54 protein-coding genes and 3 tRNA genes (1 of these 57 only partly in view) are annotated in these 55,650 nt (G+C 68.3%); 38 read left to right on the top strand and 19 right to left on the bottom strand.

All coding sequences use genetic code 11. The features are described from left to right. Positions 1 to 273: 273 nt before the first annotated feature. Positions 274 to 1,026, top strand: a complete 753-nt coding sequence (locus BSZ40_RS12480) for an alpha/beta fold hydrolase (RefSeq protein WP_303171667.1) — start codon at positions 274 to 276, stop codon at positions 1,024 to 1,026. Positions 1,027 to 1,057: 31 nt separating this feature from the next. Beyond that, a complete protein-coding gene (locus tag BSZ40_RS03330) occupies positions 1,058 to 1,603 on the top strand; it encodes a TetR-like C-terminal domain-containing protein (protein WP_124851525.1) in 546 nt (181 codons plus the stop codon). A gap of 112 nt (positions 1,604 to 1,715) precedes the next feature. Here the strand turns inward: BSZ40_RS03330 and trpS are convergent, their stop codons facing one another. Together trpS and glgX are read right to left on the bottom strand one after the other, a co-directional pair. Continuing rightward, complete coding sequence (gene trpS / locus BSZ40_RS03335) at positions 1,716 to 2,825, bottom strand: tryptophan--tRNA ligase (RefSeq protein WP_073823341.1); 1,110 nt, start codon at positions 2,823 to 2,825, stop codon at positions 1,716 to 1,718. 41 nt (positions 2,826 to 2,866) lie between these two features. Next, a complete protein-coding gene (gene glgX / locus BSZ40_RS03340; RefSeq protein ID WP_084542623.1) occupies positions 2,867 to 5,074 on the bottom strand; it encodes a glycogen debranching protein GlgX in 2,208 nt (735 codons plus the stop codon). Between the two features lie 190 nt (positions 5,075 to 5,264). Here glgX and BSZ40_RS03345 point away from each other — a divergent pair, with 190 nt between their 5' ends. Then, the gene (locus BSZ40_RS03345) at positions 5,265 to 6,038 is read left to right on the top strand and encodes an electron transfer flavoprotein subunit beta/FixA family protein (protein ID WP_073823345.1); all 774 of its coding nucleotides are present in this window, start codon (positions 5,265 to 5,267) and stop codon (positions 6,036 to 6,038) included. A 2-nt stretch (positions 6,039 to 6,040) separates the two neighbouring features. Beyond that, complete coding sequence (locus BSZ40_RS03350) at positions 6,041 to 7,039, top strand: electron transfer flavoprotein subunit alpha/FixB family protein (protein ID WP_073823347.1); 999 nt, start codon at positions 6,041 to 6,043, stop codon at positions 7,037 to 7,039. 63 nt (positions 7,040 to 7,102) lie between these two features. Here BSZ40_RS03350 and BSZ40_RS03355 read toward each other — a convergent pair whose 3' ends face one another. Further along, entirely contained in the window at positions 7,103 to 8,635 is a 1,533-nt protein-coding gene (locus BSZ40_RS03355; protein ID WP_158020857.1) for a L,D-transpeptidase family protein, read from the bottom strand. 33 nt (positions 8,636 to 8,668) lie between these two features. Here BSZ40_RS03355 and BSZ40_RS03360 point away from each other — a divergent pair, with 33 nt between their 5' ends. The 4 genes from BSZ40_RS03360 (at position 8,669) to BSZ40_RS03375 (ending at position 11,815) form a co-directional block, all read left to right on the top strand. Beyond that, positions 8,669 to 9,886 carry a cysteine desulfurase family protein gene (locus BSZ40_RS03360; RefSeq protein ID WP_073823349.1) on the top strand — a complete coding sequence of 406 codons (1,218 nt, stop codon included), beginning with the start codon at positions 8,669 to 8,671 and terminating at the stop codon, positions 9,884 to 9,886. A 59-nt stretch (positions 9,887 to 9,945) separates the two neighbouring features. Beyond that, the gene (locus BSZ40_RS11220) at positions 9,946 to 10,497 is read left to right on the top strand and encodes a DUF4234 domain-containing protein (RefSeq protein WP_084542593.1); all 552 of its coding nucleotides are present in this window, start codon (positions 9,946 to 9,948) and stop codon (positions 10,495 to 10,497) included. A 120-nt stretch (positions 10,498 to 10,617) separates the two neighbouring features. Continuing rightward, positions 10,618 to 11,721 (top strand): tRNA 2-thiouridine(34) synthase MnmA, encoded by a 1,104-nt coding sequence (mnmA, locus tag BSZ40_RS03370; protein WP_073823351.1) that lies wholly within the window; start codon positions 10,618 to 10,620, stop codon positions 11,719 to 11,721. Positions 11,722 to 11,734: 13 nt separating this feature from the next. Then, positions 11,735 to 11,815: transfer RNA gene (locus tag BSZ40_RS03375), tRNA-Leu, on the top strand. 44 nt (positions 11,816 to 11,859) lie between these two features. On the opposite strand, the gene BSZ40_RS11830 is transcribed toward BSZ40_RS03375, so the two are convergent. Together BSZ40_RS11830 and BSZ40_RS03380 are read right to left on the bottom strand one after the other, a co-directional pair. Beyond that, complete coding sequence (locus BSZ40_RS11830; protein WP_158020858.1) at positions 11,860 to 12,036, bottom strand: hypothetical protein; 177 nt, start codon at positions 12,034 to 12,036, stop codon at positions 11,860 to 11,862. 11 nt (positions 12,037 to 12,047) lie between these two features. Continuing rightward, positions 12,048 to 13,265 (bottom strand): ROK family protein, encoded by a 1,218-nt coding sequence (locus tag BSZ40_RS03380; protein ID WP_073823353.1) that lies wholly within the window; start codon positions 13,263 to 13,265, stop codon positions 12,048 to 12,050. Between the two features lie 206 nt (positions 13,266 to 13,471). Between BSZ40_RS03380 and BSZ40_RS03385 the strand changes: the two genes are divergently transcribed. From BSZ40_RS03385 to mmsB, 10 genes are all read left to right on the top strand, one after another. Beyond that, entirely contained in the window at positions 13,472 to 14,488 is a 1,017-nt protein-coding gene (locus BSZ40_RS03385; RefSeq protein WP_073823355.1) for an iron-siderophore ABC transporter substrate-binding protein, read from the top strand. Further along, positions 14,485 to 15,489 (top strand): FecCD family ABC transporter permease, encoded by a 1,005-nt coding sequence (locus BSZ40_RS03390; RefSeq protein ID WP_073823357.1) that lies wholly within the window; start codon positions 14,485 to 14,487, stop codon positions 15,487 to 15,489. The genes BSZ40_RS03385 and BSZ40_RS03390 overlap by 4 nt, the downstream gene beginning before the upstream one ends. Then, a complete protein-coding gene (locus BSZ40_RS03395) occupies positions 15,486 to 16,517 on the top strand; it encodes a FecCD family ABC transporter permease (protein WP_073823359.1) in 1,032 nt (343 codons plus the stop codon). The genes BSZ40_RS03390 and BSZ40_RS03395 overlap by 4 nt, the downstream gene beginning before the upstream one ends. Then, positions 16,514 to 17,344 (top strand): ABC transporter ATP-binding protein, encoded by an 831-nt coding sequence (locus BSZ40_RS03400; RefSeq protein WP_073823362.1) that lies wholly within the window; start codon positions 16,514 to 16,516, stop codon positions 17,342 to 17,344. Before BSZ40_RS03395 ends, BSZ40_RS03400 begins: the two co-directional genes overlap by 4 nt. Continuing rightward, on the top strand, positions 17,337 to 18,242 hold the full coding sequence (locus BSZ40_RS03405) for a siderophore-interacting protein (RefSeq protein WP_073823364.1): 906 nt from the start codon (positions 17,337 to 17,339) through the stop codon (positions 18,240 to 18,242). The genes BSZ40_RS03400 and BSZ40_RS03405 overlap by 8 nt, the downstream gene beginning before the upstream one ends. Positions 18,243 to 18,363: 121 nt before the next feature. After that, positions 18,364 to 19,539: a xylose isomerase gene (gene xylA / locus BSZ40_RS03410; RefSeq protein WP_073823366.1), complete on the top strand. Its 1,176-nt coding sequence runs from the start codon at positions 18,364 to 18,366 to the stop codon at positions 19,537 to 19,539. Between the two features lie 2 nt (positions 19,540 to 19,541). Continuing rightward, positions 19,542 to 20,870, top strand: coding sequence for a xylulokinase (gene xylB / locus BSZ40_RS03415; RefSeq protein ID WP_073823368.1), 1,329 nt, complete (start codon positions 19,542 to 19,544; stop codon positions 20,868 to 20,870). A 49-nt stretch (positions 20,871 to 20,919) separates the two neighbouring features. Beyond that, a complete protein-coding gene (gene chvE, locus BSZ40_RS03420) occupies positions 20,920 to 22,071 on the top strand; it encodes a multiple monosaccharide ABC transporter substrate-binding protein (RefSeq protein ID WP_073823370.1) in 1,152 nt (383 codons plus the stop codon). A gap of 9 nt (positions 22,072 to 22,080) precedes the next feature. Beyond that, positions 22,081 to 23,631: a multiple monosaccharide ABC transporter ATP-binding protein gene (gene mmsA, locus BSZ40_RS03425; RefSeq protein WP_073823372.1), complete on the top strand. Its 1,551-nt coding sequence runs from the start codon at positions 22,081 to 22,083 to the stop codon at positions 23,629 to 23,631. Further along, on the top strand, positions 23,628 to 24,800 hold the full coding sequence (gene mmsB, locus BSZ40_RS03430) for a multiple monosaccharide ABC transporter permease (RefSeq protein ID WP_073823374.1): 1,173 nt from the start codon (positions 23,628 to 23,630) through the stop codon (positions 24,798 to 24,800). Before mmsA ends, mmsB begins: the two co-directional genes overlap by 4 nt. A 69-nt stretch (positions 24,801 to 24,869) precedes the next feature. On the opposite strand, the gene BSZ40_RS03435 is transcribed toward mmsB, so the two are convergent. From BSZ40_RS03435 to BSZ40_RS03450, 4 genes are all read right to left on the bottom strand, one after another. Continuing rightward, entirely contained in the window at positions 24,870 to 25,622 is a 753-nt protein-coding gene (locus tag BSZ40_RS03435) for an ABC transporter permease (protein WP_073823376.1), read from the bottom strand. Continuing rightward, positions 25,619 to 26,569 carry an ABC transporter ATP-binding protein gene (locus BSZ40_RS03440; protein ID WP_073823378.1) on the bottom strand — a complete coding sequence of 317 codons (951 nt, stop codon included), beginning with the start codon at positions 26,567 to 26,569 and terminating at the stop codon, positions 25,619 to 25,621. The genes BSZ40_RS03435 and BSZ40_RS03440 overlap by 4 nt, the downstream gene beginning before the upstream one ends. 249 nt (positions 26,570 to 26,818) lie before the next feature. Then, positions 26,819 to 26,894 (bottom strand) — tRNA-Lys (locus tag BSZ40_RS03445). Between the two features lie 18 nt (positions 26,895 to 26,912). Next, a tRNA-Lys gene (locus BSZ40_RS03450) sits at positions 26,913 to 26,988 on the bottom strand. A 184-nt stretch (positions 26,989 to 27,172) separates the two neighbouring features. On the opposite strand from BSZ40_RS03450, the gene BSZ40_RS03455 reads away from it, so the two are divergent. Further along, positions 27,173 to 27,829, top strand: coding sequence for a vitamin K epoxide reductase family protein (locus BSZ40_RS03455; RefSeq protein WP_158020859.1), 657 nt, complete (start codon positions 27,173 to 27,175; stop codon positions 27,827 to 27,829). A gap of 9 nt (positions 27,830 to 27,838) precedes the next feature. Here the strand turns inward: BSZ40_RS03455 and BSZ40_RS03460 are convergent, their stop codons facing one another. The 3 genes from BSZ40_RS03460 to BSZ40_RS03470 form a co-directional block, all read right to left on the bottom strand. Then, a complete protein-coding gene (locus BSZ40_RS03460; RefSeq protein ID WP_073823380.1) occupies positions 27,839 to 28,363 on the bottom strand; it encodes a hypothetical protein in 525 nt (174 codons plus the stop codon). 135 nt (positions 28,364 to 28,498) lie between these two features. Continuing rightward, the gene (locus tag BSZ40_RS03465; protein WP_073823382.1) at positions 28,499 to 29,014 is read right to left on the bottom strand and encodes a hypothetical protein; all 516 of its coding nucleotides are present in this window, start codon (positions 29,012 to 29,014) and stop codon (positions 28,499 to 28,501) included. 18 nt (positions 29,015 to 29,032) lie between these two features. After that, a complete protein-coding gene (locus BSZ40_RS03470; protein WP_073823384.1) occupies positions 29,033 to 29,479 on the bottom strand; it encodes an HIT family protein in 447 nt (148 codons plus the stop codon). Positions 29,480 to 29,575: 96 nt separating this feature from the next. On the opposite strand from BSZ40_RS03470, the gene BSZ40_RS03475 reads away from it, so the two are divergent. Together BSZ40_RS03475 and BSZ40_RS03480 are read left to right on the top strand one after the other, a co-directional pair. Beyond that, positions 29,576 to 32,470, top strand: a complete 2,895-nt coding sequence (locus BSZ40_RS03475) for a leucine--tRNA ligase (protein WP_073823386.1) — start codon at positions 29,576 to 29,578, stop codon at positions 32,468 to 32,470. Between the two features lie 123 nt (positions 32,471 to 32,593). Beyond that, positions 32,594 to 33,565 carry an aldose 1-epimerase gene (locus BSZ40_RS03480; protein ID WP_073823388.1) on the top strand — a complete coding sequence of 324 codons (972 nt, stop codon included), beginning with the start codon at positions 32,594 to 32,596 and terminating at the stop codon, positions 33,563 to 33,565. Between the two features lie 47 nt (positions 33,566 to 33,612). Here the strand turns inward: BSZ40_RS03480 and BSZ40_RS03485 are convergent, their stop codons facing one another. Further along, positions 33,613 to 35,520, bottom strand: a complete 1,908-nt coding sequence (locus tag BSZ40_RS03485) for a helicase HerA-like domain-containing protein (protein ID WP_073823390.1) — start codon at positions 35,518 to 35,520, stop codon at positions 33,613 to 33,615. A gap of 57 nt (positions 35,521 to 35,577) precedes the next feature. Between BSZ40_RS03485 and BSZ40_RS03490 the strand changes: the two genes are divergently transcribed. The 4 genes from BSZ40_RS03490 (at position 35,578) to holA (ending at position 40,912) form a co-directional block, all read left to right on the top strand. After that, the gene (locus tag BSZ40_RS03490; RefSeq protein WP_073823392.1) at positions 35,578 to 36,471 is read left to right on the top strand and encodes a DegV family protein; all 894 of its coding nucleotides are present in this window, start codon (positions 35,578 to 35,580) and stop codon (positions 36,469 to 36,471) included. 87 nt (positions 36,472 to 36,558) lie between these two features. Beyond that, complete coding sequence (locus tag BSZ40_RS03495) at positions 36,559 to 37,365, top strand: ComEA family DNA-binding protein (protein ID WP_084542596.1); 807 nt, start codon at positions 36,559 to 36,561, stop codon at positions 37,363 to 37,365. Continuing rightward, positions 37,362 to 39,854, top strand: a complete 2,493-nt coding sequence (locus tag BSZ40_RS03500) for a ComEC/Rec2 family competence protein (RefSeq protein ID WP_073823394.1) — start codon at positions 37,362 to 37,364, stop codon at positions 39,852 to 39,854. The genes BSZ40_RS03495 and BSZ40_RS03500 overlap by 4 nt, the downstream gene beginning before the upstream one ends. 62 nt (positions 39,855 to 39,916) lie before the next feature. Beyond that, the gene (holA, locus tag BSZ40_RS03505; protein ID WP_073823396.1) at positions 39,917 to 40,912 is read left to right on the top strand and encodes a DNA polymerase III subunit delta; all 996 of its coding nucleotides are present in this window, start codon (positions 39,917 to 39,919) and stop codon (positions 40,910 to 40,912) included. An 80-nt stretch (positions 40,913 to 40,992) separates the two neighbouring features. Here the strand turns inward: holA and rpsT are convergent, their stop codons facing one another. From rpsT to BSZ40_RS03525, 4 genes are all read right to left on the bottom strand, one after another. Beyond that, the gene (rpsT, locus tag BSZ40_RS03510) at positions 40,993 to 41,253 is read right to left on the bottom strand and encodes a 30S ribosomal protein S20 (protein ID WP_073823398.1); all 261 of its coding nucleotides are present in this window, start codon (positions 41,251 to 41,253) and stop codon (positions 40,993 to 40,995) included. A gap of 189 nt (positions 41,254 to 41,442) precedes the next feature. After that, positions 41,443 to 42,129, bottom strand: coding sequence for a hypothetical protein (locus tag BSZ40_RS03515; protein WP_143180870.1), 687 nt, complete (start codon positions 42,127 to 42,129; stop codon positions 41,443 to 41,445). Between the two features lie 8 nt (positions 42,130 to 42,137). Beyond that, complete coding sequence (locus BSZ40_RS03520) at positions 42,138 to 42,794, bottom strand: type II toxin-antitoxin system PemK/MazF family toxin (RefSeq protein ID WP_073823402.1); 657 nt, start codon at positions 42,792 to 42,794, stop codon at positions 42,138 to 42,140. Between the two features lie 42 nt (positions 42,795 to 42,836). Then, positions 42,837 to 43,421 carry a hypothetical protein gene (locus BSZ40_RS03525; protein ID WP_073823404.1) on the bottom strand — a complete coding sequence of 195 codons (585 nt, stop codon included), beginning with the start codon at positions 43,419 to 43,421 and terminating at the stop codon, positions 42,837 to 42,839. A gap of 103 nt (positions 43,422 to 43,524) precedes the next feature. On the opposite strand from BSZ40_RS03525, the gene lepA reads away from it, so the two are divergent. Both lepA and trmB read left to right on the top strand, forming a co-directional pair. Beyond that, positions 43,525 to 45,426, top strand: a complete 1,902-nt coding sequence (gene lepA / locus BSZ40_RS03530) for a translation elongation factor 4 (protein ID WP_073823406.1) — start codon at positions 43,525 to 43,527, stop codon at positions 45,424 to 45,426. Continuing rightward, complete coding sequence (gene trmB, locus BSZ40_RS03535) at positions 45,423 to 46,241, top strand: tRNA (guanosine(46)-N7)-methyltransferase TrmB (RefSeq protein ID WP_073823408.1); 819 nt, start codon at positions 45,423 to 45,425, stop codon at positions 46,239 to 46,241. Before lepA ends, trmB begins: the two co-directional genes overlap by 4 nt. Here the strand turns inward: trmB and BSZ40_RS11835 are convergent. Then, positions 46,238 to 46,414, bottom strand: a complete 177-nt coding sequence (locus tag BSZ40_RS11835) for a hypothetical protein (RefSeq protein WP_158020860.1) — start codon at positions 46,412 to 46,414, stop codon at positions 46,238 to 46,240. The genes trmB and BSZ40_RS11835 overlap by 4 nt on opposite strands. A gap of 59 nt (positions 46,415 to 46,473) precedes the next feature. Here BSZ40_RS11835 and hemW point away from each other — a divergent pair, with 59 nt between their 5' ends. The 5 genes from hemW (at position 46,474) to BSZ40_RS03560 (ending at position 49,870) form a co-directional block, all read left to right on the top strand. Beyond that, a complete protein-coding gene (gene hemW / locus BSZ40_RS03540) occupies positions 46,474 to 47,718 on the top strand; it encodes a radical SAM family heme chaperone HemW (RefSeq protein ID WP_073823410.1) in 1,245 nt (414 codons plus the stop codon). Between the two features lie 10 nt (positions 47,719 to 47,728). Next, positions 47,729 to 48,172 (top strand): pyrimidine dimer DNA glycosylase/endonuclease V, encoded by a 444-nt coding sequence (locus tag BSZ40_RS03545; RefSeq protein WP_073823411.1) that lies wholly within the window; start codon positions 47,729 to 47,731, stop codon positions 48,170 to 48,172. Positions 48,173 to 48,259: 87 nt separating this feature from the next. Continuing rightward, complete coding sequence (locus BSZ40_RS03550; RefSeq protein ID WP_124911679.1) at positions 48,260 to 48,727, top strand: hypothetical protein; 468 nt, start codon at positions 48,260 to 48,262, stop codon at positions 48,725 to 48,727. 10 nt (positions 48,728 to 48,737) lie between these two features. Next, entirely contained in the window at positions 48,738 to 49,355 is a 618-nt protein-coding gene (locus BSZ40_RS03555; RefSeq protein WP_073823415.1) for a hypothetical protein, read from the top strand. Further along, the gene (locus BSZ40_RS03560; protein WP_073823417.1) at positions 49,352 to 49,870 is read left to right on the top strand and encodes a hypothetical protein; all 519 of its coding nucleotides are present in this window, start codon (positions 49,352 to 49,354) and stop codon (positions 49,868 to 49,870) included. Before BSZ40_RS03555 ends, BSZ40_RS03560 begins: the two co-directional genes overlap by 4 nt. On the opposite strand, the gene BSZ40_RS03565 is transcribed toward BSZ40_RS03560, so the two are convergent. Then, positions 49,867 to 50,760: a DUF3097 domain-containing protein gene (locus BSZ40_RS03565; protein WP_073823419.1), complete on the bottom strand. Its 894-nt coding sequence runs from the start codon at positions 50,758 to 50,760 to the stop codon at positions 49,867 to 49,869. The genes BSZ40_RS03560 and BSZ40_RS03565 overlap by 4 nt on opposite strands. A 213-nt stretch (positions 50,761 to 50,973) precedes the next feature. Here BSZ40_RS03565 and hrcA point away from each other — a divergent pair, with 213 nt between their 5' ends. The 6 genes in view from hrcA to BSZ40_RS03595 are tightly spaced (at most 19 nt apart) and all read left to right on the top strand, a layout consistent with a single transcriptional unit that may run on beyond the window. Then, entirely contained in the window at positions 50,974 to 52,017 is a 1,044-nt protein-coding gene (gene hrcA, locus BSZ40_RS03570) for a heat-inducible transcriptional repressor HrcA (protein WP_073823421.1), read from the top strand. Between the two features lie 5 nt (positions 52,018 to 52,022). Next, positions 52,023 to 53,129 (top strand): molecular chaperone DnaJ, encoded by a 1,107-nt coding sequence (gene dnaJ, locus BSZ40_RS03575; RefSeq protein ID WP_073823423.1) that lies wholly within the window; start codon positions 52,023 to 52,025, stop codon positions 53,127 to 53,129. A 3-nt stretch (positions 53,130 to 53,132) separates the two neighbouring features. Further along, a complete protein-coding gene (locus BSZ40_RS03580; protein WP_073823425.1) occupies positions 53,133 to 53,951 on the top strand; it encodes a 16S rRNA (uracil(1498)-N(3))-methyltransferase in 819 nt (272 codons plus the stop codon). 19 nt (positions 53,952 to 53,970) lie between these two features. After that, positions 53,971 to 55,077: a PhoH family protein gene (locus BSZ40_RS03585; RefSeq protein WP_084542597.1), complete on the top strand. Its 1,107-nt coding sequence runs from the start codon at positions 53,971 to 53,973 to the stop codon at positions 55,075 to 55,077. Next, positions 55,078 to 55,530 (top strand): rRNA maturation RNase YbeY, encoded by a 453-nt coding sequence (gene ybeY / locus BSZ40_RS03590; RefSeq protein WP_073823426.1) that lies wholly within the window; start codon positions 55,078 to 55,080, stop codon positions 55,528 to 55,530. Continuing rightward, positions 55,527 to 55,650, top strand: partial view of a hemolysin family protein gene (locus tag BSZ40_RS03595; protein ID WP_073823429.1) — the 5' portion only. It continues 1,154 nt past the right edge of the window; the window shows 124 of its 1,278 coding nt (coding positions 1-124); the start codon lies at positions 55,527 to 55,529; its stop codon lies off the right edge, out of view. Before ybeY ends, BSZ40_RS03595 begins: the two co-directional genes overlap by 4 nt.

The following is a 55,650-nucleotide window of genomic DNA, read 5'->3' on the forward strand; positions in this document are numbered from 1 at the left end:
ACGAAGAGATCGCCCAAATGGAATACCTCCTCAACATCCGCCCCCGCCAAACCCTCAACTGGCTCAACCCCACCGAAAAACTAGCTGTTGCACTCACCACTTGACACCACCTATACACCACTTGTGGCGCGTGGAGAGCCAGTTAGGGCGGTGGGGTGACTGGCGCCAGGTGGTCACCGGCAATCATGTTATGGATCGTAACAATATGTTACGATCCATAACATGGAAGAGCTGAAGCTACAGGTAGCAGGAGGAGAGCTTGCTATATCTGTAATGGGCCCACCAGCAGGTCAGCTAGTGGTATGCGTGCCAGGAATGGGAGAGTCGCGGAAGTCATTCCGTCATCTGATGCCGATGTTGGCGGCGCAAGGATGGCGTGCTGCGGCGTTTGACCTTCGGGGGCACGGAGACAGTGACGCAGAGTTTCCGTCCTACGACGATCCCGCTGCTGCCGCCGATATCCTGGCCGTGATTGGTTACCTTGGGCACACCTCTGCAGTATTGGTAGGCAACTCTATGGGAGCTGCAGCGGCAGTCATTGTTGCAGCGCAGCAGCCACAAGCTGTGGATGCACTGCTTCTCCTTGGGCCGTTCGTGCGGAACCGGGTTGGGGCTTTAGGTAGGTTCGCAATGCGGGCTGCTTTGCTTCGCCCCTGGGGGCCAACAATATGGCGACACTACTACCGTTCTCTATTTGGCTCAGTATTGCCAGACGATCATTACACCCATGTGGAACAATCGCTGGCATTGTTGCGGAGGCCTGGGCGGTGGCGGGCATTTCAGCGAACCGCAGCTACCTCGCACCAGCCAGCTGCCAGCTCTCTCGCTCAAGTATCAGCCCCTACGCTGGTGATAATGGGAGATAGAGATCCGGACTTCCCAAACCCGATTGCCGAGGCTCAATGGGTGGCGGGCGTACTGGACGGAGATTGTGCGGTTGTTCCTGACGCTGGGCACTACCCGATGGGGGAGCAGCCTGACCTGGTGGGCAGAATGATTATCAACTTTTTGCGGGAGGCAGGGTAACGTGGGGGATAGGTTAAACCGAAGTCAAGTCGTGAGCCGGGCGGCCCAGTTGGCGGACGAGATTGGCCTCGAACACCTCACCATTACCAGGGTCGCCCGGAACCTAGGCATCGTTGCACCCGGGATATATCGGCACGTTCGCGATCAGGCTGACCTGGTGCGGGGGATCTCCCAACTTGCCTACCAGCAGGCAGCGACAGAACTGGCAGCCAGCTGTGTCGGATTGGCGGGAATGGAGGCATTGACGGTACTGGCCCATGGTCTGCGCCGATGGGCGCATAAATACCCGGGACGCTACGCGGCTTTACAGATTGCCCCTCATCCCACTGACGCCCGCGGGCAACACGCCGCCACGCCTCTGCTGGAAGTGGTTCGGGCGGTCATCCGCGGATATGACTTGTGTGGTGATAGCGAGATTGATGCGATCCGGATTGTGCGAAGTGCACTGCACGGATTTATATCCCTGGAGCTCAACGGCGGATTTAGGTATGAAAGAAGTGTTGATGCAACATTTCAGCAAATGCTGGTGGGGCTAGATCTGCAACTGTGCAGTATGGGGCGCGGTGCCCCCGGGTGAGGGACAGGGCGCACCAACCCCACCGCCCTAACTGGCTCCCAGGGGCGCACAAGCGCCATATACACCACTTGTGGCGCGTGGAGAGCCAGTTAGGGCGGTGGCGCCGGACTGCTCAGTACGTCATCTGCATGGCCGCTTGCACGTCAGCCAGCTTGGCGTCGGCCACCTCGCTGGCGCGCGCGCAGCCGTCCCGCAGCACCTGCAGCAGGTAGTCCTCATTGGCTGCCAGTTCGGCCCGCCGCGCCCGGATCGGCGCGAAGTACTCGTTGACGGCCTCGGTGACGACCTTCTTCAGGGCCCCGCCGCCGCCGTCGCCGATCCGCTCCGCGATGGCCGCCGGGTCCTCACCCGTGCACATCGCCGCCAACAGCAACAGGTTGGAGACCTCCGGGCGAGCGGCCGGGTCATAGGTGATGACCCGATCCATGTCGGTCACGGCCTTCTTCAGTTTGGCGGCCGTCTGATCGGCGCTCATCCGCAACTCGATCGTATTGCCCTTGGACTTGCTCATCTTCTGCCCGTCGGTGCCGAGCAGGAGCTCGGCCTCGGACAGCAGCGCCTCCGGGCGGCGGAACACCGGTTCGCTCGGCCGCACCCGCCCGTACCGCTTGTCGAACCGCTGGGCGATCACCCGCGCCTGCTCCAGGTGCGGCAACTGGTCCTTGCCCACGGGCACCAGGTTGGCACCGCAGAACAAAATATCGGCGGCCTGATGCACCGGGTAGGTCAACATCAGCCCGGACAGGGCCCGGCCCCCGGTAGCCTCCTGCTCCGCCTTGACAGTCGGGTTTCGGTGCAGCTCCGCCTCCGTCACCAGCGACAGGAACGGCAGCATCAGCTGGTTGAGCGCCGGGACCTGCGAGTGCGCAAAGATAGTGGAGCGGGCCGGGTCGATGCCCACCGCCAAGTAGTCGCACACCAGCGACAGCACCCGCTCGCGCAGTTCGCCGACGCTGTCCCGGTCCGTGATGACCTGATAGTCCGCCACCAACACCCACGTCTCGACCCCCGCCTCCTGCAGACGCACCCGGTTGCGGATCGTGCCGAAGTAGTGGCCCAGGTGCAGGTGACCGGTCGGGCGGTCGCCCGTCAGCACCCGAAAGCGGCTCGGGTCGGTGGCGATCTCCGCCTCGATCTGGGCGCTGCGCTCGCGGGTGCGGGCCAGGGAGGCAGCATCGGTGGAGTGGGCCAGGCGGTCGGCCGCGGTTTGCTCAGTAGTCATCTCTAAATCCTAAAAGGCATGGATGGGCGGGGCGGCAGCGGTCACTGCGCCGGGGCGGTGAAGTAGATCTGCATCGACAGGCTGTCGAGGACCACCCGGAATTGTTGCAGCATCGGATCGTATTCCAGCTGCCCGCCGTTACCGTTGCTGGGCTTGGTCGGGCTGTCCCAGGTGGAATCCCACTGCAACTCGTAGGGCAGGCCGCGGCCGTGGGGCAGCACGACGGTGACCGGATCCAAAGAGCCGTTAATGAGCACTAGTAGATCGCGATCGCCCACGTTCCAGCCCGAGCGCAGCATAGACATGACGCGGGCGTGTCCGTCGTGCCAGGCGCCGTCCGCCAGCGGGCGCCCGTCGGGGCCGTACCACGAGGTGTCCGCGATGGCGTCGGCCCGGCCCTCGCGCATGCGCGGCACCGGGATGGGGAACTGGGTCGGGCGCAGCACCGGGTGCTCGCGCCGCAGCCGCAACAGGAACGCCGTGGTATCCACCAGTTGTTCCTGCCAGGCCTCCCATTGCCAGTCGAGCCAGGAGATCTCGTTGTCCTGGCAGTAGGCATTATTGTTGCCCTGCTGGGTACGGGCCATTTCGTCGCCCGCCGTCAGCATCGGTACGCCCACCGAGACCAGCAGGGTGCCCAGCAGGTTGCGCATGGACCGGGAACGGATCGACCGGAGCGGCGCCGCCTCATCGCCGTCGCCCGCCACCCCGTGACTCCACGAGCGATTGTTGTCGGTCCCGTCGCGATTCTGCTCCAAGTTCGCGTCGTTACGTTTGTGGTCGTAAGTCACCAGGTCGCGCAGCGTGAAACCGTCGTGGGCGGTGACAAAGTTAATCGACGCCAGCGGCCCGCGCCCGCCCGGCAGCTCCCCGCGGCTGAACAGGTCGGCGCTGCCGGCGATGCGGGTGGCGAGGTCCGCCAACCCGGAGCCGGGCCCGCCGAGTGCCAAGGAACGGGCGTCGGCCAACCAAAACTGGCGCACCGTGTCGCGGTAGCGGTCGTTCCAGTCCGCGAACGGCTCCGGGAACTCCCCGGTGCGCCAGCCACCCGGCCCCACATCCCACGGTTCGGCAATGTGTTTGACCTGGCTGAGCACCGGGTCGGTCCCGAGAGCCACCAGGAACGGGTGGAAGGAGGAAAACTCGCCCAAGTTACGGCCCAGCGTGGTGGCCAGGTCATAGCGAAAGCCGTCAATGCCGACCTCCTGCACCCAGTAGCGCAACGAGTCCAAGGCGAGGCGGACAACGGGCGGGCGGCGGAAGTCCAGCGAGTTACCGGTCCCCGTGAAGTCAGCTAAACGGGCGGGCCGGGAGCCGTCGTGCGCGTAGTAAAAGACATTGTCAAAGCCCCGCCAGGACACCGCCAGCCCATCCAGGCCCCCCTCGCAGGTGTGGTTGTACACCACGTCCAGCAGCACCTCGATCCCGGCGTCGTGCAGGATCGAAACCATTCCCTTGACCTCGTCCAACACTGCCTGGCCGCCCGCGGCCTGCGCTGCCTTGGTGGCGTAACGCGGCTCGGGGGAGAAGAAGTTCAGGGTCGAATACCCCCAGTAGTTGTCCAGGCCCTTTTCCACCAAAAACGCCTCCGACATTGCGGCGTGAATGGGCAGCAGTTCCACCGCCGTCACCCCCAGGCGGTGCAGGTGGGCGATGGTGGCCGGGTGCGCCAGGCCGGCGTACGTGCCCCGCAGCTCCGGGGGCACCTCCACCAGTTCTTTGGTCAGGCCCCGCACGTGCGCCTCGTAGATGACCGTGTCGCGCCACGGGGTCTTCGGGCCGGGGTGGAAACCACCGCTGCGGCGCGTTACTACCCCCAAGGGCGCAACGGGGAGGGAGTCGCGCAGGTCGGGTTCGAAGCTGACGCGGTAGAGGTCCTCTCCCGCTTCGTGCGGGTAGAGCTCGGGGCAGGGGACCGGTACTTCCTGCACCCCGGTCGCGTACGGGTCCAGCAGGAGCTTAGCCGGATTGTGCAGCAGGCCCGCTTCCGGATCCCACGGCCCGTAAACCCGGTAGCCGTAAAGCTGCCCGGCTCCGATGTCAGGGACGAAGCCGTGCCACACGCCGTGGCTGGGGCCCACCAGTTGCAGCCGACGTTCCTGCCGCTGCCCATCGCGGATGTCAATGAGGCAGAGGTCGACGGCGGTGGCGTGGGAAGCGAACACGGCAAACGTGGCTCCGCCGTTGGTCAGGTGGGCGCCGAGCGGAGGTACAACGGACAACGCCTGCGCCACCTGGTGAGCGGGCACGAACGGAGAAGCATGGGGTACCACCTCCCCATTGTCCACACATTGACACCCTCCTTGCCGTGGGCCAGGACACGTTTGCTTGTTTTTCTGCGGATTTTTGCGCCCCAAGGTGAGGGGACTAACGTCCCGATCTGGGGTGGTAGGGGGTTGCCGTATCGTCTACCCGCCCGGTTATGGCAAGGTGGAGGCTATGAAAATTGTGGTCCTGGTGAAGCACGTCCCTGACGTGCAATCACAACGGCGCCTAGCCGACGGCGTGCTGGTGCGTGGAGAAGATGACGTTCTAAACGAATTGGACGAAAACGCGGTTGAGGCGGCGGTGCAACTGGCCGAGGCGCACGGTGGGGAAGTGGTGGCGGTGACCATGGGGCCGGAGGACGCGGCCGATGGTCTGCTGGCGGCCCTCCAGCGTGGTGCCGATCGGGCCCTGCACGTGTGCGACGACCGCCTGGCGGGCTCGGACGTGGTGAGCACCGCCAAGGTGTTGGCGGCCGCCATCCGTTCGTTGGGCGAGGTCGATTTGGTGCTCACGGGGATGGCCTCTTTGGATGGCTTGACCTCGATGCTGCCCGGTGCCCTGGCCGCGGTCTTTGGCTGGCCGTCCCTGACGTTGGCTTCCAGCCTGGAGGTGGCCGCCGGGCGGGCCACGATCGTGCGCAGCGCCGACGGTTTCACCGATCGCTTGTCCGCGCCGCTGCCTGCCGTCGTGTCGGTCACCGACCAGGTCAACGAGCCGCGCTACCCGAACTTTGCGGCCCTGAAGGCCGCCCGCAAGAAGCCGCTGGACACCGTCGACCTAGACGACCTCGGCCTGGCCCCCCAGGGTCTGGGCTCCGCCACCGCTCACGTGGCCGCCACGGAGGCCGCCAGCCGGGGCGGTGGGCCGGTGTTGTCCGGCCCCACCGCGGCAGCCGAATTGGTGGCCTTCCTGCGTGAACGTGGCCTCGTGGCCAAGGAGAAGTGAAGATGCTAAACGAAACTCTGCTCGTGGTGGTGGATCACATCGGGGACCAGGACGCTGGCTACACGCTGACGGCTCCCTCGGCGGAACTGTTGACCCTGGCCCGCACCCTGACCACCGGTGAACTGGTGGCCGTGGCCCTCAACCCGGCTCCGGACGTGGCCGCGCTGGCCCGCTACGGCGTCAGCGTGGTCTACACGCCCCGCCTGGCCGACTATTCGCCGCGCGTGCCCGCGGTGGTGGCCGACGCGGTGCGCGCCTGCATCCGGTACGCCGGGGTGGGCACCTCGGAAGGGGGAGGGGAACCGGCTGCCGTCATGTGCGTGTCCAACTATCGGGGCAAGGAGGTGGCCGCGCGCCTGGCGGTCGGTCAAGCCTCGGGCGCGGTGGTGGATGCCACCGCCGTGCAGGTGGTCGACGGGGAGCTGGTGGCCACCAAGTCCGTGCTCTCCGGTACCTGGACCACCAGCTACCGGGTGGCGCAGGGCACCCCGATCATCGCGGTGCGGCCCTCGTCCATCAGCGCCCAGCCGGTGGCGGAGCCGACGGACCCAGTGGTGGTGGAGGTGGAGGTGGAGTTCTCCGCCGAGGCCGCGGCGGTGCAGGTTGAATCCTCTGTCCACCAGGGCACCGGCGGGCGGGTGGCCTTGACGGAGGCCCGCACCGTCGTGTGCGGTGGGCGCGGCACTGACGGGGACTTCACGCTCGTCGAGCAACTCGCCGACGCCTTGGACGGGGCGGTGGGTGCCACCCGGGTGTGCGCCGATGAGGGCTGGGTGGAGCGCAGTCTGCAGATCGGTCAGACCGGCGTGTCCGTGGCGCCCCGCCTCTACATCGGATTGGGGGTGTCGGGGGCCATCCACCACACCAGTGGCATGCAGTCAGCGGGCACCATCGTCGCGGTGGTCGACGACGAAGACGCCCCCATCGTGGAGATCGCCGACCTGACCATCATCGGGGACTTGCGGGAGGTCGTGCCCGCGGTGCTGGCCGAGCTCAAGTAGCGCCCCACCGCGGACGAGGAGGGGGCCGGGCGGTACGACCGCCCGGCCCCCTCGCGCTGCCCGTCAGTAGTGCGAGACCACCGTAGTTCCCACCGAAGCCCAGTTGTAGAACCACTCGGCGTCAGAGACCGGCAGGTTCACGCAGCCGTGCGAGCCGGCGTCCCCGGCGTAGCCGAATGAGCCGCGCCAGTAGGCCCCGTGGAGCGCGTAGCCGGAGTAGAAGTACAAGATCCACGGCACGTTTTCCGTCTCGTACTTGGTGCCGTCGGCGTTATCGCCCCGCATCGTCTGAGTCGCCACCTTGGACTGCACCTGGTAGGTACCGGTGACCGTCGGGGTAGCCGGGGCCCCATGCACCATCGAGATGGGGCCGTAGACGACGGTGGAGCCTTCGTAAGCCGTGGCCGTGTGGTTGGACAGGTCGACGTCGATCCACCGCTCGCCCGCCGCTGGCGTGTAGGGCAGCCCGGCGGTTTCCGCCGCGGGCAGGGTGTCGACCACGGTGTCGTCAGTCTCGGCGGCCACCGTCTCCGTGACGAATTCGCCCGCGTAGTTCTTCCCGGCACCGAGTGCGTCGGCCAGCTGGGTGACCACCTCATCCAGGTTGGTGACCTTCTGCCCGTCAACCGGCTCCACCTCTACCTTGATGACCGAGCCGTCCGACTTCCGGACGGTCCGCTTGCCAAGGACCGGCTCGGTGTTTAGGTCCGCCGCCTGCTCCATCACCCAGTTCTTTACCGCGTTGGGGTCGACCGTCAACTGGGCGGAGCCGTCCTCGTTGAGCTTGATCGACACCCACTTGGCGCGCTCCGCCGGGCTAGCGGAGACGAGCTCGCCGTCGACCATCACCCCGATATCGGCCGCCAGGGTCTGCCGGGTGCGCTCGGCGGCCTGCTCAGCGGCGGTAGTCGTGATCTTCGGTTCCACCGGCGTGAACTGCACCGCCAACTGTTGATCGTCCAGGCTGCTGGCCGCCGTCCGCGCGGCGGCCTGCAGGGCCTGCGCATCCAACGCCACGCCCGACTGACCCGGGGTCACCACTACCTGCCCCTGCTCATCGATCTGCAGCGCCGCGTTTTGGGCCGCCGCCTGGTCCTTGGGGACCAGCGATTGGGCGGTCTTGGCGAGCTGTTCCTCATCCAGGCGGAAGACCGGCGTGATTTCTGCCGACGACCCGATGGCCGTGATCCGGGAGAAGAAGCCCTGCGAGCGGGCGAGCGTCGCGTCGGTCGTGGCCTCCACGTCCACCGTGATCCCGAGGTCGGCCAGGCTGAGCGACGCCGAGGCGTCCCCGGTCAACTGCACGCGGGTGTCTGCCACCCGCTGGCTCACCAGCGCGGAGACCTCCTGCCGATCCATGCCCGCCACACTCGTGCCCGCCACACTCGTGCCCGGCAATGCCTGCCCGGCGTAGGCCACGGAATAACCGCCAAACCCAGCGAGCACCAGCAGCACAACTAGGGCAGCGACCAGCGCCAACCACCAGCGACGCCACCACGGACGGCGGGCGGCTAGGGAACCAGAGGCAGAGTTCGACAGCACGGGCTTATCCTTCCAGCAGGGGACAGCTGCTAACGCCAGGGGCGTGGTAGTCATCGTAATAGTCAAAAAGCGAAAGATAATCATCCTGTGATCTATCTCGACCATGCGGCCACTAGCCCTCCAGGGGGAGACGCCCTCCAGGCCTATACCACCGAGTTGGCCCACCTGGCCGCCCAACCGGGCAACTCCGCGGCCCTGCACGCCGGGGGGCGCGCTGCCCGTGGACGCCTGGAGACCGCCCGCGCACAGCTGGCGCGCCTGTTGGGCGCCGCGCGCCGCGCCGTGCTATTCGTCTCGGGGGCCACCGAAGGCAACCTGTTGGCAGTGGCTGGGCGGGTGGCCCACTGGCGGGCCGTCGGACAACCCACCATCGCCCTCTGCCTGACCACCGATCACCCCTCGCTACGCGGGGCCGTGCGGGCTCTGCCCGGGGCCCACGGACTCATCGAGGTAGAGCGGGCCGGCCAACCCCGGGCCGGGTGGACCCAGGCGGTGGCTGCCGCTGCCTGGCGCGCCCTTGGCAACGACGGCCCGCCACCATCCCTGCCGGAGCTGACGTCCCGTTTTCGGCTCGTCGTCGGCTTCGCCACCGTCAATAACGAGACTGGGGCCTACCTGGATCCGGCCGCCGCAGTGGCCGCACTGCGGCAGGCCGGGGTGGACTGGATTCACGTCGATGCCGCCCAAGCCATCGGGAGTCAACCGGTCGACTGTGAAGCCACCGGCATCGATTCACTGACCTTCTCCGGTCACAAACTCGGCACTCCCCCCGGCTGCGGGGCCCTGGTGACGCGACGCGACGCGTTGGCGCCCGTCTATCCGGGCGCCGGACAGGAGTTTGGACTGCGTTCCGGCACCGTCGATGTTGCCAGCGCCCGGGCCCTGAGCGCTGCCGTGGCCCAGGCCCTGCGCGACCAAGCCGTCAACGTCGCCCACTGGCAGCAGCTGGCCGCGCGCCTGCGCCAGGCCGCCACCGCGGAGGGCTGGCGCCCCACGCTGGCCTCCAGCGCGCCCAGCAGTCCGCACATCGTCAGCCTCATCATTCCCGGTGCTCCCTCCGAGGCCCTGCTCACCGCCCTGGACATGGCCGGGGTGGCGGTGAGTGCCGGTTCCGCCTGCCAGGCCGGGGTGGTCGGCCCCAGCGAGGTGCTGCTCGCCATGGGACACGCCGACGCCGACGCCCGCTGCGTGGTGCGCGTCAGCTTCGGGCCGCACTCCACCGCCGCCGAAGTGGAGACCCTCATCACCAAGCTGCGGGCCGCCGCGCCCGCCGCTGCGCGCTTCGGGGCAGGCACACGGCCCTGATGCACTATCGTCAGTGCCAGACGCCCCGAGTGACCCAACTGGATGAGGAGAGTGTCTGTATGTCCTACCAACCTGAAGACCCGTTCCGCAGCCCGAGCGGACAGGGCCAGCAGGCCGCCCCGCTGCCTGCGTATGGGGCGGGCGCGGCGAGCGGTGGCCCGTACGGCGCAGGCCCGTACGGCGCAGGCCCGTACGGCGCAGGCCCGTACGGCGCGGCCCCCTATGGTGGCGGGCCGTATGGTGGCTATGGCCCGGTCGGCAAGGTGCGCCACACCGGCGTCGTCTTCCTGCTGGGCATCATCACCTTCGGCTTTTACGGCCTGTACTGGTGGTATGCCACCCACGCCGAGCTGCGGGACCACACCGGGGAGGGAATGGGCGGGGGAGTAGCGCTGCTCGTCGCCATCTTCTTCAGCCCCATCCTCAGCTTCACCCTGCCCGCCGAGATCGAGCGGGCCTACCAACGGCGCGGCCTTTATCCCCCGGTCAGCGCCGCCACCGGCCTGTGGGCCATCCCCGGCTTCCTCATCCTGGTTGGCCCCTTGGTGTGGCTGATCAAGGTCAACGGGGCACTGAACGCCTACTGGCGCTCCCTCGGCGCGGTGGGTTAGGGTCCACCTGCGAGCCAGGGGCGGAAAACCACACGAGTTTTCCGCCCCTGCTGCTGGTAACGCGGGAATGACCCACGCCCGGGCCGCGTTGCGTCAGGGGAGCTGAGCAGAGGGGGAAGAATGCGCGTACTAGCGGCATTGTCCGGGGGAGTGGACTCCGCCGTGGCGGCGGCGCGCGCCGTGGACGCTGGGCACGACGTCGTGGGCGTGCACATGGCGCTATCGCGCTCGCGGGCCGCCACCCGGGCGGGCGCGCGGGGCTGCTGCACGATCGAAGACGCCGACGACGCCCGCTATGCCGCCCACGTGCTTGGCATCCCCTACTACGTGTGGGATCTGGCCGACTCCTTCGAGGAGACGGTGGTCAGTGACTTTCTCGCCGAGTACGAGGCGGGCCGTACCCCCAACCCGTGCGTGCGGTGCAATGAGTTCGTGAAGTTTTCGGCGCTCCTGGAGCGGGCGGTGGCGCTCGGTTTCGATGCCGTGTGCACCGGCCACTACGCGCGCGTGATGCCCGGTGCGGCGGGGCCGGAGCTGCATCGCGCCGCCAACCTGGCCAAGGACCAGAGCTACGTGCTGGCGGTGGTGGGGCAAGCGCGGTTGGGGCAGATGGTTCTGCCGCTCGGAGACGTGGACACCAAGGACGCGGTGCGGGCCGAGGCCGAGGCCCGGGGACTGAGCGTGTCCAACAAGCCCGACTCCTACGACATCTGCTTCGTCGCCGACGGCAACACCCGCGGTTTCCTGCGGGAGCGACTGGGGGTGCGGCCGGGCAACATCATCGACCAGGACGGCAACGTGTTGGCCCAACACGAGGGCACCTACGGTTTTACCGTCGGGCAGCGCAAGGGCCTGGGGGTCGACGCCCCGGCCCCGGACGGGGCGCCGCGCTACGTGCTAGAGACCCGCCCGCAGACAGGGGAGGTGGTGGTCGGACCGTTGGCCCTGTTGACGGTCGACGAATTGAGCGCCGACCAAGTGGTGTGGCTGGCCCCTGATGTGACTTTGCCTACGCCCGGACAGCCGGGCCTGCCGGTCGGTGCCCAGTTCCGGGCCCACGGCGCGGCCCTGCCGGGGCGGGCCTGGGCCACCGCGGACGGCGGAGTCGTGGTGCAGCTAGCGGGCACTACCCGGGCGGTGGCTGCCGGGCAGAGCCTGGTGCTGTACGCCGATACCCGCGTGCTCGGGCAGGGCACGATCACGGGCGCTCGGCGGAGGGGCTAGACTCTACGCACAGGCGCGAGTGGCGAAATTGGCAGACGCGCTGGATTTAGGTTCCAGTGTCCTAGACGTGCGGGTTCGAGTCCCGCCTCGCGCACCGGCCCGGTTGCTACGCAGCCGGGCCATTGGCTTGCCCGGGTGTTAAGGGGCGGTGGCGCCGCCGAAGTGCCGCCACCAGTCCTCGTCAATCTCGGCCGCCTCCAGGGCTGCGGTCACGCGGTGGACGTGCGCCACGAAGTCGGCGGGCACGGGCCAGCCGGGAGGCGTGTGCGGACCGTCCCGGTAGCCGAGCAGAATCAGCTTGCGTGGCAGGCGCATGGGCCTCCCCGTCACCCGTTATTTTCCGCCGTCCTGGGCGGCTGGTCGCCCAGGTAGCAGTGCGGGTGGGCGATTAGGTCGGCCAGGGCGGCATACGACGCCCCCACCGCCACCGTGGTCGGCCCGAGGCGGGAGGGAGCCAGGGTGACGCGGCGGCGGCGGGCACCCATCGAGCGGCGCTCCAGGGTGGCGCGGATGAGAGGCTCGTGGGCGGACAGCAGCTCGGCCAGGTGCCCGCCGAGCACCACCTGCGGGATGTCAAACAAATTCACGAGGGCGGCCACCGCGATGCCGAGGGCCTGCGCACAGTCGCTGACGGACCGCGGATCCAGGGGGCGCCCGGCGGTTGGGGGCGGGACGATGGGGGAGGGGTGGGTCAGCAACGGCACCAGCGCCTCGGCCCCCACGTACCTCTCCAGGCAGCCGGTCGAACCACAGCGACAGTCCGGGCCCGCCGGATCGATCGTCAGGTGCCCGATCTCACCGGCCCAGCCGTGTCGCCCGCGCATGACTTGCCCGTCGGCCACCAGCGCCGCGCCGATACCGATGGAGCCGGAGAGAAAGGCGAAGCTTTGGTTCGGGCTGGGGGCGCCGGGGGCGCGCTGGGCGACGGTGAGGGCCGCCAGGTTGGCTTCGTTGTCGACCGTGACGGGCAGCGGGAGGGGCAGGCGCTGGGCGAGGGCCGCCGCGAGGTCCACGTCGTGCCAGCCGAGGTTGGGGGCCTCCAGCAGGCGGCCTTGGGCGGTGTCTACCAGGCCCGGGACGGCCACCGTCAGGCGCACTAGGCGCGCGGTGGTGGGCAACGCCTGGATGACCTCGGTGAGCAGGCGCGCCAGCGGGGTGAGGGCCTGTTGGGGGGAGGAGCCGACCAAGTTGTGGGCCTGGCTGTGGCCCACCAGTTCGTGTCCGGCGAGGTTGGTGGCCACCACCCGCAACCCGTCAACCCCGATTTCGGCTCCCAGCCCGACAATGTTGGGACTACCAGTCAGCCCGAGGGCAGGTCTACCGGGACCGTTGGCGCGCGGGCGCGGCATCTCTTGCAGGAGTCCGCTGGCGACCAGCTCGTCGACGAGGGAGGTGGCGGTGGCGCGGGTGAGGTTGGTTTGGGTGGCCACCTGCGCCCGAGAGGGGGCGGCGTATTCCCCGGTCATGAGCACGTGGGAGAGCACTAACCGCATGTTCATCGCCCGCAGGTGCTCGGCCCGCATGGCATCACTGCCGGGTTTCATCCCCTCGCCTCCTCGCGCGTGACGTTACTCACGCGGATTAGTTTAAGGCATCGCCAAATTTGCGTCCGGGGCCTGCAACGGCGCGGATTGTCCACGGCAAGGGGCCGGTAACGGTAGGCGAAAGTCGACTCGGCCAAGGCCTTGTCGCGCCCGCCAATTAGGTTAGCCTCATCTTTCTAAATCTGTGCTCGTGTGAAAGGTACTCCATGCGTCTGCGTACAAGCGCCCTCCTCCTGGCCACCGCGTTGGCCACCGTCGGCTGCGCTAGCCAAACCGATTCCCCCGCTGCTCCCACGGCTGCCGCTGCCTCCGCTGCTGCCCCCGCCACGATCAAACACGCCTTCGGGGAGACGACGATTCCCGCCCAGGTGGAACGGGTGGCCGCGGTCAACTGGGCCAACCATGACGTTCCCCTCGCCCTCGGGGTCATGCCCGTCGGCTTTGCCGCCCAGTCCTGGGGAGTGGAGGACGGCTCCGGCATGCTGGCCTGGACCAAGGAAGCCGTCGAGAAGCAGGGGGGCAAGCCCGTGCTGTTCGACGAAACGGACGGCATCGACTTCGAGGCGGTGGCCGCGACCGAACCCGACGTCATCCTGGCCGCCTACTCGGGGCTGACCAAGGAGGACTACGACAAGCTCGCCAAGATCGCCCCGACCGTCGCCTACCCGACAATCGCCTGGGGCACCCCGTGGCGGGACTACATCAAGATGAACGCCACCGCCATCAACCGGGCGGAAGACGGCGAGAAACTGGTGGCGGATTTGGAGAAACAAATTGCCACCGCGACGGCCAAGTTCCCCCAGATTGCGGGCAAACGGGCGGCCTTCTTCTACGGCTCGCCCCAGGATCTGTCCAAGATCGGCTACTACACCACCGCAGACCCGCGCACCGCTTTCCTGGCGGACCTCGGACTGGCGGTGCCGCCGTCGGTTGCCCAGGCTTCCAAGGCCAGCGACTCATTCTTTGTCCAGCTCAGCGCCGAGCACGCTGACCAACTGGCGGACATCGACCTGATCGTCATGTACGGCACCGAGGCGGACCTGCCCGCCTACCAGGCCGACAAGCTGCTGGGCACGATCCCCGCGATCAAGAACGGTGCGGTGGCCTTTGTCGGGGACAACAATGCCCTGGCCGCCTCCACCAACCCCAGTCCGCTGTCCATCCCGTGGGGGTTGACGCAGTACCTGGAGAAGATCGCCGCCGCCGCCGATAAGGCCAAGTGACCAAGCGGGCTTTCCAGCGTTTTGGCTGGTGGGTCCTCCTGGCGATCGCCTGCCTAGGCCTGAGCGCCCTCGCCTCCATCGCCTTTGGGGCGCGGGTGGTCGGCCTGGCGGAGATCTGGGCGGGCATCAGCGGCCAGGGCTCCGACATTGGCGCCCTGGCCGTCGCTGAGCGCCTACCCCGCACTGCCATCGCCCTGTGCTGTGGGGCCTGCCTCGGGGTCTCCGGGGCCCTAATGCAGGCGGTCACCCGAAACCCCATCGCCGATCCGGGCATCCTCGGGGTCAACACGGGGGCGTCGCTGGCGGTCGTCAGCGGCATCGCCTTTGCCGGGCTCAGCTCCCTGTTTTCCACCCTGTGGGTTGCTCTCCTGGGCGCTACCCTCGCCGCGGGCCTGGTCTACACGCTCGGCTCGCTCGGCCCCGGCGGCACGACCCCCATCAAGCTCGCCCTGGCCGGGGTGGCGACCACCGCGGCCCTGTCCAGCGTCATCACCATCATTCGCCTGCCGCGCGCCGCCGGGCTGGACGACTTTCGCTTCTGGGCCATCGGTTCCCTCGGGCGCGGCACCTGGCAGACCCTGCTCACCGTCGCCCCGTTCATGCTCACCGCCCTACTGGTGGCCTGCGCCTGCGCGAGCGCGTTGAATTCGTTGGCGCTCGGCGACGAGATGGCCACCGCCCTGGGAGTGTCAGTGGCCCGCACCCGGCTGTTGGCGGCCGGGGCGGGGGTGACATTGTGTGCGGTGGTGACGGCCGTGGCCGGTCCCATCAGCTTCGTGGGCCTCCTGGTCTCGCACGTGGTGCGGCTGGTGGTGGGCCCCGATCAGCGACGAGTCTTGCCGCTGACCGCGCTGGTCGGGGCGGCCCTGCTGACGGGAGCCGACACCATCGGGCGAATTGTTAATAGACCAGACGAAATCGCCGTGGGCATCATCACCGCCTTCCTGGGCGCCCCCGTGCTCATCTACATCGTGCGGACCACCAAGGTGCGAGAACTATGACAACTACCCTCGGCATCGAACCAGGACGCCGCGCCCGCCGGCGCCGCTACCTGCTGGTCACCTGCGGGCTGGGGTGCCTGGCCATCGCCCTGTGGTGGACCATGCTGCTCTACGGGGACCAGACCTTCCACCCCGGCCAGGCCCTAGCCGTGCTGCGGGGGGAGCAAGTGCGGGGGGCCTCGTACATCATCGGGGAGGTCCGGCTCCCCAAGGCCATCCTCGGGCTAGCGGCCGGGGCGGCCTTCGGCTTGGCGGGGGCCACGAGCCAGACCCTGCTGCGTAACCAACTGGCTAGCCCCGACCTCATCGGCATCTCCTCCGGAGCCAGCGCCGCGGCCGTGTTTGCCATCCTCGTCCTGGGGTGGAGCGGCATGCGAGTCAACCTGCTGGCGGTGGCATGCGGCCTGGCCACGGCCCTCCTGATCTACCTGCTGGCGGGGCGCGGCTCGGCGCTGGGCGGCCGACTCATCCTCATCGGCATCGGCATCGCGGCCATGTTCACCTCCTTTATCGCCTATCTCCAGCAAAAGGCGGAGGTGTACGACGTTGCCGACGCCCTGGTCTGGCTGTCTGGTTCCCTGGCGCACGCCGACTGGCAGCAAGTCCCGCTGCTGCTCCCGGTCTTGGTGCTCGCGGGCGGCTGGCTGCTCAGCGCCCGGCGCCAGCTGCGCCTGTTCTCGCTCGGGGATGAGGCCGCCATCGGTCTGGGGGTAAAGGTAGAGCGGTTGCGGCTGTGCCTAGTGTTGGCGTTGGTCACCTTGGTGTCCTTCGCCACCGCCGCCACCGGTCCGATCGCGTTCGTGTCATTCCTGGCCGGTCCCATCGTGGCGCGCCTGGTGGGGCGCACAGATCTGACCCTGCTGCTGCCCGCCGCCTATATGGGGGCCGTCCTCGTGCTCGGCGCCGAGCTCATCGGCCAGCACCTCCTGCCCACTCGGTTGCCGGTCGGGGTGGTCACGGGCCTCGTCGGCGCCCCCTACCTGCTGGCCCAACTCATTCGTTTCAACAAGCAAGGAAACCTCGCATGAGCGCTAAAGCCGCGACGGCTCGCACTTTGCGCACCACCGATCTGGTCTCAGGATACGGGGCAGTTAAGGTGGTGCGCGGGGTGGATGTGGACATTCCCGCTGGCAAGGTCACCGTGATCGTGGGGGCCAATGCGTGCGGTAAGTCCACGTTGTTGAAGACTATGGCGCGGGTGCTGCCTGCCGCCGCGGGCACGGTTTTGCTCGACGGGCGAGCCATAAGCGAGCTGCCCACCAAGACCCTGGCCACCCAGTTGGGGCTGCTGCCCCAACAGCCGCTGGCGCCGGAAGGGATAGCGGTGGCAGACCTGGTCAGCCGGGGCCGCCATCCACACCAGCGCCTCTTTCGCGCCTGGAGCGCCACCGATACCGCCATCGTGGAGGAGGCGCTGCGCTCCACCCAGACGTTGGCACTGGCGGATCGCGCCGTTGATGAGCTATCCGGTGGGCAGCGGCAGCGGGTGTGGATCGCTTTGGCGCTCGCACAGCAGACGGATGTGTTGCTGCTCGACGAGCCCACGACCTTCCTCGACCTGGCGCACCAGATCGAGGTGCTGGACCTCCTGACTGACCTCAACCGGGAGCGGGGAACCACCATTGCGATGGTGCTGCACGACATCAACCTGGCCGCCCGCTACGCGGACCACATGGTGGCGATGCGGGCAGGCAAGATTGTGGCGAGCGGTCCACCGACCGCGATAGTCACTGCCCCGCTGATCGCTGAGGTCTTTGGATTGGCGGCCACCGTGATCACCGATCCCGTGGCGGGCACACCGCTGCTGATCCCGCAGGGCCGCCACCACGCCGCCGGGCAGGTGGCCCATGCGTGAGGTATATCGGCCGTTCGTGGTGCGCGTGGCGGCAATCACGGAGATAACCCCGTCCTTCCGCCGGTTTACTTTCACCGGGCCGGATGCGCACCACTTTGCTGACGCACACTTCGATCAGCGCATCAAACTGGTGCTACCGGGAGCCAGCGGCGCGGCGGGCGTGCGGGAACTTGCCGCTGCGGAGCAGTGGTATCAAGCGTGGTTAGCCTGGGCGCCTGCCACGCGCCCCGTGGTGCGGACCTATACGGTGCGCGATGTGCGCGCTGATGCGGGGCAGATAGACGTTGACATGGTGGTGCACAGCCCGCTCGGTCCGGCGGCCCGGTGGGTCAACGCGGCGCGGGTGGGGGATGAGGTGGCTTTGGTCGGGCCGGTGCGCGGCGCGGCTAGCCCGGGCCTAGGGGTGGACTTCGTGCCGCCTGCCCAGACTGACGCCTTCCTCCTCGGAGGCGACGAGACCGCGGCCCCCGCGATCGCCGTCATCCTGGAGCAGTTGCCCGCTGGTGCCCGCGGCATCGCGGTGGTGGAGGTGCCACAGGCGCGCGACGCGGCCTATCTGCCGCACCACCCGGGGCTAGAAGTGCGGGTGTGCGCCCGCGCCGGGCAACGCCACGGGGAGTGGTTGACGACCGCGGTGGCGCAGGCCGCTGCCGAGTTGGTGCCCCCGGGGGTGCCGCACGCGGTCGCCGAGATAGACGTCGACCGGGACCTGCTGTGGGAAGTGCCGCGACATGCCAAAGGTGGGGCGGCACTCAGCTACACCAGCCTGTACACCTGGCTGGCGGGAGAGGCGGGGGCGGTCAAACAAATGCGCCGCCAGTTGGTGGGGCAGTGGGGGATCGATCGGCGCAGCGTGGCTTTCATGGGCTACTGGCGGCAGGGGCGCGCGGAGAACTAGGCGGCGACCGCGGAAAACTGTCCCCCGCCACCCCTTGACATGACGCACATCACCTCTTTAGTTTAGGCAATGAACAAAAAGAGTGGCACGAGTCACTCATGCCGAGCAAAGGGGCCCCGCCATGACAGTAGAGTTCACACCCCAAAAGTCCGACAAATTCTCCTTCGGGCTATGGACCATCGGCTGGCAAGCCGCCGATCCCTTCGGCGACGCCACCCGGCCCGCGCTGGAGCCGGAGGAATACGCCACCAGGCTCGCCGAACTCGGCGCCTGGGGCATCACCTTCCACGACAACGACGTCTTTGCCTTCGACGCCTCCGAGGCCGAGCGCACCGAGCGCACCTCCCGGCTGAAGGCAGCGTGCGACGCCGCAGAGCTGGTCATCGAGATGGTGACCACCAACACCTTCTCCCACCCCATCTTTAAAGAGGGCGCCCTCACCAACAACGACCGCGCCATCCGCCGCTTCGCCCTGCAAAAAGTGCTGCGCAACGTCGACCTGGCCGCCGAGATGGGGGCCACCACCTTCGTCATGTGGGGCGGCCGCGAGGGGGCCGAATACGACAGCTCCAAAGACCTAAACGCGGCCCTGGACCGCTACCGCGAAGGCCTGGACACCGTCGCGGCCTACATCAAGAGCCAGGGCTACGAGCTGCGCATCGGCCTCGAACCCAAGCCCAACGAGCCCCGCGGCGACATCTTCCTGCCCACCGTCGGTCACGCGCTGGGACTCATCGCCGAGCTGGAACACGGGGACATCGTCGGCCTCAACCCCGAAACCGGACACGAGCAGATGGCCGGCCTGAACTACACCCACGGCCTCGCCCAAGCCCTGCACGCCGGCAAGCTCTTCCACATCGACCTCAACGGCCAGTCCGGCATCAAGTACGACCAAGACAAGGTCTTCGGGCACGGCGACCTATCCTCGGCCTTCTTCACCGTTGACCTGCTCGTCAACGGCTTCCCCGGCGGCGGGCCGCGCTACACCGGCCCCATCCACTTCGACTACAAGCCCTCCCGCACCGAGGGCATGGAAGGCATCTGGCAGACGGCCGCGGCCAACATGGAGATGTTCCTGCGGCTAAAGGCCAAGGCCGAAGCCTTCCGGGCCGACCAGTACACCGAGCGGCTCCTGACCGCCGCCGGAGTCTACGAACTAGCTAACCCGACGCTGGACCCAGACGAAAGCATCGAGGACCTGCTGGCCAGTCCCGCCCCGGACATCGAGGCCCTGGCCGAGCGGGAGTACCACTTCGTGGAGCTGTACCAGCACGCCATGCGGCACCTGATCGGCTAGCCATGAGCAGCAAAGTGGCGGGCGTGGACACCTCCACGCAATCGTGCAAAGTCATCGTCTGGGACCCGCAGACTGGCCAGGTCGTGCGGGAGGGCACCGCGCCCCATCCGGAGGGCACGGAAGTCGACCCGCAGGCCTGGTGGGAGGCGTTTTGCGTCGCCGCGCAGGCGGCCGGCGGCTTGGACGACGTGGCGGCCCTGTCGGTGGCCGGACAGCAGCACGGACTGGTGCTGCTGGACGCCGACGGTGCCGTCATCCGGCCCGCGCTGCTGTGGAACGACACGCGCAGTGCCCAGGCTGCCAGCGAGCTGGTGGCGGAGCTGGGGGCCGACACCTGGATACAGGCCACGGGCTCGGTGCCGGTGGCGTCCCTGACGGTGGCCAAACTGCGTTGGATCGCCACCCACGAACCGGAGGCCCTGGCGCGCACCGCCGCCATCTGCCTGCCCCATGACTGGTTGAGCTGGCGACTGCTGGGCAGCCAGCAGCTGACTGACCTCTACACGGACCGCTCCGATGCGTCGGGCACCGGCTACCTCGACGTGCACACCGCCACCTACCGCCACGATCTGCTGGCCCACGCCCTGGGGAGCAGCCCGACCGCCGTGACTGCCTTGCAGCTGCCGCGCGTCGTGGCGCCCGCCGCCGTGGCCGGGCAGGTTGCCCGCGCCGTGCCCGAGATCGGGTTGCGTGCCGGCACACTGCTGGGCCCGGGCTGCGGCGACAACGCCGGGGCCGCCCTCGGCCTGGACTTGCAACCCGGGCAGGCCTCGGTCTCCCTGGGCACCTCCGGGGTTGTGGCTGTTGTCTCGCGGGAGCCGGTATTAGACCCCCACGGGGTGGTCACCGGCTTCATGGATGCCACCGGCCACTACCTGCCGCTGGCGTGCACCCTGAACGGGGCCCGCGTGATGTCGGCGACGGCCGCCCTCCTCGGGGTCAACCTGGCCGAGTTCGACGAACTCGCCCTGTCCGTGCCCGACACCGGCGGCCTGCAACTGACTCCGTACTTCGAGGGGGAGCGCACCCCCAACCTGCCCGATGCCACCGCCAGCCTGACTGGCATGACGCTACAAAACTGGCGCCCCGCGCCCCTGGCGCGCGCCGCCGTGCAAGGCCTGTGCGACCTGCTGGCGGGCGCCGCCGCGGCCATTCAGGCCTGCGGCGTGGAGCTCGACCGGGTCAAACTCGTGGGCGGCGGAGCCAATTCCCCCGCCGTGCGGGCGCTGCTGCCGGCCGCGCTCGGCGTGCCCGTCGACGTTCCCGCTCCTGGCCAATACGTGGCCTTGGGTGCCGCCAAGCAAGCAGCTGCTGTGCTGCACCACCACTGACCCCCGCGCGGGCCCATCGCCCACGTCGGATATACCAAAGGAGAAACCCATGCAGCGTGCCATCGCTCGCCCCCTGGCGTTTATGGCCTCCCTGTGTCTGCTGGCCGGCCTGACCGCCTGCTCTGCCGAACGCAGCTCCGCCAAGACCCAACCCGCCGCTGACGGCTCGGCCGCCAGTGCCCCCGCCGACGCCGCCCCCGGCAGCAAACTCGTCGGCATCTCAATGCCGACCAAGTCCCTGGAACGCTGGTCGCGCGACGGGGAGCACCTGGTGAAGGAACTGGAGGCCCTCGGCTACGACACCACATTGCAGTTCGCCGACAATAAGGTCGAACAGCAGATCTCCCAAATCCAAAACATGATCAACGAAGGCCCGGCCGTCCTCGTTGTCGGTTCGATCGACGGCTCGGCGCTAGCGCCCGTGCTCGACCAAGCCGCCGCTGCTGGCATCAAGGTCATCGCCTACGACCGGCTGATCCGGGACAGCGAAGCCGTCGACTACTACGCCACCTTCGACAACTACCAGGTCGGCAAGCTCCAGGGCGAGTACATCGTCAAAACCCTCGACCTCGCCAACAATAAAGGGCCCTTCAACCTCGAACCCTTCTCGGGATCGCCCGACGACAACAACGCCAAGTTCTTCTTCGCCGGGGCCTGGGATCAGCTCAGCCCCTACGTTGAATCCGGGGTACTGGTGGTGCCCTCCGGGAAGGCCCCGAAGAGCGTAGATGATTGGCAATCCATCGGTATTCAGGCATGGATGGCCCCCGCCGCCCAGGCGGAGATGGAAACCCGGTTGAACTCCTTCTACCAGGACAAAAAGGTCCAGGCGGTGCTGGCCCCCAATGACGCCCTGGCTTTGGGTATCACCCAGGCCCTGGAATCCGCGGGCTATTCCGCCACCGACTTGCCGGTCATCACCGGGCAGGACGCCGACCTCGCCAACGTGCAAAACATCATCAACGGCAAGCAGACCATGACGGTGTGGAAGGACACTCGCAAGCTCGGCACTCAGGTGGCCAAGATGGTCGACCAGATCGTCAAGGGAGAAGAAGTCACCGTCAACGACACCAAGTCTTACGAAAACGGCAAGAAGGTCGTGCCGTCCTTCCTGATCGAGCCGCAGGTGGTAACCAAGGACAACGTCAAGGAGTTGCTGGTCGACTCCGGTTACTACCAGGCCGAGGAACTCGGGCTGTAAGGACCAGTTATGACCGGGGTAGACACCATTTTGCAGATGCGTGACATCACTAAGGCCTTCAGCGGCGTGCGGGCCCTAAGTGAGGTCAACCTGACGGTGCGCCGCGGGGAGATCCACGCCATCTGCGGTGAGAACGGCGCTGGAAAATCCACGCTCATGAACGTGCTGTCCGGGGTCTATCCCGCAGGCAGCTACGACGGCACTGTCGAATACCGCGGACAGGAATGCCACTTCAAAAACATTCGGGACTCCGAGCGGCAGGGCATAGTCATCATCCACCAGGAGTTGGCTCTCTCGCCCTACCTGTCCGTGGCCGAGAATATTTTCCTCGGCGCAGAAAAGCAGCGCCGCGGCATTATCGACTGGGCCGCCACCAACGCTGCAGCCCGCACGCTGCTGGACCAGGTGGGGCTGCCGCTGGACCCGGGCCTCTTGATTAAAGATCTAGGGGTCGGGCAGCAACAGCTGGTGGAGATTGCCAAGGCCTTGTCCAAGGACGTCGAGCTGCTCATTTTGGATGAGCCGACGGCGGCGCTCAACGACGAGGATTCTGCCCACCTGCTGGGGCTGATGCGCCAGTTGCGGGACGAGGGCGTGACCATGATCGTCATCTCCCACAAACTCAACGAGATCGAAGCAATCGCCGACTCGGTGACCGTGCTGCGCGATGGCCAAACCATTGCCACCCGTCCCATGCGGGGGCCGCAGCCGGTCACCGAGGACGAGATCATTCGCATGATGGTGGGCCGCCCGCTGGCGGGGCGGTTCCCCACCCGCACTCCCCAAATCGGCGAGCCACTGCTGGAGATCGAGGACTGGTGCGTCAGCCATCCCCTCGACCCCACCCGCCGGGTGGTGGATCACGCCAACCTCAGCGTGCACGCCGGAGAGATAGTCGGGGTGGCCGGGCTCATGGGCGCCGGGCGCACCGAGCTCGCGATGAGTGTCTTTGGGCGCTCGTGGGGTACCGGCATCAGCGGCCGGGTCAAGATGCACGGCCAGGTCGTCTCCACCGCCACGGTGCCCAAAGCAATCGCCGCGGGCCTGGCATACGTACCGGAGGACCGCAAGTCCCTGGGGTTGAACCTGATCGCCAGCATCGCCCGCAACATGACGGCCGCTGCCCTGGGCAAGGTCTCCCGCTCCGGGGTCCTGAACCAGGGGAAGGAACAACAGGTCGTTGAGAAGTACCGCGACGAGCTGCGGATCAAGGCGGCCTCCCTGGAAGCGCCGGTGGCGTCGCTGTCCGGCGGCAACCAGCAGAAGGTCGTGCTCGCCAAGTGGATGTTCACGGACCCCGAGGTGCTGCTGTTGGATGAGCCCACCCGTGGCATCGACGTCGGCGCCAAGTACGAGATCTACCAGATCATCCAGGACCTGGCCGCCGCCGGGCGCGGGGTGTTGGTGATTTCTTCCGAGCTGCCCGAGCTGTTGGGGCTGTGCGACCGCATCTACACCCTGAGCGCCGGACGCATCACCGGCTGCGTGCCGGGGGCAGGCGCGACCCAGGAGCAACTGATGCAACTGATGACAAAAGAAAAGGAAAGGGCGCCCCAATGAAAAGCGCGACCACGCCCCGGGCCTGGGGCGTCAACCTGCAGCAGTACGGCATCCTACTGGCCCTATTCGCCATCGTGGTGCTGTTCAACTTCCTGACCGCCGGGCGGCTCTTGGCCCCCAACAACGTGGCCAGCCTGATTCAACAAAACGCCTACGTGATGGTGCTGGCCATCGGCATGACGATGGTCATCATCGCCCGCCACATCGACTTGTCGGTGGGTTCCGTGGTGGCATTCGTGGGTGGGGTGGCGGCCTTGGTGATGGCCAAGGCCGATTGGTCCTGGCCCGCCGCCGTTGGCCTGGCGCTACTCCTCGGCCTGCTAATCGGAGCCTGGCAAGGCTTTTGGGTCGCCTACATTGGGGTGCCCGCCTTCATCGTCACCCTGGGGGGCATGCTGATCTTCCGCGGGTTAGCCATCGTGCTAGTGGAAGAGACGACGACGGTGCGGTCGGCCGACTTTGTCAAGATCGCTAACGGTTCGGTGCCGAGTCTGCTGGGTTATGTGGGCGACCTCGACGTTTTCACCCTGCTGGCGGGCGGAGTGGCCCTGGCGGGTATTGTCTGGGCGGCCCTGACCAGCCGCGCGCGCATCGTCAAGACCGGGCAGGTGGTAGAGGCCAAGTGGGCGTTCCTGGCCCGCACCGCCATCATTGGCCTGTTGGTGGCCTACCTGACCTACCGGCTGTCCCTGTCCAACGGGGGCACCCCGATCGTGCTGCTCATCATCGCTGCCCTGGTGCTGCTGTACACCTTCGTGATGAACCGCACCGTGTTTGGGCGCCACATCTACGCTGTCGGCGGCAACCTGGCCGCCGCCCGCCTGTCCGGGGTGAAGACTAAGCGGGTCGACTTCCTGGTGTTCGTCAACATGGGGCTGCTAGCCGCGGTGGCGGGCATCATCACCACGGCCCGGGCGGGAGCGGCCGTCGCCACCGCCGGGACCGTCTACGAGCTGGACGCCATCGCGGCGGCGTTCATCGGCGGGACGGCGGTTTCCGGCGGCAAGGGCAAGATCTCCGGCGCCATCATCGGGGCCCTCATCATGGGGGTACTGAATATGGGGCTGTCGATCATGAGCGTGGACTCGGCCTGGCAACAGTCCATCAAGGGGCTAGTGGTCCTGGTGGCCGTCGCCGCCGACATGTTGGCCAACCGGAAGGAACGCTGAGACGACGGTGGGGGTACCAAGGTGGGCGAGTTGCGGGGAAGTAAAGCACCCCGCAACTCGCCCACCTAGTTAGCTGCGGCCACCTTCCCAGCGGAAGAAATACCAGGCGGCCAGGGCCCCAAGCCCCGTCCACACCGTGCACACCGCCAGCCCCGCCAGCCACGAAAACTGCAGCGCCTGCCCGGTCAGGCCCGCCCGCAGCCAATCCCCGACGTAGGTAAAGGGCAGGAAGCGCGCGACCGTGCCCACTGCGGCGGGCAAGATGTGCAGCGGCAGGAATACTCCGCACACCATGAGCAGCACTGGGCACGCCAGCCCCGAGACCGCGCCCACCAGTTGCACATTGGTGGTGCGGGCCGCAGCCGCCAGGCCCAGCGCCAGGCTACAGGCCAGCCCCCATACCAGGCCGAGTACCGCCCACCACCAGCGCCCCAGGTCCAGCACCCCGGTCCCGGCCGCCACGGCCACCAGCAGCAGGGCCATCGCCACGGCCAGCACGGCCCGGCCCGGCACCTGTCCCAGCAGGTATACCTCCCGCCGCAGCGGGGTCATGCCGAGGCTGCGCAGCGCCCCATCCTTGCGGGTCTGCGTCAGCACCGCCGCCGTCCCGATCGTGCCGAGGTTCAACAGTGCGAACGTCAACACGGCAGGCACCCCGAGGGCGATGCCAGACACGGGCCGCCCCATCGCATCCGGGGAGGAGGGCAGGAACCAAAACATGACGAGGAAAAACAGCGGGAAAATCAGCGAAAAGAACGTTGCAAGGGGATCGCGCCGCAGTTCGGCAAAGCTGGCGCGGGTGACCGCCCAAAAGCTGCTCATGCTTCCTCCTCTAGTGCGGACTCGTCCGGGGCACCCACCAGGGTGAAGAACACATCGGTCAGGGACGGGGCGGTCTGCCGGTACTGGGACGCCCGGAACGACGCGGTGGCCCGCACGGCGCGGGCGGTCGCCTCCTGATCGCTGGTCACCAAGCGCACCGAGGTCGATTGGCCGAAGCTGCGCGCCGACGCCCACGTCACCCCCGGCAGCGCCAGCAACCGCTCCTGGCTCACCTCGGCATCGGCGGTGAACGCCACCCCGCCCTCGTGCGCGTGCGCGGCCAGCAGCTCACTGACGGTGCCGTCGGCGACCACCCGCCCGGCGTCCAGCACCACCACCCGGGAACACAGCGCCTCGGCCTCGTCCATCATCTGGGTGGCCAGCAGCAGCGCCCCTTGCCCGCTGCGGTGGCGCACGATGTCCCAGATGGCCTGGCGGACCGTCGGGTCCAGGCCAACGGTCGGCTCGTCCAGCAGCAGCACCGGGGTGTTCGCCACCAAGGCCAACGCTAGGCGCAGGCGTTGCATCTGCCCTCCAGACAGGGTGCGGGTGGCCCGCTTAGCCTTGGACTGTAGGCCCACAGCGGACAGAATCTCGGCCACCGGCAGCGCACTGGGGTATTGGGCGGCGTACAGCTCCAAGTGCTCCCGCACCGTCAGGTACTTGAACAGGGCCGAACCCTGCGGTTGGACCGCCACCTGCGCTGCGGCCTGCGGGCGTTGCCGCTGCGGATCGTAGCCCGCCACCGTGATCTGCCCGGTGTCGGGGGTCCGGGCCCCGACGATCGACTCGATCAGCGTGGTCTTACCCGCTCCGTTGACCCCCAGCAGGCCGACTACCTCACCGTCGGCCACCTGCAAGCTCACCCCGTCCAGGGCGGTGGTGGGACCGTAACGTTTGACGACTTCGCGGACCTCAATTAAAGGACCAGCAGGAGGAGAGGACATAGCCCCATTGTCTCATTGCGATGTTAACTGCCCGGAGATTTAGCGCGAGGTGTTTCCGGGAACGGCGACGATCTCCACCTTTTCCGTCCGGATTGGCACCATAAAACGCGTAGACATTGGGACCGCCCGCGTGGGGAAATCTCTCTGGTTAAGCTCGCGCACGCCGTGGGCAGATCACTCACATAGACCTCGACGTGGCTGAGCATCACCACAGCGTGCCAGAGAAAAGAAAACCCCGCCAGGCGGGGGTGGTGCGCCATCAGGGACTCGAACCCCGAACCCGCTGATTAAGAGTCAGCTGCTCTGCCAATTGAGCTAATGGCGCGCGGATGGTTATCCATCCTGGTGCGCCATCAGGGACTCGAACCCCGAACCCGCTGATTAAGAGTCAGCTGCTCTGCCAATTGAGCTAATGGCGCTTGGTGCCGGTGCGGCACGAGTGGAAACTGTACACGCCCGGCCGCCTTCCTGCCAAGTCGTGCCCGTGTGAGGCGCGCGACACGCGGCGGGCGGGGGCGGGGCGACGAATTTGGCAGACTTAGGGGGCGGTCCGGGAGGAACCCGGGGCGCCGGTCGCGCCGGGCGCGGGAAGGGATTGGTGTCGTGAGCAAGCCAGAAGAGTCGGGTGTGGAAGAGGAATACCGGGACCCAGCCGCCCCCACCGCCCACCAGTTGGCGGGCGGTGCGGGCCGCGAGTTCTCCGTTGTGTTGCTGGTGGCGGCGCTGCTGATCGGCTTTGCCTCCCTGCAGCTGGCGCTTGCCGAGCTGCAGGTCTACCGCGATCCGGCTGGGCACTTGGCCTGCGATGTTAACCCCCTGATCGGTTGCTCCACGTCCCTGACCACCCCCCAGGCCCACCTCTTCTTCGGGATCCCCAATTCCCTGCTCGGCTTGGCCTTCGCCGGGGGGCTGCTGGCCCTGGGTCTGGTGTTGGTGGCGGGTGGGCGCCTCCCGCGTTTGCTGTGGTGGGGACTATGTCTGGCCGGGGGAGTGCTGCTGGCCTACATTGTCTACTTCGCCCACCAGTCCGTCACCGTGTTTGGCACGCTGTGCCCGTGGTGCATGTTCATCTGGGTGGCGTCCACCGTGCTGGCGGCGCATATCTTTGCGCGCGCGGCCCAGGCCCGGCACCTGCCACTGGGGCCCGGCCTGACCCGCGCCCTGACGCTCAATCGGTGGCTTATTGCCGTTGGCCTCCTGCTAGTCCTGTTCGGCACCGTGCTGGCCCTGCTGTGGGACCGGGTCATGCTGGTGCTGTAGGGGCCCGGCCTAGTAGTTCTCCGCCAGGCGCTGGATGCGGTTCAGGCTCACGGTGCGGAAGAAGGTCAGCACGTGCGCCAGACTCAGGCAGAACATGCCCGCGCCCCATGAACCCAGGCGCAGATTTTCCTCCGTGTTCCACGTTAGTGTCCAGGTGTAAAACCAGAGCAGCACCAAGCAGCTAGCCTGCAGTCCGAGGGTGAAGTTCACCCACTTTTTGCTGCCCGACTGGCGGGGCGGGTGAGAGACGTCCTGGGGAGTTAGCAGCAGCACAAGCGGCAAGAAGAAGGCCAGCATGGCTGTCGCCCAGAAGAACCAGTTGGGTTCGGGGTCGGTGGCCCGGAGATACTCGGTGGTGGGGTTATAGAGCACCTCGGCCAGGTGAATGAACTCCACCGGCCGGTCCCGTCGGGACGGGTAGCCGATGAGTAGCGGCTGGAACAGCGAGCCCAGCAACAGGAGCGCGATTGTCACGTTGAGGTAGCCCCGTAGCTCAAAGATCAGCTGGTTGGTGGTCGGAGAAGACTTGTCCATTTTGTCCTCAGCTCTCTGGCTGCCGTCCCCGGGCGCAAGCCCGGCCGTTGATTAGGGAGGGGGAAGCAGTAAGCAAGGGCGGCAGCCGCAAGACACGGGTGTGCATGCTCCCAGTCGTGCCCGAACTCGGCGGGTTTATGGCTGGGACATCCAGCGCAACAGGCGTCCCAGGAGGTTGATGCGCAGGGCTACCAGCAAGTGGGCCGCCGTCAGACAAAACATGCCCGGCCCCCACGAGACGATAGACAGGTGACCGGATTCGTTCCACGTCAAGTGCCACGTGTAGAGCCAACACAGCGACAGGCACACAAACTGGAGAAAGAGCCCCACTGTGATGCTGGTTGCAGACGCAGCCCTGTCGGTGGGGTGAGAAACGTATTGGGGGGTCAGCAGCAAAGCCAGGGGGATAAGAAGCGCGAGCGCGGCCGCCACCCGGATGGCAATGTTTGTGTCCGGGTCGGAACCGGGGACAGGGTACAGGCCATCCAAATTGAAGATCAGTTCCAGTAAATGGACGGCCTCCAGGCCCCCGTCCTGGCGCTTCGAGTAACCGGTGATTAGCGGCAGGGCGAGCGCACCCACCAGCGCTAAAACAGCGAATCCGGCCAGGTAGCCTCTGAGCTCGTGCAACAGCTGCCGGGAGTATTGCATAGGTGTTGCCATCCTTAGCTACCCCGCCACTCGGGTGGCGTCGGCGGGCACGAACTCGCCCCACCCGGCGGCCTGCAGCGCCGAACGTACCTTGTCTACCGCCGCCTGTATCTGCGCGGGCGGCACGTCTGTGCGGGCGCGGGCTAGCGTCAGTTGTCCCTCCTCCCATAGGGGCACCACGTGCACGTGCAGGTGTGGGACTTCGAACCCGGCCACCACGATCCCCGCGCGCAGGCAACCCAACGCCTCCTCCTGCGCCCGGCCGATACGCCCGGCGACTACCGCCAGGTGAGCCAGGGTGGCATCGTCGGCCGCCGTGTAGCGCTCCACTTCGGCGCGGGGCACCACCAGCAGGTGGCCATCGGTCACGGGGGCGATGGTGGCAAACGCGACGCAGGTCTCGTCTGCCCACGCGAAGTAGCCGGGAATATTACCGGCGATGATTTGGGAGAAGACAGTGCTCATGCTCACAGTGTGCCATTGCGGGGCTGGACACTGTGCGACCTTTGGGCCCGCCACCGCCTAGGATGCTGCTCCAAGGCCGAATAGCAAGGAGAAACGATGACTGTCTCGGAGCCGAGTGTGCCCGCCTTCCGCTACACCGCGCAGTTGGCCGGGCAGCTTGAGCAGGACTGGCAAGAGCGGTGGGAGGAGCGCGGCACGTTCCACGTCGAAACCCCCACAGATCCGGGCACCGAGCAAGAGAAGTTCTTCCTCCTAGACATGTTCCCCTTCCCGTCGGGCAAGGGGCTGCACGTGGGGCACCCGCTGGGCTACATCGCCACCGACGTTGTCGGCCGCTACCAACGTATGCGCGGCAAGAACGTGCTGCACACGCTCGGCTACGATGCCTTCGGCCTGCCTGCCGAGCAGTACGCGCTGCAGACCGGGCGGCACCCGCGCGAGACCACGGAAGAGAACATTGCCAACATGCGGGCCCAGCTACGGCGCCTCGGCTTGGCCCACGATCCCCGCCGCTCGCTGGCCACCACCGACCGCGAGTTCGTGAAGTTCACCCAGTGGATCTTCCTGCAGATCCGCAACTCCTGGTACGACTCCCAGGCGGGCAAGGCCCGCCCCATCAGTGAGCTGGAAGCCGAGTTTGCCAGCGGGCAGCGTCCGGTCCCCGGTGGTTGGCAGTGGGACGAGCTGGATGCCACCCAGCGGTACAACCTCTTGGAGGAATACCGACTGGCCTACGTATCGTCGGTGCCAGTCAACTGGTGCCCGGGCCTGGGCACCGTGCTGGCCAATGAAGAGGTCACGGCGGAGGGCCGCTCCGAACGCGGCAATTTCCCGGTCTTTCAGCGGCGCCTGCGCCAGTGGATGATGCGAATCACGGCCTACGGTGATCGGCTGGTAGATGACCTAGACATCCTGGACTGGCCCGACAAAGTCAAGATGATGCAGCGGCATTGGGTGGGGCGCTCCGAAGGCACCGATGTCGACTTCAACATCGACGGCGACGGCGTAAACGGCAGCGAGGTGACGGTCTACACCACGCGGCCCGACACCCTGTTCGGGGCGTCCTTCTTGGTGTTTTCTCCCGAGCACCCGCTGCTGGGGGGCACGGTCGCGGGGCGCAGCGACGACGCCGCGGCTTTGGAGGTGCCGCGCCAGTGGCCCGACGGCACGCGGCCGCAGTGGACCGGCGGCTTTGCCACCCCGGTCGAGGCCGTGGCCGCCTACCGGGCCACCACCGCCACCAAGACGCCACAGGAACGCATCGAGGGGGCGGGGGATAAGACCGGGGTCTTTACCGGCCTGTGGGCCACCAACCCGGCCACCGGCAAGCAGCTGCCGGTCTTCATCGCCGACTATGTGCTGATGGATTACGGCACCGGCGCGGTCATGGCGGTGCCGGGGCACGACGCGCGGGACTGGGCGTTTGCCACCAAGTTCAACCTGGACATCGTTCGCACCATCGGCCCGGCCGCCGACCCGTACGGTCCCGACCTCACCCAGGGTGCCTACACCGGCGACGGCGTGGTGGTCGATTCCGCTAACGCCGAGGTCAGCCTCAACGGACTGGACAAGGACGCGGCCAAGGCGGCGATGACGGCCTGGCTGGAGACGAAGGGAGCGGGGCGGCCGACGGTGACCTACCGCCTGCGCGACTGGCTCTTCTCCCGCCAGCGGTACTGGGGCGAGCCCTTCCCCATCGTCTATGACGCGCAAGGACACGCCCACAGCCTGCCTGCCGACATGCTGCCCGTCGATTTGCCCGCACTGGCCGATCACGCCCCGCGCACCTTCGATCCCCACGATGCTGACTCTGAGCCGGAGCCGCCGCTGGGGCGGGCCACCGACTGGCTGGAGGTGCGCCTGGACCTGGGGGACGGCGAGCAGACCTACCGGCGCGAGACCAACACGATGCCGAACTGGGCCGGTTCGTGCTGGTACGAGATGCGCTACCTCGATCCCACCAACCCCGACCGGTTCGTGGGGGCCGCCGAGGAGGCCTACTGGATGGGGCCGCAGCCCGCGCGGGGCAACGTGTCGGGCGGGGCCGATCTTTACGTCGGCGGCGTGGAGCACGCCGTGCTGCACCTGCTCTATGCCCGGTTCTGGCACAAGGTCTTGTTCGACCTGGGGCACGTGACCTCCTGCGAGCCCTTCCACCGCCTGTTCAACCAGGGCTACATTCAGGCCTACGCCTACAAGGACGAGCGGGGACAGTACGTGCCGGCCGACGAGGTCGAGGGCGACGAAAGCACCGGGTTTACCTGGCAAGGCCAGCCCGTCAAGCGCGAGTACGGCAAGATGGGCAAGTCGCTGAAGAACATCGTCACGCCCGACGAGATGTGCGCCGAATATGGGGCCGACACCTTCCGGCTCTACGAGATGTCCATGGGGCCGCTCGACCAGTCGCGCCCGTGGGAGACCCGGGCCGTGGTCGGCTCGTTCCGATTCCTGCAACGGTTGTGGCGCAACATCATTGACGAGGAGACGGGCGCGGTGACCGTCACTGACGAGCCCGCCGACCTAGCCACCACCCGGCTGTTGCACAAGACGATCGCCGGGGTGGGCCAGGACCTGGACGGCCTGCGCATGAACACGGCGATTGCCAAGCTGATCGTGCTCAACAACCACCTAACGGGCCAGAAGCGGGTGGCGCGCCCAGTCGCCGAAGCGCTCGTGCTCATGCTCGCTCCCTTCGCGCCGCACGTGGCGGAGGAACTGTGGTCCCGCCTGGGCCACACCCAGACCTTGGCTTACGTGCCCTTCCCGCAAGCCGATCCGGCCTACCTGGTCGAGGAGCTGGTGACCTGTGTCGTGCAAGTGGCGGGCAAGGTGCGCGCCAAGCTGGAGGTGGCGCCCGGCATTAGTGACGACGAGCTGACGGCGCTGGCGCTGGCCGAGCCGGGGGTCGCCAAGCTACTGGACGGCCGGGCCCCGGCGAAGGTCGTGGTGCGTGCCCCGCGCCTGGTCAACATCGTCCCACCCAAGTCTTAGGACGCTGCCCGGCCTCCGCCGCCCTCGTGCTGGGCCGGCGGAGGCCGAGCGGCGTGCGCGGAAGCATCCAGGAGGGGCCACCGCCCAGTAGGCTGGGGGCATCAAACTCGACGAGGAGGAGCCGTGGCCGAGCGGGGCGACTGGAAGAACGAAACCTGGATCATTAGGCACGAGGGTGCCCGCTTGGAGGTTGCCGCCCGGGGCGCCACCGTGGTGTCGTGGCGGGTGGCAACCCCGGCCGGGCCGCGGGAACTTATTGACGGCTACCGCGACGACGCCGAGCTGGAGGCCGGGCATGGTGCCCGCAGCGCCGTCATGGCCCCCTGGTCCAATCGGATCCACGACGCCTGCTACACGTTCGCAGACCAGCACTACGATCTGGGGCCCGCCGCCGACGGCTCCCGCGAGGCCATTCACGGGTTGGTCAGCGACCAAGACTTCACCCTGACCGAGGCCACCGACAACTCGCTGACGCTGGCCACCTCGGTCGCGCCCCAGGCGGGCTATCCCTTCCCGGTGACGGTGGCGGTGACTTATCGCCTTGCTGTGGGCCCGCGCGGCGGGCAGCGCCTGGAGGCACACCTGGTGACCACCAATGTGGGCACGCGCCGCGCCCCGGTGGGCATCGGCTGGCACCCGTATGTGCAGCTCGGCAACGTGGACGAGTTGCGGGTGGCAATCCCGGCACGGGCCCGGGTAGCGGTAGACGACGCCCTCATCCCGCTGCTGGGCGACGACGCCTACGTGCCCACCGCCCTGCCGGTGGAGTTGGCGCCGATTGGGGAGGCGATCATAGACACCGCCTACACCGACCTAGTGGCCGACGCCGATGGCCTGGTGCGCTCCCTGCTGGTGGGGCCGGACGGGGCCAGTGTCACGCTGGAGCAACGCACCGCCACCCAGCGGCGCGGCCAGGGGATCGTCCACATCTTCACGGGCGACACCCTGCAGGTGCGCCGCCGCCAGTCGCTGGCGATCGAACCCTGCCAGTTCGTGACCAATGCCTTCAACCGCGCCGAGACAGGCCGGGCCGTGGCGTTGGCGCCCGGGCATTCGGCGGTACTAGATGCGGCCCTGGTCTACCGCGGGGCGTAAAAATGGAAGCGGGCGGGAACACTGCATCCCGCCCGCTTCCACTGCGGTTAGCGGCGGCGCCGTCGGGTGCCGAAGATGCTGCGGGTGATTTCGCGCCCGAGCTGGGAACCGACGGACTTCAGGAAATTCTCGATCGGCCGCTTCCGCTTCTCGGCGGCCTTAGCCCGTTCCTTCTCGGCCTGCTCGGCGGCCTTGCGGGCCGCCTTCTCCGCCTCGGCTTGCCGCTTGGCCTCGGCCTTCTCCATCGCCGCCAGTTCCTTTTGCGCCTGCTTGGCTAGCTCGGCCTGCGCCTTGGCTTCGGCAGCGGCCCGGGCAGCCTCCTCCGCCTGCTTGGCCCGTTCGGTGGCCATGTCGGCCAGCTTCTCGTAGGCGGAGACGTCGTCGACGGCCGTGCCGTAGCGAGCCTGCAAGGGAGAAGCCGCGACCACCCGCTCAGCCACCCCCGGGGAAGCCACCCCCATGACGGCTTGCGGGGCGTACAGGCGGGTGGGGGCCACCGGCGTGGGCACCCCCTTGGCGTTCAGGACCGTGACGATAGCTTCCCCCGTGCCCAGGGACGGCAGTATCTCGTTCAGGTCCAGGGGGGAGGCCGGGAAGGTGGCCACCGTTTCCTTGAGCTTCTTCGCATCGGCGGGGGTGAAGGCCCGCAGGGCGTGCTGCACCCGGGCCCCTAACTGCGCCAATACCTCGCCGGGCACATCCCCCGGGGTCTGGGTGACGAACACGATGCCGACCCCCTTGGAGCGGATCAGCCGCACCGTCTGCACCACCTGGTTCAAGAATTCCTTCGAGGCGTCCTTGAACAGCAGGTGGGCCTCGTCGAAGAAGAAGACCAGCTTGGGCTTGTCCGCGTCGCCCACCTCAGGCAGGCCCGTGAAGAGATCGGCCAGCAACCACATCACGAACGTGGAGAACAACGCCGGGCGGTCGGTCAGACTGGGCAGCTCCAAGGCCGTGATCACGCCGCGTCCGTCGGCAGTGGTGCGGAGCAGATCGGCGGTATCGAACGGAGGCTCGCCGAAGAAATCGTCCGCCCCCTGGGCCTGCAACGCCGAAATCTCCCGCAAGATCACCCCGGCGGTGGCAGAGGAGATGCCGCCGATCTCGGCCAGATCCTCCTTGCCTTCGCCCGTGAGGTAAGTGACCAGGGCCCGCAGATCCTTTATGTCGTCCAGTTCTAGGCCCTGCTGGTCGGCCCAGTGGAAGATCATGGACAGGCTGGATTCCTGGGTTTCGTTCAAGCCCAGCACCTTCGACAGCAGCAGCGGCCCAAAATCGGTGACGGTGGTGCGGATGGGGGCACCCAGTCCCTGCCCGCCGAGGCTGACAAGTTCAACGGGGAAAGCCTGGCCCTGCCACTCCTGCCCCAGCGCCCGCGTGCGGGCCAGGAGCTTGTCCGAACCCTGCCCAGCCTCCAGCAAGCCCGTCAGGTCCCCTTTGATGTCCGTCAGAAACACCGGCACGCCGGCAGCGGACAACCCCTCGGCGAGCAGCTGCAGGGTGCGGGTCTTACCGGTACCGGTGGCCCCGGCCACCAAGCCGTGGCGATTAAGCATGGCCAGCGGTAGCCCGATGGGCACGGCAGCCACCGGTTGCTCACCATCCAGGAAAGCCCCCAGCGGCAGCACCCCACTGGTGGGATAGCCCGCCTGCACGGTGGCGGCATAGCCCGTGACCTCCGGGGCGGGCGGCTCCGCGGGCCCTGCGGGGGCGGGCGGCTCCGCGGGCCCTGCGAGGGCGGGCGCGTCGGCAGCAGGTGACGCAGCGGGCGGGGCGGCCTCACCCGCCGCTGGGGTCTGCTCTGCGGCCTGGGGGGTGGGGGTTGCCGCCTGCCCAGCCAACGCCGCCGCGAGCGCGGCCTTCTTCGCCTCCGCTTCAGCGCGCAGGGCCTCGGCCTCAGCCGCGGCAACCTCGGCGCGCAGGCGGGCAATTTCCGCAGATTGGGATTCACTCATGCGTCCAGTCTATTGATCGCTCACCGTCGGCGCAGGAAAGTTATTACCGTTAGTCCTGTGCAAACCGTTGCCGTGTTAACTGATTCGACTGCGGGTCTCGACCCGCAGGTGGCGGCCGCCTGCGGAATAGGGGTGGTGCCGCTGGCGGTGTTGGACGAGACGGGACAAGCAGTAGCGCCCAACACCGGGGCGGTGGTGGCGGCGCTGGAAGCGGGGCGCACCCTGACTACCTCGCAGCCGACACCTGCCCAGTTCGAGGCGGCGATGCGCGCTGCCCGCACGGCCGGGATGCGGGAGATCGTCAGCGTGCACATGTCCGCCGACATGTCGGGGACATACGAGGCCGCGCTGCGGGCGGCCCAGGCGGTGGGGCAGGGCGTGCGCGTGCTAGATTCCCGCACCCTGGGGGCCGGGCTGGGGCAGTCGGCGCTCGCGGCGGCGCGCCTAGCGCAGGCGGGACAGTCGGCCCGCTTGGTGGAGGCGGCGGCCCGGGCCGTAAGCACCCGCTCGCAGGTCTTCTTTCTGGTGGAGGACCTGGGACACCTGCACCGGGGAGGACGGGTGGGGGCGGCCAGCGCGCTGCTGGGGGCGGCGCTCGGGGTGCGTCCCCTATTGACCATCGCGGATGGGCGCATCAGTGTGCGCGAGTTGGTGCGGGGCAGGGTCCGGGCCCGGCGGCACCTGGTGGAGGCCGTGGCGCAGGCCGCAGGTGGTACGAAGAAGGTGCCGCGCTCCTCCCCGGGGCCGGTGCGTTTGATCGTGCACCACGTGGCCGCCGCGCAGGCGGCCGCTGACCTGCGGGAAGAACTGCAGGCCCGGTTGGTGGATACGCCCGCCGAAGTGGTGAGCATCGAGATTGCTGACCCCGGCCCGGTGATCGCGGTGCATGTGGGGCCCGGAACTGTCGGCGTGGTGGTCACCCCGGTGCTGGCCGCGCCGCACGGCGGCTGACAACCGGTAGGTTTCCACAGGGACATAGTTATCCACCGCTGACAGGGCCGCCTTGGCGGCGGGGCGCCCCGGCTTTAGCGTGCCGCCATGGCAAGTACCGCGGAGCGTGTCTCCGAACTGAAAGCCACCGCCTTGCGCGCGCTGGCCATTGAACCGGTGGCGGAGGAGCCCCCGCCCACGTGGTGGCTCCCCACGGCCCGGCAAGCCGTGGCCTTCGGACTGGTGGCGTTGCTGCTGGGCGGCGGCTTGTTGGTCTACCTGTGGTGGCGCCCCGCCCCGGCCGCCTATTACGCACCGCGCCCGGCGGCCACCACCCAAAGCGCGCCGCAGGAGGCGCCCCGGGCTGGGCACTCTGCGGCGCCCGACCCGGCCACGGGCAGTGGTCCTCCGGCGCAGGCAGCGCCAGGCGCGGGGAGGCCCGACCCCGCGGTGGCGCCCGCGGGCGGGGAGATAGTAGTGCACGTGGCAGGGGCAGTGCGGCGCCCGGGCCTGGTGCGCCTGCCTGCGGGAGCCCGGGTGGCTGACGCCCTGACCGCCGCCGATAGCGCCCTCCCCGAGGCCGATCTCGACTCCTTGAATCTCGCCCGGCCCCTCACCGACGGGGAGAAGATCTATGTTCCCCTGCCGGGGCAGACCCCGCCCCCCGCCGTTGACACCGGCGCGCACGACGACGGCAGCCCGGCGGTCGACGGCACCACCCCGCGCGTCGACATCAACACCGCTGACGCCGCCACCCTGCAGCACCTGCCCGGCATCGGCCCGGCGCTGGCCGCCCGCATCGTCGACTTCCGGGCCGCCCACGGCCCATTTAGTGCCGTCGACGGGCTCCTGGACGTGCCCGGCATCGGCCCAGCAAAGCTGGCGGCGTTAGCTGAAGTGGCCTACGTGCCGTGAAGATTCGCGACCTGCGCCTCACCGCCCCGGCAGGTGCCGCCTGGCTCGGCAGCGGCCTCGGCCTGCAGGCCTCCCCGCTACAGTCCCTGGCGGCGGCGGCCCTCGCCAGCGCCGCCGCCCTGGCGTGCCTGCGCCACCTGCGGCGCCCACCCCGGGCGCGGCACGTCGCCCCGGGGCCGCGCCTGGCTGCCCTGGCGCTGCTGACCTGCCTGGCGGCGGCCCTCGCCTGCGCCAGTGCCGCGCGTGCCACCCAGGCGCGCACCAGCCACCCGCTGACGCAGGCCGCTGCCCGCGGCCAGACCGTCGGCCTGGTGGGGCGAATCTGCTCCCACCCCACCGCCCTGCCCACCCGCTTCGCCACCGAACGGTGGCAGGTACGACTCTGCGTGGACCAACTAAACCAACGCCCCGCCACGGGCCTGGTGCGGGTGGTCGGCCCCGCCGCCTGGCGGGCCAGCCAACGCGGCCAACAGGTGCGGGTGGTCGGCAAGCTGCGCCCCACCGCCAACCAGAGCCGCTACGAGGCCGAGCTTTCCACCCGCTCCGGACCGCAGCTGTTGACTCCCGCCACCGGGCCCGCCGCCTGGCGGGCCCGCGTCACCGCGCAGGTCCGGCAACGCGCAACCACAAACCCCGACACCCTGATCGCCGCCATGGGCTGGGGGCAACGCACAGACGTGCCCGCCGAGCTAACCGCCGCTCTGCGCGCCACCTCCCTCACCCACCTGTCCGCCGTCTCCGGCACCCACTTGGCCATCGTGGTCGGCGCCGTGCTGGCGGTCGGCAACTTCCTGCCGCGTGGCGCCCGCCTGACCCTCACCGTCGCCGCCATCCTCGCCTTCACCTGGTTCGTCGGTCCCAGCGCTTCCATCCTGCGTGCCGCCACCATGACGCTGCTGGCGGTGGCCGCGCTCGCGGCCGCCCGCAGCGCCACGGCTAGCGCCAGCCTGGCGGCCACGGCCTTGGCCATGTTGATCGCGGATCCCCGTAACGCGCTCGACTACTCCTTCGCGCTGTCGGTCCTGGCCACGGGGGGCATCGTGTTGCTCTCCCCGCCGTTGACCCGCGGCCCGGCCCGCTGGCTACCGCGACCGCTGGCCCAGGCGCTCGCCGTCCCGGTGGCCGCCCAGCTGGCGACCCTGCCGGTAGCGGTGCTGCTGCAACCGGCGTTGCCGACCTGGGCCGTGCCTGCCAACCTGCTGGCTGCCCCCGCCGTGCCGGGAGTGAGCATCGGGGCACTGCTCGCCTGCGTCGGTGGCCCGGTGGGGCAGGTGGGGTGGTGGATCAGCCGCCAGTGCGCCCGCTGGGTCGCGTGGCAGGCTACCTGGTGGGGGAGTCTGCCCGGCGCGGCAGTCCCGTGGCCGTCGGGGCGGGCGGGGGTGGCGGCCGCCGTCGGACTCCTGCTGCTGCTTGTCTGCCTGGGCGGCGGACGGCGGCTTCGCCAAGGCCGGGCAAGCCGGGCCGCCCGGGCAAGCCGGGCCGTCCCGCTAACTATCAGGCAACAGCGGCGCGTTGCTGCGCGCGTCGGGCTTCCGTGGCGCCGCGGGCCTGCCGATACTTGCGCGGTGCGTAAACTCCGCCGTCTTGGGGCACGGCTCTTGATGCTGCTGTTGGTGGTGGCCCTCGGCCTGGTGGGCCTGTGGTGGCTGGCTTTGCCGCCCCTGACCGTGGCCAGCGACTGGGAGGTGGTGCAGTGCGACGTGGGGCAGGGCTCGGCCCTGGCCGTCCGGTCAGGTCCCTCCTCCGCCGTGCTGGTAGACACCGGCCCGGCGGGCGCCGACGTGGTCGGTTGCCTGCGTTCCGCCGGGATCACGCACCTGCACCTGCTCGTTATCTCCCACGTGCACGCTGACCACATTGGGGAGCTGGCGAGCGTCTTGGCCGCCTTCCCCGTCGAGCAGGCGCTTGTTGGGCCCAGCCGGGAACCGCAAAAGACTGTCTCCCGCGTCGAGTCGCAGCTGCGAGCGGCCACCGGGCAGGTGTTGTTGGCGCAGAGCGGGCAGACAGGGCAAGCGGGGGAGGTCAGCTGGCGGGTGCTCGGCCCGGCAGCTGCCACCACGGCACAGTTGGCCAACGATCCGGACTCGCTCAACGATCTGTCGGCCGTGGTGCATCTGGAGCGGGCGGGCCTGGATGTGTTGGTGCCGGGAGACGTGGAGTACGTCGGCCAGCTGGACCTGCTGAATGCCCTGTGGGCCGGGCCCGGCCCGGCGGACGGGCACTGGGATGTGGCAGTCGTACCGCACCACGGCAGTCCGCGGCAGGACGATAGGCTCCCGGCGGAATTGGCCGCCACCACCTGCCTGATCTCGGTGGGCAAACACAACGACTACGGGCATCCGGCCCGCCGCACCCTGCGCATGTACCAAAAGGCTTGTCCGGTGCTGCGCACTGACGAGTGCGGACAGATCTCCCTGGCGGGCCAGCGTGATGCCGCCGGGCTGGTGGCCGGGGTGCGGGCTGATTCCCGCTGTGGAGCCCAACCTTAGGTACCGACACCAGCCGGGGTGCCGAGTGGGAAAGTGTCAGCGGCCCGTGGCAGGCTGTAGCCATGCCACCTGCCAAGAAAACTGCTGCCCTCACCTGGGATACCGCGCGCCTGGCCCCCGTCGTGCTGATCCGCAGCGGGGAACCCGTGCTCGGTGACCGGGCCCAGGCGGAATTGCTGCGCCAGGCGCGGCAGGCCGACCCGCAGCTGGAGGTCACCAACCTGGATGCCGCCACCTACGAGCCCGGACACCTGCAGGTGGTGACCTCCCCGTCACTGTTTGGGGAAGCACGCCTAGTGCTCGTGCGGGAACTGGAGCTACTCAACGACGCCCTCCTGACCGATCTGTTGGCCTACATGGCGGCCCCCGCGGACGACGTGTGGGTGGTGTTGCGTCATAACGGTGGCCTGCGCGGCAAGAAGCTGCTGGACGCCGCCCAGAAGCAGGCGGTGGTGGTCGCGTGCGACGCGGTAAAGAACGCCAAAGACAAGGCCGCGTTTGTGCGGGCCGACGTGGCGGCCGCCAAACGCAAGATGGAGCCGGAGGCCGTGGGCGCCTTGGTGGATGCCCTGGGTTCTGACCTGCGGGAGTTGGCGGCTGCCACCAGCCAACTGTTGGCCGACACTTCGCCGACCCAACCGGTGCGCCTGGCCGACGTACAGCGCTACTACGCCGGGCGCATCGAGGCCACCGGGTTTTCCGTGGCCGACGCGGCGGTGGCCGGGCGGCGGGCGCAAGCCCTAAAGCTGTTGCGGCACGCGCTGGCCACGGGCACCGATCCGGTGCCGTTGGTGGCGGCCCTCGCGATGAAGGTGCGGGCGTTGGCCAAAGTCTCGGCCGGACCGGGACGCAGCGCCAAGGAACTGGGGATGGCCCCCTGGCAGATCGACAAGGCCCGCCGGGAGTTGAACGCGTGGACGCAGGCTGGGTTGGCGGCCGCTATCCGGGCGTGCGCGGCCGCCGACGCCGAAGTCAAGGGCGCGGGCCGCGACCCAGTCTTCGCGGTCGAGCGGGCGGTGCTGCGAATCTGCGACGCCTACGGGCGCCACCGGTCCTGACTGGTAGCTCGGGCGGCGCAAACGCGGACAGAAAGAGTGAGGCCCGCAGCCACAGGGCTGCGGGCCTCACGCAAAGCAACTCAGAGCGCTGCCACCTGCCGGGCGAGCTTCGACTTGCGGTTCGCCGCCTGGTTGCGGTGAATGACGCCCTTCGAAACCGCCTTGTCCAGCTTCCGCGCCGCCACGCGCAGGGCGGCCTCGGCCGCCTCCTTGTCGCCAGCCGCAAGCGCCTGGCGCACCTTGCGCACGAAGGTCTTCAGCTCAGACTTGACGGCCTGGTTGCGCAAACGCGACTTCTCGTTGGTCTTGATGCGCTTGATCTTCGACTTGATGTTTGCCACTTCGGACTCTCTTGTTGCTCGTACTTCGGTCGGTGAGGGCAGTGCCTGATGTGGACTGCGGACGTGGGGATGCCCGGTGGTTTCATCAAGGCCGGACCCTAGCCCGACCAGGCCAGAAGTCCAAGGCGAAACACTACCAAATGGCGCAGTGGCGCCCCAGGCGTGGCGGTGTGTTTCGGCCCACGTGTCTTACTTGGCTGCCTGCTTGAGGAGCTCATCGCTAAAGGCGTGTAGTTCTTCCAAGCTACGCAGGGAACTGTAGCTCTCCAGGTAGTGGCCGGAGTTGGCCGGAAACTCGAAGATGCAGGCGGCGGCACCGGAGGTGTAGGAATAGCAGAAGAACCGGTCGTTGTATTCCTGGAAGGGGTCGCCCGAGTCGCGGGCAAGTTCCCGCTTGAACTGGGCGTTTTCTTCGGTGTAGCTCGCCAGGGTGATGACGGAGTAGTCGGTGGCGTGCGCGTAGTAGCCCAGTCGGCCGCTGTGCGCGTACTTGTATTCCCCCACCTGCGGGGGCAGCTTGATGTCCTGCGGGGTGAGAGGGGCCAGCGAGGTGGAATCCTCCTCGTCGGTGGACAGGGTCGGGGAGAAGTCGGTGGGATCTGGCTCCAGCTCCGTCTCCGGGGCCTGCGGTTCCGCCGGGACCGCGTCCCGGGTGTCCGCTGCCGCGGGTGCCTCAGACGCTTGAGTCGGGCTGGGCAGGGGGGCAGGGGCCGCCGAACTCGTCGGCGGTGGGGCAAAGGTCAGGTATAGCAACGAGCCGAGAGCTGCGGCTATCACCCCGATGAGCATCGTCAACGTGAAAACGGTGTTACCTGACATGCCCGGTGGGGGCGGGCCGTAGGGGCGGGGCAGACCAGCGGGAGGCGAGACGTGCATGACCGAACCTATTCGTGGTGGGCCTGGATGGCGGCGACGACGCGAGCGAAACGGGACTTGGCCAGCGTGGCCCCCTCCCGGCGAATGGCCTGCGGTTTGACGGCCAACAGCCGGTCGATCCGCACCTCCGACTCGCGCCCCCGCGGATCCCACGCGCCTGTGCCCACGTCAACGTAGACGCGGCCCGCCCGGTGGCCGCCCCCGCGACCGTGATCTTTGGACGTCATCTGGGCCACGGCCAACCGCTTGCCAGCCCAGCCGAGCACGAGGACGGGCCGGTCTTTGCCTTGGGAGGCGTCGTCCTCGTACGGGATCCAGGTCCACACCACCTCGCCGGGATCGGCGGCACCGTCGTGGTGGGGGGTGTAGGAAAAGTCCGGCAACTCGGTCAGCACTATTACGTCGGCCTGGCTCTCCGGCCCGGGCTTACCGCGCGGCGGGGTGGGATAGGTGCGCGAGCCGCGGTCTTGCGCCGGGGCGGGACGGGAGGTGGGCTTGGCGGCGGTGGGCCGCGGCGCGGACTTGGTGGGGCGAGCGCTGCGGCCGGTTTTGCTGCGAGCAGGGGACCGGCCCGCGGAACCGCGGGATTGTGACTTGGTCTGGTTGCGCAAAACCTCTAGCGCGGCATCACGCAAAATCCGTACCGCTCGCTGCCAAAAACTCATGCGGTCTAGGCTAGCGTGCCACAGCAAACTTACGGGCCAGACTCAGCGCAATAAAAGGTTTACGCCGGTCACGAGCGCGGCGAATAGCGCGAACGGGATGGTGGCGACGGTCGCGGCCACTGCCGTGGCCCCCACACGCCAATCCTGTTGCAGGAGCGGGGCGTCGAATTGGTCGCCAGCCAGTTGCTTGGCGGCCCGCTGCGCGGCCTCCACCCGCGGCAGGTGGCGGGCGTCGCGGCGGGCGTATTCACTGGCAGCGGCGGCCAGGCGTTGGCCGGCGGCGTTAGCCAGGTAGACAGCGCCGCCGGAGGCGGCCTCGTCGCTGGGGTGCTGCGCGGGGTCGGGGACGACAATAACCTGCCGGGCGGCGTAGTGCTTCTTGGCTCGGGCGTACTTGAACAGTTGCCAGCCCAGCACGGTGGGGGCAATCAGCAAGCACACCGCTAACCCCAGGGGCACCCAACTGGTCCAGCTGGCGGCGTCCTGGGCGGCCAGCACCCCCAGGAACAGCAGCAGTCCGATCGCGGCAAAGCTCAGCAGGGCCAGGAACCGGCCGGGGTAGCGCAGCGGCGCGGGAACCTGTGAGACGGCCTGCTGAGAGGCGAACGAGCCAATTGATGACTGCATGGCACCAGCCTGGCCTACAACCCTGGTTTGTTGCTGAGATTTGGCAGTGGCGCGGGTAACGCTTGCGGGGCGACGGTGCAAATGGCGCCCGGTTCATGGGACGATGGGCGCAGTTTTGTCCCGCTTCGTATGCAAAGAAGGTAGTTGCGTGCCCATCGCGACCCCGGCCCAGGCCGCCACGATTCGACCCGCTGCCACCCCCAGCGACAAGCTGCGCAATTTCTGCATCATTGCGCACATTGACCACGGCAAATCCACGCTGGCTGATCGCATGCTGCAGGCCACGGGGGTGGTGGAAGAGCGGCAGATGCGGGCCCAATACCTCGATCGCATGGATATCGAGCGGGAGCGCGGCATCACGATCAAATCGCAGGCGGTGCGCATGCCGTGGGTGGTGGACGGGCAGCCCTTTGCGTTGAACATGATCGACACCCCCGGCCACGTCGACTTCTCTTACGAGGTGTCGCGGTCTTTGGCGGCTTGCGAGGGCGCGTTGTTGTTGGTGGACGCCGCGCAGGGCATTGAGGCTCAGACGCTGGCAAATCTCTACATGGCGCTGGAAAACGACCTAACTATCATCCCGGTGCTCAACAAGATCGACCTGCCTGCCGCCCAGCCGGAGAAGTACGCCGAGGAGCTGGCGGGGCTAATCGGGGTAGAGCCGGAGGATGTGCTGCGGGTCTCTGGTAAGACCGGGCAGGGGGTCAGCGCACTGCTGGACCGGATCGTGCAGGACATTCCGGCCCCGGTGGGGCAAGTGGATGCCCCGGCCCGCGCCATGATCTTCGACTCGGTGTACGACACCTACCGCGGCGTGGTCACCTACGTGCGGGTGGTGGACGGGCAGCTCAACCCGCGCGAACGCATCTCCATGATGTCGACCGGGGCGATCCACGAGCTGTTGGAGATCGGGGTCATCTCGCCGGAGCCGCAACCGAGCGCCGGCTTGGGAGTCGGTGAGGTGGGGTACCTGATCACGGGGGTCAAGGACGTGCGCCAGTCCCGGGTGGGGGACACGGTAACCGTGGCGGCCCGCCCGGCGGCCGAGGCGCTGGGCGGCTACGAGGACCCCAAACCGATGGTCTTTTCGGGGCTCTATCCGATTGACGGTTCGGATTTCCCGGTGCTGCGGGAAGCGCTCGACAAGCTGAAGTTGAACGACGCTGCGCTGGTGTACGAACCGGAAAGTTCGGCCGCGCTTGGTTTCGGCTTCCGCACCGGTTTTCTCGGGCTGCTGCATCTGGAGATTGTGCGCGAGCGGCTGGAGCGCGAGTTCAACCTGGACCTGATTTCCACCGCCCCGAACGTCTCCTACACGGTGACCATGGAGGATGGCTCGGTAGTGGAAGTCACCAACCCGAGCGAGTTTCCGGGCGGGAAGATCAAAGAGGTCCGCGAACCGATGGTGCGGGCCACGATCCTTACCCCCACCGAGTTCGTGGGGGCGATCATGGAGCTGTGTCAGACGCGCCGCGGCACCATGCACGGCATGGACTACCTCAGCGAGGACCGGGTGGAGATGCACTACTCGCTGCCGCTGGCCGAGATAGTCTTCGACTTCTTTGACCAACTGAAGTCCAAGACCCGGGGCTATGCCTCGCTGGACTACGAGCCGGAGGGAGACGCCGCCGCCGAGCTGGTGAAGGTAGACATTCTGCTGCACGGGGAGCAGGTCGATGCCTTTAGCGCCATCGTGCATAAGGACAAGGCGTACAGCTACGGGGTGATGATGACGGCCAAGTTGAAGGAGCTGATTCCCCGGCAGCAGTTCGAAGTGCCGATTCAGGCAGCGGTGGGCTCACGCATTATTGCGCGCGAGACGATCCGGGCGCTGCGCAAGGACATGCTGGCCAAATGCTACGGCGGTGACATCACCCGTAAGCGCAAGCTGTTGGAAAAGCAGAAGGAAGGTAAGAAGCGGATGAAAGCCATCGGGCGGGTGGATGTACCCCAGGAGGCCTTCATCGCGGCCCTGACCTCGGACGCCCCGACGGGCAAGAAGTGACAGAGCAACCGGCCGCACAACACGGCGCGGACCAAGCAAGCGAGCAGCCAAGTTTGGCTCCGGCGGCGGCCGTGGCGGCCTTCCCGCACCTGGCGGGCATCGAGATGCCAGACTTGGCCGGGCGCCTGCCGCAGCGCACGACGTCGTTTGCGCGCCGCTCAGGGCGGCTGCCCCAGCGGCGGCAGCGGCTGTGGGACGCCCACGCCGCTGACCTGGTGGTGCCGGTGCGGCGCGGGCCGGGGGAGACGACCGTGGCGGGTGACTTCCGGCTGGACGTCGTGGCCGCTTTTGGGCGCTCGGCGCCCCTAGTGGTGGAGATTGGTTCGGGCGGCGGCGAGGCGCTGGTGGCCCAGGCTATCGCGCATCCGGACCGCAACTATTTGGCGCTGGAGGTGTGGCGGCCGGGAGTGGCGCAGCTGGTGGCGCGCGCGGTGGCGGCGGGGGTCAGCAACGTGCGGGTGGTGGAGGCCGATGCGGCCCAGGCGCTGCCCGTCATGCTCCCGCCGCGCAGCATCCACGAGTTGTGGACCTTCTTTCCGGACCCGTGGCGCAAGGCCCGCCACCACAAGCGGCGCCTGGTGCAGGAAGCCTTCGCCCGGCAGGTGGCGGAGTTGCTCGCCCCCGGGGGCGTGTGGCGCCTGGCCACGGACTGGGCCGACTACGCCGACCACATCGAGGCGGTGCTGACGGCTTGCGGTGACGTCTTGGCGGGCGGCAGGAGCGAGCGTTTCGCGGGCCGCGTGCGCACGCGTTTTGAGGCCAAGGGGGTGGAGGCGGGCCGCGCTATCGTCGACTTCACGGCCCACCGCCGTTAGCTTTCGCGCGAGTTGCGCGGCACCAACGTCCAGGCCAGGCCAGTGCCGATGGAGACGATGATGCCGATGATCAGCAGCACCTGCGGGGCGGCCAGCACCCCGTAGCAGGCCCAGACGGCGGCGCAGATGAACGTGAGGATGAGGGCGAATTCTTTGGAAACTTTCAGGTTCATGTGAGGAATCTAACATTGGCTTTTTGGGGTGGGCAACAGGTTGCGAGCAGGAGGACGCGGTGAGTCCAACTTTGCCCCTGGGGCAGCAGTGGCCGGCAACAGGGGTGCTGCCTCCGGAGGTGGCCCAGAGCGAGGCGCAGCGGGCGCTGTCGCTCTACGTGCACGTGCCGTTTTGCGCGGTGCGGTGCGGCTACTGCGACTTCAACACCTACACGGTCGGTTTCGGGCCGGGGGCCGAACCGCAGACGTACGCCACCTCGGTGCTGCGGGAGGCAGACCTGGCGGCCCGGGCCCTGGCAGATTCGGGCCTGCCGCCCCGCCCGGCCACCACAGTCTTCTTCGGGGGCGGCACACCGACCGCCCTGCCGGTGGCTGCCCTGAGCGAAATGCTGGCGGGCTTGACCACCCGCCTGGGGGTGGCGCCGCACGCCGAGATAACCCTGGAAGCTAACCCAGACTCGGTGGATGCCGCAGCATTGGACGCCTTGGCGGCGGCCGGGTTCACGCGGGTGAGTTTCGGCATGCAGTCGGCACAGCCGCACGTGCTGGCGACTTTGGAGCGCACCCACGACCCAACACGGGTGGGGCAGGTGGTGGCCGCGGCCCGTGCCGCAGGTTTGAGCGTGTCGGTGGACCTGATTTATGGCACGCCGGGGGAGAGCCTGGCCGATTGGCGCGCCTCGCTGCAGGCCGCCATCGCCACCGGCGCGGACCACATCTCGGCCTACTCGCTGGTTATCGAGGAGGGCACCAAGATGGCGGCCCAGGTGCGGCGGGGCGAGTTGGCGCTGCCCAGCGATGACGACGCGGCCGAGAAGTATGAGCTGGCAGACGAACTTTTGGGGCAGGCGGGTTACCGCTGGTACGAGATATCCAACTTCGCCCGGGCGCTGCCGGGGGAGCGGGGCTTGGCCACGCACCTGACGCACGCATCGCGGCACAATTTGGCCTACTGGCGGGACCACGACTGGTGGGGGTTCGGGCCGGGCGCCCACAGTCACGTCGGGCGGGCCAGGTGGTGGAACGTCAAGCATCCGCGCGCCTACGCCGACCGAGTCGCCGCGGGCCGCAGCCCGGCCGCCGGGGGCGAGGTCCTGGATGCCGCCACGCGGGAGCTGGAACGTGTCATGCTGGGTATCCGCACAGCTGAGGGGTTGGCCAGTGGCGACTTTCCTGCCGATGTCGTTGCCCGCCTCGTGGCGCGTGGCCTAGTGGACGCGGCGGCGGCTTTGCGTGGCAGGCTGGTGCTGACCCTGGCCGGGCGGCTGTTGGCAGACGACGTGACCCGGGCCCTGACCGACTGAGAGGACCGCTGTGCGCATCTGGAGTTTGCACCCGAGTTACCTGGACGCCAAGGGACTGGTCGCCTGCTGGCGGGAGACCCTCCTGGCGCAAAAGGTGCTCGCGGGCGGCACCAAAGGTTATCGAAACCATCCGCAACTGCTGCGCTTCCGGGAGGCGGACGAGCCGTTGGCCGCCATTGGTGCCTACCTGGCGGGGCTGGTCGAGCAGGCCGACGCCCGCGGCTACCGCTTCAACCGGGACCTCATCTTGCAGCCCGCCTCGCCTGTGCTGGCCCTGCTGCCGGTAACGAGCGGACAGTTGGCCTACGAGCTGTCTCACCTGCGAACCAAGCTGGCCGCCCGCTCCCCGGCGGACCTGGAACGGTTGCCCGCCGTGGCCGAAGCGGTGCTCGCCCACCCGCTCTTTGCCGTCGTGCCGGGGGAAATAGCGTCCTGGGAGATAGTCGGCCCCTAGTGCGCCCCGGGGTGTCTGGCGCAGCTAGTTGCAAATTCGGGGCGCGCCACCGCCCCAAAGTTGTGTTGGCGGCCTCACAATGGGCGGGTGCGCGATGTGGAACAGAGGCGGCAGATACGGGAGGGGACACAAGTGGCAGCTGCGGAGGCGATGCATCCGACCACGGTCAGGTTCCGCGCCTGGGTGCGGATCGTGGGCGTCATCGGGTGTTTGGTGGCGGGTGGCGGTGCGTGGTTCCTCCTAGCCAATGCCGACCGGGCCTTGGACTGGGCGCTGGGGGTGCTGGTGGCCGCCTTGGCCGTCGGGTTCCTGGCCGCCTCGCTGGCGATGCTGGGCTACCGGCTTGATATGTGGGACGACGCCCTGGAAATCTCCACCTTCGGGTTGGGCAAGCGGCGGGTGGAGTTCGCCGACGTCACGCGGGTGGACCGGCTGCGGGTGGGCAAGCATGTGGCCTTCTCGGTGCACGCCCCCGGCGGGGACGCCATTCGCCTCGACCCGCAGTTACTCCAGATGGGGGAGCTGCTGCCGCGGGTGGAGAAAATGGCGGGCTAGGTCCGCTGCGATGGGGACGGTCTTGCGGCGCGCCGCGGCCCGGACGGCGGACGGCTTTTCCCCCAGTGAAGACCCGCTGGAGTGGCGCCAGCCCCGGAAGATCAAGTGGGTATTGACGGCGCTGGCGGTGGTCAACGGGGGCATCCTGACCGCCGTTGCGGTGCGCAGGGAGTTTGCCCACCCGGTGCTGACGTTGCTTTTTGGGGTCGGCACCTTGTTGTGCGCCTGGGGTGCCCTGTGGGCACACCGGTACCGGGTGCAGGTTGGCCAGCGCGGGTTTGCGGCGGGGGCGTGGCGGCGCCCCTATGTGCCGTATGCCTGCATCACGCGGGTGGAGCGCCAAACGCAGGCAGACCGCGCCTATCTGGTGCGCTGGGCGGGCGGGCGCGCGATCTACCTCAGCTCGGCGCACCTGGACCTAGACATCTTTCTGCAGCGTATCTGGTGGCACCTGCCGCTGACCGAGCGCAAGTTCCTGGCGCTGAGCCCCGGATTTGCCGAACCGCCGCCGCTGTGGCAGCGGCGGGTGGATGACCTGCGCTGTCCCGCGCGCAGTGGCGACAATGAAAGCTCGCAGCACGCTGGGGAGGGTCACGCCCGCGGGAGAAGAGGGGCACCCGAGCAATGACAAGCAAATTGCTAGGTTGGCTGCTTGGCGCCGTGTTGGTTTGGCTTATCACCCGGATCGAGGGGTATCCGCGGCGCGGGCAGGTGTGCCAGGCACAGCACCTGCCCCGGTTAGTGCGGGGACTGATGCTGCTGGTGGCCGGCGGCTACACCTGGCACGTCCTCAACCTGGTCCTCTTTCCGCCGCCGGGCTTTGAGCGAAACAACATCCGCATCCTGGCGGCCTCCGTCTGCGTGGTGTGGACAGGGGTGGCTTGGTTCCTGCTCTACCGGGTGCGGATTGACGAGCAGGGAATCACAGTGGCGGCCTTTCGCTCGCGCTGCGTGCCATACCAGACGATCACCAAAGTGCGGGTGCTGCGCGACACTGCCTTGAGTTACCAGATCTACTCCAGTCTGGGGCACTCGGTGAAGGTCTCAACCTTGATCACCAACCTGCGGTTGGCGGTGCCGCATCTGTTGCCCTACCTGCCGCCCGCCGAACAAGCCCGGCTCGTTGCCCACTACCAAACCTAGGGGGCGGTGACATAGTCGATGAGTTCCTCCACTCGGCCCAGCAACGCCGGATGGAGGTCCTTGTAGGACGTCACCCGGGACAGGATGCGCCGCCAGCCATCGGCGATGTCGGCCTGTGTGGTGTGGGCCCACCCGAGCGCCTGCAGGGTGCCGACCTTAATGTCGGTGGCGCGGGGGATCTGCGGCCAGGCGGGCAGGCCGAACAGGCGCGGGTTGACGGCCTGCCACACGTCGACGAACGGGTGGCCGACGATCAGCACGTGCGCCCCGAACTCCTGCCGCACCTGGGCGGCCAGCCGGGTTTCCTTCGAACCCTTGACGAGGTGATCCAGCAGCACCCCCGCCCGCCGCTGTGGTCCGGGCGCGAACTCCCGCAGGGCGGCCTCCAGGTTGCCGACCCCGTCGAGCAGCTCCACCACCACCCCCTCCACCCGCAGGTCGTCGCCCCACACGCGCTCCACGAGCTCGGCATCGTGCTTGCCCTCGACCCACAAGCGGGAGGCGCGCGCGGTGCGGGCCCGGACGTTGTCCAGCTTGAACGAGCCGGAGGCGGTCAGGGCGCGGCCCCCCGCGCTGCGCGGCGTGGCCGCGCTCACCCCGCTTGGGAAACGGCTGGGGCGGGCCATCGGGGTCAGGGCGACGGGTTGGCCCTCCAGCAGAAAGCCGGGGCCCAGAGTGAAGGACTTGGTGCGTCCGTGCCGGTTTTCGAGCACCACGACGTAGCGGCCCCCGATCTTCTCGGTGCGCAGCACCGCACCGGTAAAACCGGTGGCGGCGTCCTCCACCACCATGCCGTATTCGGCCTGCACGGGCCGGGTCTTGGCGGGGGCAACGTAGGCGGCGCCCTTCTCGGGGCGGGACAGGACATCGCGGCCGTATCGATCAAACACGGCGGCAGACTAAACGCTGGCGGGCCCCACGGCGGGCAGGCGGGCCGGGGTGGCGGGCAACTGCCCACCCCGGCCGCAGGCGGGCGCGGGCGGGGGCCTAGTTCACTCTCGGCCCAGCGCCGTGGCTGTGTGGCAGCCGGGTGCCCGCGATACCATTAGCACTCGCCACCTGCGAGTGCGAACCGTCCCTGCCCGCCTGCCGAAGGAGCCGCCATGAGCGACGCGATCAGCGACCGCCGCCTGGACGTGCTGCGGGCCATCGTCTCCGATTACGTCCACACGCGCGAACCTGTCGGCTCCAAGGCCATTGTCGAGCGACACGGGCTGAACGTCTCCCCGGCCACCATCCGCAACGACATGGCCGTGCTCGAAGAAGAGGGATACATCCACCAGCCGCACACCAGCGCCGGGCGCATCCCGACCGACAAGGGCTACCGCCTCTTCGTCGACCGCATCGCCAGCCTCAAGCCCCTCTCGCCTGCCGAACGGCGAGCGGTGCGGGCCCTGTTCACCCAGAACATGGACATCGACGAACTGGTGCATCGCACCGTGCGGCTGCTGGCCCAGCTCACCCACCAGGTCGCCGTCGTCCAATACCCCACCTTGCGCTCCACCGCCGTGCGGCACGTCGAACTCGTGCCCCGCAGCGACACCCGCCTCCTGGTAGTCGTCATCACCGACTCTGGCCGGGTCGAACAACGCCTGGTTGATGTGGAGGCGCCCGTAGACGAAAACCTAGCCACCGCCCTGCGCACCCACGTCAACGCCACCTGCGCCGCCCGCTCCCCCCGCAGCCTGCGCGAGGCGCTGCAAACCCTCGACGAGACCGTCGCCCCGCCGCTGCGCTCCCTCACCCGTGCCGTGCTGGGCGAAGTCATCGAGGTCCTGGAAGACGAGGTCGAAGACCGCATCGTGGTCGGCGGTACCGCCAACCTGGCCCGCGCCGGTATCGACTTCCGCCACACCATCACCCCGGTGCTGGAGGCCCTCGAGGAGAACGTGGTGCTGCTGCGCCTCTTCACCGAGATGGACGAGACCGCGCTCTCGGTCCGGATCGGGGCCGAGACCGGGCGCGAAGAACTAGCCGAGGCCGCCCTGGTGACCTCGGTCTACGGCGGGGAGGAGGCGATCGCCCGCTTGGGGGTGATCGGCCCGACCCGCATGGATTACCCCGCCGCGATGACAGCCGTGCAGGCCGTCGCGCGGTACCTATCCCGCTTCCTGGGCTCCCAGGGCGGCAACGAACCACGAATATAGGTGCGATGAGCGACTACTACGAGATTCTCGGCGTGAGCCGTGACGCGACGGACGCAGACATCAAGAAGGCGTACCGCAAACTGTCGCGGCAATATCACCCAGACTTGGCAGGCAGCGAAGCTGGCAACGACGAGCGCATTAAAGAAATCAATGCCGCGTACGAGACGCTTTCCAATCCCGAAAAACGTCGTATGTACGATCTCGGCGGCACGGGCGCGGCCCAAGGCGGTTTCGGCGGCTTCACCGACATCTTCGAGACGTTCTTCAGCGCCGCTGGGGGCGGCATGCGCGGCCCCATCCCGCGGGGACGCCGCGGGCAGGACTCGCTCACCCAGGTGACAATCACGCTGGCGGAGGCCGCGTTCGGGGTGGAAAAGGAGATCACCGTCAACACGGCGGTGCGATGCGCCACCTGTGACGGCACCTGCTGTGCGCCGGGCACCAGCCCGCTCACCTGCACCGTCTGTAACGGGGCCGGTTCGGTGCAGCGCGTCGCCCGCTCGTTCCTGGGCAACATGGTGACCACGGTGCCGTGCAGCGCCTGTCAGGGGCACGGCACCATCATCCCGGAACCGTGCCCGGAGTGCGCCGGCGAAGGCCGGGTGCGTACCCGCAAGACCATCACGGTGCAGATTCCGGCCGGCGTCAGTGACGGCACCCGCATGCGGTTGTCCGGGCGCGGGGAGGCCGGGCCCGGTGGAGGCCCGAACGCGGACCTGTACGTCGAGATTCGGGAAAAGGCCCACCCCACGTTGCTGCGCGACGGCGACGACCTCTACGCCAAGATCACCCTGCCGTTCACGGCGGCGGCCCTGGGCACCGTGTTCACCCTGGAGACGCTGGACGGCCCGCAGGAGGTACCGATCGCCGCCGGGACGCAGAGCGGCGATGAGGTGCGCCTAGCGGGCCTCGGGGTGGGACGATTGCAGCGCGACAGCCGTGGTGACCTGTTCGTGCACGTGCAGGTGGCCACCCCCACCGATCTGGACGACGCCCAGCGCGAGCTGCTGCAGCAACTGGCGGCCCTGCGGGGCGAGGAGATGGTTGAGCCCGAGGTCGAACACCGCAAGGAGGGCTTCTTCTCCCGCCTGCGCGACGCCTTCCAGGGGTAGGGCATGAGCCTGCCGGTTTTTCTGGCCGCGCCCGCGGAGCTGGCCGCCGCCACACACACCATTTGCCTGACCGGGGCCGAGGCCAAGCACGCCGCGACGGTGCGTCGGGTGCGCGTGGGGGAACACATCGACGTCGCCGACGGGCAGGGCAACCGGGTGCGCGGCGAGGTCACCAGCGTCGATAAGCAGACCGTGTGCGTGCGCATCACCGCGCGCGGCACCGACCGGCGCCACGGCCCGTGCCTGACCCTCGTGCAAGCCCTGGCTAAGGGCGGGCGCGACGAACAGGCCGTCGAGACCGCCACCGAGCTGGGGGTGGAACAAATCGTGCCCTGGCAGGCGCAGCGGTCGGTGTCGGTGTGGGCCGACGGCCCCAAGGCCCGCAAGGGCGTGGCCCGGTGGCAGGCCATCGCCCAAAGCGCCGCCAAGCAGGCCCGCCGCGCCCTGGTACCGCAGGTAACGCAGGCCCGCGGGCACCGCCCCCTCGGCGAGTGGATCCGCGCCGTGGTGGACGCGAGGGGCGCGGTGATCCTGCTGCACGAAGAAGCCACCGCACCCCTCGCCGACATCGAGCTGCCCAGTTGGGATGGGCACGGCCCGCGCCCCACGCTGGCGGTCGTTGTCGGTCCCGAGGGGGGTATCGGTGCCACGGAGACGGCGGACCTGGTGGCGGCGGGCGCCCAGCTGGCCCGGCTGGGGCCGCACGTGCTGCGCACCTCCAGCGCGGGCCCGGCGGCGCTGGCGGTGCTCGGGCAAAAGCTCGGCCTGTGGGCGGGCGGCGCCGATACGATGGACCTGCAACCTGCAGACATGAAGGAGTGACGGGAGGCGACTCCCCATTATGAATAATCCCGCGAACCCCGGTGCCGCCCTCGGGGCGGCCATTCCCGGCCCGGCCGCCCACGCCCACGAGCTGCCCACCCCACCGGTGACTCGCAGCATCGAGGTCCCCAGCGACGTCGATCCCCTGGCGCTGTTCGGCACCCGCGATGAGGTGCTGCGGGCCATCGAACAGGGATTCAACCGGTTGACGGTCTTCGCCCGCGGCACGGAACTGAAGTTCACGGGCCCGGCTAGTGACGTTGCGCTCGCCTGCGACCTGGTGGGGGAGCTGATCGAGCTGGCGCGGGCCGGGCAGATGCTCACCCCGGAGGCCGTGGCCCGGGCTGCCTCGCTGTTGACGGCGCACGCCAAAGACCGGCCCGCCTCCGTGCTGGGCCAGGACATTGTCTCGGTGCGCGGGAAGACGATCCGCCCCAAGACCCTGGGGCAGAAACAGTACGTCGACGCGATCGACGACAACACCGTCGTCTTCGGTATCGGTCCCGCCGGGACCGGCAAGACCTACCTGGCGATGGCTAAGGCCGTGCACGCCCTGCAGGCGGGGCAGGTGCGGCGCATCGTCCTGACCCGTCCCGCCGTCGAGGCCGGGGAAAATCTCGGCTACCTGCCCGGCACCCTGACCGACAAGATCGATCCCTACCTGCGGCCCCTGTACGACGCTCTGCACGAGATGATGGATCCGGCCCAGATCCCTAAACTCATGGCGGCCGGCACCATCGAAGTCGCGCCCCTGGCTTATATGCGCGGCCGCACCTTGAACGATGCCTTCATCATCTTGGACGAGGCCCAAAACACCACGGCCGCCCAGATGAAGATGTTCCTCACCCGCCTGGGCTTCAACTCGCGCGTCGTGGTCACCGGGGACGTCTCGCAGATTGACCTGCCGGGCGGGCAAAAGTCCGGGCTGCGGGTGGTGCAGGAGATCCTGCCGGGCATCGACGGCATCGCGTTTTGCACCCTGACCAGCGCCGACGTGGTGCGCCACCAGCTGGTCGGGGAGATCATTGACGCCTACGAAAGATACGACGCCCGGCAAGTTGCGGCCGACGCGCGCGGGCGGGATGAACGGTGGCGGGACCAGCACCGCGGACGCAGGGAGCGATAGATGAGCATCGAAGTCAACAACGAAACCGACTACGAGATCGACCCGGCCGAGTTCGCGGACCTCGCCCGCTACGTGCTGACGGCCCTCCACGTCAGCCCGCAGGCGGAACTATCGATTCTGCTGGTCGATCCCGAACCGATGGAGGTGCTGCACGAGCGGTGGCTGGACCTGCCCGGCCCCACCGATGTCATGAGTTTCCCCATGGACGAGCTGCGCCCCGGCAGCCCCGACGCGCCGACCCCCGCGGGGGTGCTCGGCGATATCGTGCTGTGTCCGCAGGTGGCCCGCGCGCAGGCACGGGCCGCGGGGCACTCCACCGTGGAGGAGCTGCTGCTGCTGACCACGCACGGCATCTTGCACCTACTGGGCTTTGATCACGTAGAAGCCGAGGAGGAGAAGGTCATGTTTGACCTGCAGCGCAAACTGTTGCTGACCTTCCTCGCGCACCGGTGAGCCTCGACCCCGCCCCCCTGCTGTTTGGAGCCGCCGCCCTGCTTTCGGGGCTGGCGGGTCTGTACAGCGCCGCCGACGTGGCCGTCGATCGCCTGACCCGCGCCCAGCTAGCCGAGGCGG

Source organism: Buchananella hordeovulneris (assembly GCF_001907235.1).
Classification (GTDB): Bacteria; Actinomycetota; Actinomycetes; order Actinomycetales; family Actinomycetaceae; genus Buchananella; species Buchananella hordeovulneris.

Excerpts from the sequence above, each read along its gene's own strand:
- BSZ40_RS03460 (WP_073823380.1), bottom strand. The coding sequence starts at position 28,363 with ATGGACAAGTCTTCTCCGACCACCAACCAGCTGATCTTTGAGCTACGG.
- BSZ40_RS03350 (WP_073823347.1), top strand. The coding sequence starts at position 6,041 with ATGCTAAACGAAACTCTGCTCGTGGTGGTGGATCACATCGGGGACCAG.
- trpS (WP_073823341.1), bottom strand. The coding sequence starts at position 2,825 with ATGACTACTGAGCAAACCGCGGCCGACCGCCTGGCCCACTCCACCGAT.
- BSZ40_RS03355 (WP_158020857.1), bottom strand. The coding sequence starts at position 8,635 with ATGACTACCACGCCCCTGGCGTTAGCAGCTGTCCCCTGCTGGAAGGAT.
- BSZ40_RS03400 (WP_073823362.1), top strand. The coding sequence starts at position 16,514 with ATGAGCGCTAAAGCCGCGACGGCTCGCACTTTGCGCACCACCGATCTG.
- BSZ40_RS11830 (WP_158020858.1), bottom strand. The coding sequence starts at position 12,036 with ATGCGCCTGCCACGCAAGCTGATTCTGCTCGGCTACCGGGACGGTCCG.
- BSZ40_RS11835 (WP_158020860.1), bottom strand. The coding sequence starts at position 46,414 with ATGAACCTGAAAGTTTCCAAAGAATTCGCCCTCATCCTCACGTTCATC.
- dnaJ (WP_073823423.1), top strand. The coding sequence starts at position 52,023 with ATGAGCGACTACTACGAGATTCTCGGCGTGAGCCGTGACGCGACGGAC.
- lepA (WP_073823406.1), top strand. The coding sequence starts at position 43,525 with ATGGGCGCAGTTTTGTCCCGCTTCGTATGCAAAGAAGGTAGTTGCGTG.
- hrcA (WP_073823421.1), top strand. The coding sequence starts at position 50,974 with ATGAGCGACGCGATCAGCGACCGCCGCCTGGACGTGCTGCGGGCCATC.
- BSZ40_RS03520 (WP_073823402.1), bottom strand. The coding sequence starts at position 42,794 with ATGAGTTTTTGGCAGCGAGCGGTACGGATTTTGCGTGATGCCGCGCTA.
- BSZ40_RS03380 (WP_073823353.1), bottom strand. The coding sequence starts at position 13,265 with ATGAAACCCGGCAGTGATGCCATGCGGGCCGAGCACCTGCGGGCGATG.
- ybeY (WP_073823426.1), top strand. The coding sequence starts at position 55,078 with ATGAGCATCGAAGTCAACAACGAAACCGACTACGAGATCGACCCGGCC.
- BSZ40_RS03485 (WP_073823390.1), bottom strand. The coding sequence starts at position 35,520 with ATGAGTGAATCCCAATCTGCGGAAATTGCCCGCCTGCGCGCCGAGGTT.
- mnmA (WP_073823351.1), top strand. The coding sequence starts at position 10,618 with ATGCGCGTACTAGCGGCATTGTCCGGGGGAGTGGACTCCGCCGTGGCG.
- BSZ40_RS03395 (WP_073823359.1), top strand. The coding sequence starts at position 15,486 with ATGACAACTACCCTCGGCATCGAACCAGGACGCCGCGCCCGCCGGCGC.
- BSZ40_RS03515 (WP_143180870.1), bottom strand. The coding sequence starts at position 42,129 with ATGCACGTCTCGCCTCCCGCTGGTCTGCCCCGCCCCTACGGCCCGCCC.
- BSZ40_RS03585 (WP_084542597.1), top strand. The coding sequence starts at position 53,971 with ATGAATAATCCCGCGAACCCCGGTGCCGCCCTCGGGGCGGCCATTCCC.
- BSZ40_RS03555 (WP_073823415.1), top strand. The coding sequence starts at position 48,738 with ATGGGGACGGTCTTGCGGCGCGCCGCGGCCCGGACGGCGGACGGCTTT.
- mmsA (WP_073823372.1), top strand. The coding sequence starts at position 22,081 with ATGACCGGGGTAGACACCATTTTGCAGATGCGTGACATCACTAAGGCC.
- xylA (WP_073823366.1), top strand. The coding sequence starts at position 18,364 with ATGACAGTAGAGTTCACACCCCAAAAGTCCGACAAATTCTCCTTCGGG.
- holA (WP_073823396.1), top strand. The coding sequence starts at position 39,917 with ATGCCACCTGCCAAGAAAACTGCTGCCCTCACCTGGGATACCGCGCGC.
- BSZ40_RS03465 (WP_073823382.1), bottom strand. The coding sequence starts at position 29,014 with ATGCAATACTCCCGGCAGCTGTTGCACGAGCTCAGAGGCTACCTGGCC.
- BSZ40_RS03385 (WP_073823355.1), top strand. The coding sequence starts at position 13,472 with ATGCGTCTGCGTACAAGCGCCCTCCTCCTGGCCACCGCGTTGGCCACC.
- BSZ40_RS03440 (WP_073823378.1), bottom strand. The coding sequence starts at position 26,569 with ATGTCCTCTCCTCCTGCTGGTCCTTTAATTGAGGTCCGCGAAGTCGTC.
- BSZ40_RS03475 (WP_073823386.1), top strand. The coding sequence starts at position 29,576 with ATGACTGTCTCGGAGCCGAGTGTGCCCGCCTTCCGCTACACCGCGCAG.
- BSZ40_RS03435 (WP_073823376.1), bottom strand. The coding sequence starts at position 25,622 with ATGAGCAGCTTTTGGGCGGTCACCCGCGCCAGCTTTGCCGAACTGCGG.
- BSZ40_RS03495 (WP_084542596.1), top strand. The coding sequence starts at position 36,559 with ATGGCAAGTACCGCGGAGCGTGTCTCCGAACTGAAAGCCACCGCCTTG.
- BSZ40_RS11220 (WP_084542593.1), top strand. The coding sequence starts at position 9,946 with ATGTCCTACCAACCTGAAGACCCGTTCCGCAGCCCGAGCGGACAGGGC.
- BSZ40_RS03345 (WP_073823345.1), top strand. The coding sequence starts at position 5,265 with ATGAAAATTGTGGTCCTGGTGAAGCACGTCCCTGACGTGCAATCACAA.
- BSZ40_RS03580 (WP_073823425.1), top strand. The coding sequence starts at position 53,133 with ATGAGCCTGCCGGTTTTTCTGGCCGCGCCCGCGGAGCTGGCCGCCGCC.
- mmsB (WP_073823374.1), top strand. The coding sequence starts at position 23,628 with ATGAAAAGCGCGACCACGCCCCGGGCCTGGGGCGTCAACCTGCAGCAG.
- BSZ40_RS03560 (WP_073823417.1), top strand. The coding sequence starts at position 49,352 with ATGACAAGCAAATTGCTAGGTTGGCTGCTTGGCGCCGTGTTGGTTTGG.
- chvE (WP_073823370.1), top strand. The coding sequence starts at position 20,920 with ATGCAGCGTGCCATCGCTCGCCCCCTGGCGTTTATGGCCTCCCTGTGT.
- BSZ40_RS03525 (WP_073823404.1), bottom strand. The coding sequence starts at position 43,421 with ATGCAGTCATCAATTGGCTCGTTCGCCTCTCAGCAGGCCGTCTCACAG.
- BSZ40_RS03470 (WP_073823384.1), bottom strand. The coding sequence starts at position 29,479 with ATGAGCACTGTCTTCTCCCAAATCATCGCCGGTAATATTCCCGGCTAC.
- BSZ40_RS12480 (WP_303171667.1), top strand. The coding sequence starts at position 274 with ATGGGCCCACCAGCAGGTCAGCTAGTGGTATGCGTGCCAGGAATGGGA.
- BSZ40_RS03405 (WP_073823364.1), top strand. The coding sequence starts at position 17,337 with ATGCGTGAGGTATATCGGCCGTTCGTGGTGCGCGTGGCGGCAATCACG.
- xylB (WP_073823368.1), top strand. The coding sequence starts at position 19,542 with ATGAGCAGCAAAGTGGCGGGCGTGGACACCTCCACGCAATCGTGCAAA.